This window comes from Actinomyces qiguomingii (assembly GCF_004102025.1).
Lineage (GTDB): Bacteria > Actinomycetota > Actinomycetes > Actinomycetales > Actinomycetaceae > Actinomyces > Actinomyces qiguomingii.
Genome location: NZ_CP025228.1, coordinates 3,745,525 through 3,802,646, shown reverse-complemented (window position 1 = coordinate 3,802,646; position 57,122 = coordinate 3,745,525). Strand labels below are relative to the sequence as shown.

The 57,122-nt window shown below is 68.7% G+C and carries 51 protein-coding genes and 1 pseudogene (1 of these 52 running past the window's edge); 22 read left to right on the top strand and 30 right to left on the bottom strand.

Annotated features, from left to right (window positions below; all coding sequences use genetic code 11):
• Positions 1 to 43: 43 nt before the first annotated feature.
• Complete coding sequence (locus CWT10_RS16905) at positions 44 to 220, bottom strand: hypothetical protein (protein WP_158247587.1); 177 nt, start codon at positions 218 to 220, stop codon at positions 44 to 46.
• A gap of 973 nt (positions 221 to 1,193) precedes the next feature.
• Here CWT10_RS16905 and CWT10_RS15950 point away from each other — a divergent pair.
• Positions 1,194 to 1,613, top strand: a complete 420-nt coding sequence (locus tag CWT10_RS15950; protein ID WP_103062004.1) for a nuclear transport factor 2 family protein — start codon at positions 1,194 to 1,196, stop codon at positions 1,611 to 1,613.
• Between the two features lie 668 nt (positions 1,614 to 2,281).
• Here the strand turns inward: CWT10_RS15950 and CWT10_RS15945 are convergent.
• The 12 genes from CWT10_RS15945 to CWT10_RS15895 all read right to left on the bottom strand — a co-directional run bounded on the left by CWT10_RS15945 (position 2,282) and on the right by CWT10_RS15895 (position 15,629).
• A complete protein-coding gene (locus CWT10_RS15945) occupies positions 2,282 to 2,815 on the bottom strand; it encodes an arginine repressor (RefSeq protein ID WP_103062005.1) in 534 nt (177 codons plus the stop codon).
• 122 nt (positions 2,816 to 2,937) lie between these two features.
• The gene (arcC, locus tag CWT10_RS15940) at positions 2,938 to 3,894 is read right to left on the bottom strand and encodes a carbamate kinase (protein WP_128683610.1); all 957 of its coding nucleotides are present in this window, start codon (positions 3,892 to 3,894) and stop codon (positions 2,938 to 2,940) included.
• A 7-nt stretch (positions 3,895 to 3,901) separates the two neighbouring features.
• Positions 3,902 to 4,909: an ornithine carbamoyltransferase gene (gene argF / locus CWT10_RS15935; protein ID WP_128683608.1), complete on the bottom strand. Its 1,008-nt coding sequence runs from the start codon at positions 4,907 to 4,909 to the stop codon at positions 3,902 to 3,904.
• 75 nt (positions 4,910 to 4,984) lie between these two features.
• On the bottom strand, positions 4,985 to 6,232 hold the full coding sequence (locus tag CWT10_RS15930; protein ID WP_103062325.1) for an arginine deiminase: 1,248 nt from the start codon (positions 6,230 to 6,232) through the stop codon (positions 4,985 to 4,987).
• 28 nt (positions 6,233 to 6,260) lie between these two features.
• Positions 6,261 to 7,655, bottom strand: coding sequence for a basic amino acid/polyamine antiporter (locus CWT10_RS15925; RefSeq protein ID WP_233188044.1), 1,395 nt, complete (start codon positions 7,653 to 7,655; stop codon positions 6,261 to 6,263).
• Positions 7,656 to 8,111: 456 nt separating this feature from the next.
• Positions 8,112 to 8,435, bottom strand: a complete 324-nt coding sequence (locus tag CWT10_RS15920) for an arginine repressor (protein WP_103062327.1) — start codon at positions 8,433 to 8,435, stop codon at positions 8,112 to 8,114.
• A 159-nt stretch (positions 8,436 to 8,594) separates the two neighbouring features.
• On the bottom strand, positions 8,595 to 11,291 hold the full coding sequence (gene hrpB, locus CWT10_RS15915; protein WP_103062328.1) for an ATP-dependent helicase HrpB: 2,697 nt from the start codon (positions 11,289 to 11,291) through the stop codon (positions 8,595 to 8,597).
• A 37-nt stretch (positions 11,292 to 11,328) separates the two neighbouring features.
• Positions 11,329 to 11,646 (bottom strand): ATP-binding cassette domain-containing protein, encoded by a 318-nt coding sequence (locus CWT10_RS15910; RefSeq protein ID WP_269843731.1) that lies wholly within the window; start codon positions 11,644 to 11,646, stop codon positions 11,329 to 11,331.
• A gap of 18 nt (positions 11,647 to 11,664) precedes the next feature.
• Entirely contained in the window at positions 11,665 to 11,835 is a 171-nt protein-coding gene (locus CWT10_RS16900) for a hypothetical protein (RefSeq protein ID WP_158247597.1), read from the bottom strand.
• A gap of 187 nt (positions 11,836 to 12,022) precedes the next feature.
• A complete protein-coding gene (locus tag CWT10_RS15905; RefSeq protein WP_128683606.1) occupies positions 12,023 to 12,244 on the bottom strand; it encodes a hypothetical protein in 222 nt (73 codons plus the stop codon).
• Positions 12,245 to 13,554: 1,310 nt separating this feature from the next.
• Positions 13,555 to 14,622 (bottom strand): ABC transporter permease, encoded by a 1,068-nt coding sequence (locus tag CWT10_RS15900; RefSeq protein WP_103062330.1) that lies wholly within the window; start codon positions 14,620 to 14,622, stop codon positions 13,555 to 13,557.
• On the bottom strand, positions 14,619 to 15,629 hold the full coding sequence (locus tag CWT10_RS15895) for an ABC transporter ATP-binding protein (protein ID WP_103062331.1): 1,011 nt from the start codon (positions 15,627 to 15,629) through the stop codon (positions 14,619 to 14,621). Before CWT10_RS15895 ends, CWT10_RS15900 begins: the two co-directional genes overlap by 4 nt.
• A 276-nt stretch (positions 15,630 to 15,905) precedes the next feature.
• Between CWT10_RS15895 and CWT10_RS15890 the strand changes: the two genes are divergently transcribed.
• The 3 genes from CWT10_RS15890 to CWT10_RS15880 all read left to right on the top strand — a co-directional run bounded on the left by CWT10_RS15890 (position 15,906) and on the right by CWT10_RS15880 (position 20,633).
• Positions 15,906 to 16,415, top strand: a complete 510-nt coding sequence (locus CWT10_RS15890) for a hypothetical protein (RefSeq protein WP_128683604.1) — start codon at positions 15,906 to 15,908, stop codon at positions 16,413 to 16,415.
• A 1,516-nt stretch (positions 16,416 to 17,931) separates the two neighbouring features.
• Positions 17,932 to 19,422, top strand: a complete 1,491-nt coding sequence (locus tag CWT10_RS15885; RefSeq protein WP_103062333.1) for an aspartate kinase — start codon at positions 17,932 to 17,934, stop codon at positions 19,420 to 19,422.
• Positions 19,419 to 20,633: an aspartate-semialdehyde dehydrogenase gene (locus CWT10_RS15880; RefSeq protein WP_103062334.1), complete on the top strand. Its 1,215-nt coding sequence runs from the start codon at positions 19,419 to 19,421 to the stop codon at positions 20,631 to 20,633. The genes CWT10_RS15885 and CWT10_RS15880 overlap by 4 nt, the downstream gene beginning before the upstream one ends.
• Positions 20,634 to 20,756: 123 nt before the next feature.
• Here the strand turns inward: CWT10_RS15880 and CWT10_RS15875 are convergent, their stop codons facing one another.
• A complete protein-coding gene (locus CWT10_RS15875) occupies positions 20,757 to 22,103 on the bottom strand; it encodes an NtaA/DmoA family FMN-dependent monooxygenase (protein WP_103062335.1) in 1,347 nt (448 codons plus the stop codon).
• A gap of 121 nt (positions 22,104 to 22,224) precedes the next feature.
• Entirely contained in the window at positions 22,225 to 22,722 is a 498-nt protein-coding gene (locus CWT10_RS15870; protein WP_158247598.1) for a flavin reductase family protein, read from the bottom strand.
• 88 nt (positions 22,723 to 22,810) lie between these two features.
• Between CWT10_RS15870 and CWT10_RS15865 the strand changes: the two genes are divergently transcribed.
• Complete coding sequence (locus tag CWT10_RS15865) at positions 22,811 to 23,473, top strand: TetR/AcrR family transcriptional regulator (RefSeq protein ID WP_103062337.1); 663 nt, start codon at positions 22,811 to 22,813, stop codon at positions 23,471 to 23,473.
• Positions 23,474 to 24,304: 831 nt separating this feature from the next.
• Here CWT10_RS15865 and CWT10_RS15860 read toward each other — a convergent pair.
• Positions 24,305 to 25,027, bottom strand: a complete 723-nt coding sequence (locus tag CWT10_RS15860; RefSeq protein WP_158247674.1) for a GNAT family N-acetyltransferase — start codon at positions 25,025 to 25,027, stop codon at positions 24,305 to 24,307.
• A 266-nt stretch (positions 25,028 to 25,293) separates the two neighbouring features.
• On the opposite strand from CWT10_RS15860, the gene CWT10_RS15855 reads away from it, so the two are divergent.
• From CWT10_RS15855 to CWT10_RS15820, 8 genes are all read left to right on the top strand, one after another.
• A complete protein-coding gene (locus tag CWT10_RS15855) occupies positions 25,294 to 27,186 on the top strand; it encodes a BglG family transcription antiterminator (protein WP_128683602.1) in 1,893 nt (630 codons plus the stop codon).
• Between the two features lie 127 nt (positions 27,187 to 27,313).
• Positions 27,314 to 27,637: a PTS sugar transporter subunit IIB gene (locus tag CWT10_RS15850; protein WP_103063701.1), complete on the top strand. Its 324-nt coding sequence runs from the start codon at positions 27,314 to 27,316 to the stop codon at positions 27,635 to 27,637.
• Positions 27,637 to 28,995: a PTS sugar transporter subunit IIC gene (locus CWT10_RS15845; RefSeq protein WP_103063700.1), complete on the top strand. Its 1,359-nt coding sequence runs from the start codon at positions 27,637 to 27,639 to the stop codon at positions 28,993 to 28,995. The genes CWT10_RS15850 and CWT10_RS15845 overlap by 1 nt, the downstream gene beginning before the upstream one ends.
• 3 nt (positions 28,996 to 28,998) lie before the next feature.
• Positions 28,999 to 29,343, top strand: coding sequence for a PTS sugar transporter subunit IIA (locus CWT10_RS15840; protein WP_103063699.1), 345 nt, complete (start codon positions 28,999 to 29,001; stop codon positions 29,341 to 29,343).
• Positions 29,336 to 30,808, top strand: coding sequence for a glycoside hydrolase family 1 protein (locus CWT10_RS15835; RefSeq protein ID WP_103063698.1), 1,473 nt, complete (start codon positions 29,336 to 29,338; stop codon positions 30,806 to 30,808). The genes CWT10_RS15840 and CWT10_RS15835 overlap by 8 nt, the downstream gene beginning before the upstream one ends.
• A gap of 890 nt (positions 30,809 to 31,698) precedes the next feature.
• Positions 31,699 to 32,079: a thioredoxin gene (trxA, locus tag CWT10_RS15830; RefSeq protein WP_103063697.1), complete on the top strand. Its 381-nt coding sequence runs from the start codon at positions 31,699 to 31,701 to the stop codon at positions 32,077 to 32,079.
• 195 nt (positions 32,080 to 32,274) lie between these two features.
• Positions 32,275 to 32,769: a Dps family protein gene (locus CWT10_RS15825; protein ID WP_103063696.1), complete on the top strand. Its 495-nt coding sequence runs from the start codon at positions 32,275 to 32,277 to the stop codon at positions 32,767 to 32,769.
• Positions 32,770 to 32,847: 78 nt separating this feature from the next.
• A complete protein-coding gene (locus tag CWT10_RS15820) occupies positions 32,848 to 33,744 on the top strand; it encodes a macro domain-containing protein (protein ID WP_103063695.1) in 897 nt (298 codons plus the stop codon).
• Here the strand turns inward: CWT10_RS15820 and CWT10_RS15815 are convergent.
• The 7 genes from CWT10_RS15815 to CWT10_RS15785 all read right to left on the bottom strand — a co-directional run bounded on the left by CWT10_RS15815 (position 33,732) and on the right by CWT10_RS15785 (position 41,942).
• Complete coding sequence (locus tag CWT10_RS15815; protein ID WP_103063694.1) at positions 33,732 to 33,989, bottom strand: PspC domain-containing protein; 258 nt, start codon at positions 33,987 to 33,989, stop codon at positions 33,732 to 33,734. The two genes, CWT10_RS15820 and CWT10_RS15815, sit on opposite strands and share 13 nt — an antisense overlap.
• A 171-nt stretch (positions 33,990 to 34,160) precedes the next feature.
• On the bottom strand, positions 34,161 to 35,567 hold the full coding sequence (hemL, locus tag CWT10_RS15810) for a glutamate-1-semialdehyde 2,1-aminomutase (RefSeq protein ID WP_128683678.1): 1,407 nt from the start codon (positions 35,565 to 35,567) through the stop codon (positions 34,161 to 34,163).
• A gap of 71 nt (positions 35,568 to 35,638) precedes the next feature.
• Complete coding sequence (hemB, locus tag CWT10_RS15805) at positions 35,639 to 36,733, bottom strand: porphobilinogen synthase (protein WP_103061803.1); 1,095 nt, start codon at positions 36,731 to 36,733, stop codon at positions 35,639 to 35,641.
• 55 nt (positions 36,734 to 36,788) lie between these two features.
• A complete protein-coding gene (locus CWT10_RS15800) occupies positions 36,789 to 37,661 on the bottom strand; it encodes a uroporphyrinogen-III synthase (RefSeq protein ID WP_103061802.1) in 873 nt (290 codons plus the stop codon).
• On the bottom strand, positions 37,658 to 38,854 hold the full coding sequence (gene hemC, locus CWT10_RS15795; protein ID WP_233187988.1) for a hydroxymethylbilane synthase: 1,197 nt from the start codon (positions 38,852 to 38,854) through the stop codon (positions 37,658 to 37,660). Before hemC ends, CWT10_RS15800 begins: the two co-directional genes overlap by 4 nt.
• Positions 38,851 to 40,542 carry a protoporphyrinogen/coproporphyrinogen oxidase gene (locus CWT10_RS15790; RefSeq protein ID WP_103061801.1) on the bottom strand — a complete coding sequence of 564 codons (1,692 nt, stop codon included), beginning with the start codon at positions 40,540 to 40,542 and terminating at the stop codon, positions 38,851 to 38,853. The genes hemC and CWT10_RS15790 overlap by 4 nt, the downstream gene beginning before the upstream one ends.
• Positions 40,539 to 41,942, bottom strand: coding sequence for a uroporphyrinogen decarboxylase family protein (locus CWT10_RS15785; RefSeq protein ID WP_416171672.1), 1,404 nt, complete (start codon positions 41,940 to 41,942; stop codon positions 40,539 to 40,541). The genes CWT10_RS15790 and CWT10_RS15785 overlap by 4 nt, the downstream gene beginning before the upstream one ends.
• Before the next feature lie 251 nt (positions 41,943 to 42,193).
• On the opposite strand from CWT10_RS15785, the gene CWT10_RS15780 reads away from it, so the two are divergent.
• The 6 genes from CWT10_RS15780 (at position 42,194) to CWT10_RS15750 (ending at position 51,719) form a co-directional block, all read left to right on the top strand.
• Entirely contained in the window at positions 42,194 to 43,615 is a 1,422-nt protein-coding gene (locus CWT10_RS15780; RefSeq protein ID WP_103061799.1) for a glutamyl-tRNA reductase, read from the top strand.
• Positions 43,612 to 45,162 carry a ferrochelatase gene (locus CWT10_RS15775; RefSeq protein WP_103061798.1) on the top strand — a complete coding sequence of 517 codons (1,551 nt, stop codon included), beginning with the start codon at positions 43,612 to 43,614 and terminating at the stop codon, positions 45,160 to 45,162. Before CWT10_RS15780 ends, CWT10_RS15775 begins: the two co-directional genes overlap by 4 nt.
• 19 nt (positions 45,163 to 45,181) lie before the next feature.
• The gene (gene hemQ, locus CWT10_RS15770; RefSeq protein WP_103061797.1) at positions 45,182 to 45,988 is read left to right on the top strand and encodes a hydrogen peroxide-dependent heme synthase; all 807 of its coding nucleotides are present in this window, start codon (positions 45,182 to 45,184) and stop codon (positions 45,986 to 45,988) included.
• The gene (locus CWT10_RS15765; RefSeq protein ID WP_103061796.1) at positions 45,985 to 47,232 is read left to right on the top strand and encodes a TIGR04053 family radical SAM/SPASM domain-containing protein; all 1,248 of its coding nucleotides are present in this window, start codon (positions 45,985 to 45,987) and stop codon (positions 47,230 to 47,232) included. Before hemQ ends, CWT10_RS15765 begins: the two co-directional genes overlap by 4 nt.
• 1,452 nt (positions 47,233 to 48,684) lie before the next feature.
• Positions 48,685 to 49,371: an ATP-binding cassette domain-containing protein gene (locus CWT10_RS15755; protein ID WP_158247578.1), complete on the top strand. Its 687-nt coding sequence runs from the start codon at positions 48,685 to 48,687 to the stop codon at positions 49,369 to 49,371.
• Entirely contained in the window at positions 49,368 to 51,719 is a 2,352-nt protein-coding gene (locus CWT10_RS15750; RefSeq protein WP_103061793.1) for a hypothetical protein, read from the top strand. Before CWT10_RS15755 ends, CWT10_RS15750 begins: the two co-directional genes overlap by 4 nt.
• 19 nt (positions 51,720 to 51,738) lie before the next feature.
• Here the strand turns inward: CWT10_RS15750 and CWT10_RS15745 are convergent, their stop codons facing one another.
• The 5 genes from CWT10_RS15745 to CWT10_RS15725 all read right to left on the bottom strand — a co-directional run bounded on the left by CWT10_RS15745 (position 51,739) and on the right by CWT10_RS15725 (position 55,734).
• Positions 51,739 to 52,239, bottom strand: coding sequence for a NifU family protein (locus tag CWT10_RS15745; RefSeq protein ID WP_416171671.1), 501 nt, complete (start codon positions 52,237 to 52,239; stop codon positions 51,739 to 51,741).
• On the bottom strand, positions 52,130 to 52,699 hold the full coding sequence (locus tag CWT10_RS18095) for a Fic family protein (protein ID WP_416171674.1): 570 nt from the start codon (positions 52,697 to 52,699) through the stop codon (positions 52,130 to 52,132). Before CWT10_RS18095 ends, CWT10_RS15745 begins: the two co-directional genes overlap by 110 nt.
• 85 nt (positions 52,700 to 52,784) lie before the next feature.
• On the bottom strand, positions 52,785 to 53,000 hold the full coding sequence (locus CWT10_RS15735) for a hypothetical protein (RefSeq protein ID WP_103061790.1): 216 nt from the start codon (positions 52,998 to 53,000) through the stop codon (positions 52,785 to 52,787).
• Positions 53,001 to 53,179: 179 nt separating this feature from the next.
• The gene (gene feoB / locus CWT10_RS15730; protein ID WP_103061789.1) at positions 53,180 to 55,366 is read right to left on the bottom strand and encodes a ferrous iron transporter B; all 2,187 of its coding nucleotides are present in this window, start codon (positions 55,364 to 55,366) and stop codon (positions 53,180 to 53,182) included.
• On the bottom strand, positions 55,363 to 55,734 hold the full coding sequence (locus tag CWT10_RS15725) for a FeoA family protein (protein ID WP_103061788.1): 372 nt from the start codon (positions 55,732 to 55,734) through the stop codon (positions 55,363 to 55,365). The genes feoB and CWT10_RS15725 overlap by 4 nt, the downstream gene beginning before the upstream one ends.
• A gap of 147 nt (positions 55,735 to 55,881) precedes the next feature.
• On the opposite strand from CWT10_RS15725, the pseudogene CWT10_RS18090 reads away from it, so the two are divergent.
• The 3 genes and pseudogenes from CWT10_RS18090 to CWT10_RS15715 form a co-directional block, all read left to right on the top strand.
• A pseudogene (locus CWT10_RS18090) lies at positions 55,882 to 56,265 on the top strand (YbaB/EbfC family nucleoid-associated protein); the annotation flags it as partial.
• 73 nt (positions 56,266 to 56,338) lie between these two features.
• Entirely contained in the window at positions 56,339 to 56,461 is a 123-nt protein-coding gene (locus CWT10_RS17715) for a hypothetical protein (protein WP_280525560.1), read from the top strand.
• A gap of 139 nt (positions 56,462 to 56,600) precedes the next feature.
• Positions 56,601 to 56,846 (top strand): hypothetical protein, encoded by a 246-nt coding sequence (locus CWT10_RS15715; RefSeq protein ID WP_128683596.1) that lies wholly within the window; start codon positions 56,601 to 56,603, stop codon positions 56,844 to 56,846.
• 21 nt (positions 56,847 to 56,867) lie between these two features.
• On the opposite strand, the gene CWT10_RS17145 is transcribed toward CWT10_RS15715, so the two are convergent.
• Complete coding sequence (locus CWT10_RS17145) at positions 56,868 to 57,110, bottom strand: integrase core domain-containing protein (protein ID WP_425321000.1); 243 nt, start codon at positions 57,108 to 57,110, stop codon at positions 56,868 to 56,870.
• Positions 57,083 to 57,122 carry the final stretch of a DDE-type integrase/transposase/recombinase gene (locus tag CWT10_RS17140; RefSeq protein WP_244936754.1) on the bottom strand. It continues 836 nt past the right edge of the window, so only the last 40 of its 876 coding nucleotides appear in the window; the start codon falls outside the window, past its right edge; it ends in the stop codon at positions 57,083 to 57,085. Before CWT10_RS17140 ends, CWT10_RS17145 begins: the two co-directional genes overlap by 28 nt.

Below are 57,122 nucleotides of genomic sequence, written 5' to 3'. Positions count from 1 at the left end.
TCTTTTTTCAGGTAGCGCCTCCGGAGGTTCTGGGGTTATTGAGCTATTCGTGTTTGGGGGTGTGGTGGGTGGTGCGTTCTGGCCTGTCCGGGCGGAACTCTCCTGCGTCCGAAGGCGCCGTCCCGTGCCCGAGCGTGGTCTCCCCGAGCCCGAGCATGGTCTCCCCGTGCCCGAGCATGGTCAGCCCGTGCCCGAGCATGGTCAGCCCGTGCCCGAGCATGGTCAGCCCGTGCCCGGACGCTGTTCCTGTGTTTGAGCGCGGCCTGTCGCCGTCGACGGGCGTGGCACCCGCAAGATCGGGCCGCCCCGGTGCTTGAGCGCGGCCTTGGTGTTTGAGGGTGGCCTGTCGCTGTTGCGGTGGATCGTGCTGTGGGGCGTGAGGTGCTGGTTTTCGACATGACCGGCCGTCTTGCACACCATCGCCGGGGGTCTATGGGTGCCACCGACCCCGGGCACAGGGCCAGACAGTTCGTACGTTCCACCTTCGGTTCGTCACCCAGCACTCCAACGATTGGGCATCTGGCACACGCCAACAGCCCACACCCACCAAGCAACGGCACATTGGGCTGCCGCCACCAAGGCGGCACGACATCAAAACCACTGAAACCACCCCAGGGTTGCCCCCCAGGGGCGCCCCACCACCACGTAGTTCCCGGGACTCACTGAGAAGAGGCCGTACCCGGCACACCAGCACCCCACCGACAACAACCACCCCCACCCGAACACAACCACCACACCCACAAACACGAAGAGCCGGTTATCGGCGCGAACGTGGTGCTTTAGATCGGCGTGTTGCGGGCTGTTCTTGTGGGCGCCGCATGGCTTTAACCGTGCCCTTGGGGTAACCGGGTGCCTCCGGTATGAGGGTGTGGGTGGGTGTGGGCCCGGATGGCTGCTGGCCGTGTACTTGGACCGCGCTTCTGCGGTTGGACCGCGTTCTTGCGGTTGGACCGTCTGAGAGTGCGTTTCAGGTGGTCCAACGGCAGCCAGGCAGTCCAACGGCAGCCAGACGGTCCAACGGCAGCCAGACGGTCCAACGGCAGCCAGACGGTCCAACGGCAGCCAGACGGTCCAACGGCAGCCAGGCGGTCCAGCTGGCGGCGTCGTGCGGGACATGGAACCTTCGGTTGCATGCTTGAGGGGGTCGCGCAGTAGCTCCCTGCGTGCTTGCGCGTACCCATAGGATCCAGAGCATGACCGCGTCGAACCCACCCGTACACCCCGCCGATTCAGGACAGGCGTCGATCGAGCTATACCGCCTACTGTGTGACGCCATGGTGGCGGCTGATACGGCCGTCATCGACGCCCTCCTCACTGAGGACTGTGTTCTGACGCATATGACCGGCTACCCGCAGCCCAAGGTCGAGTGGCTCACCGACATCCGCGACGGTACCCTGACCTACCACTCCTCGCAGTTCGTCTCCGCCGAGCCGGACACCATTGATGGATTCCCCGTGGTGCGCGGTCGCGCCCGCACCAAGGCGACGGTATGGGGCACGCGCGGAACCTGGAACCTACAAATCCTCGGTTACGTGGTTCCGGATCCTGTCGCTCCCAGTGCGCGCAATCCGACCGGGTGGCGCTTCAGCCGCCTAGATGCCAGCCGTTTCTGACCTGGCTCCTGAAACCGCCGAGTTCGGTCGTTATTACCATCGAGTTCGGTCGATATGACCATCGAGTTCGGTTGGTAGGGCTGGCGGGCCCGGGGAAAATACCCAGATTCGGCACAAGCGTTGTTCCTTTGCCAAGCCGGGTCGACTGGGGCCATGTCCGCGGCCTGCGGCATCTCGACTCTGACCGCGGGTGCGCCGGTGTAAGAGGTAACCGCACCGGTCTGAATCAGCACCCCGCACGTGGACTACCTGGCTGCGGATGGGCCACCTGGCTGCGGATGGGCCACCTGGCTGCCGTTGGGCCACCTGGCTGCGGATGGGCCACCTGGCTGCGGATGGGCCACCTGGCTGCCGTTGGACCACCTGAAACGCGCTCTCAGGCGGTCCAACCGCAGAAGCGCGGTCCAAGTGCGAGGCCTGCAGCCGACCGGGCCCACACCGCCGCATCCTCACCCTACACGCCATGATCCGAGACGGCTCCCTCTGCGACCCCCAACCAGCACACGACCTACCCGCCGCCGCATGACAAATCACATAGGGGCACCCCCAACCGGCCAACAACCTTGCCGGCCGTCGGCCCGTGAGCTCAACCGATCGAAGTCGATGGTTCTATCAGCCGCACTCGACAGCTGCGTGGTCGAACCGGAAGGGCCGGCAATGGTGTACGCCTAATCGCCCGAGGTTAACGAAGACAAATACTTGGCGAGGGACTGTGCGGCGCTCTCGCTTTTCGTGGCGATTAGGATGGTGTCGTCACCGGCAATCGTGCCCATCACGCCGGGTAGCACGGCGTCGTCAATGGCTGCCGCCAACAGCTGGGCCGCTCCGGGCGGTGTTTGCAGCACGACGTCGCTGTGAGCCGTGCGAATCGACACGGTGAACTGCTCGACGCGACGGTTCAGCTGCTCATGGTACTTGCTCATGGCCGCATCGCGTTGTAGGAGCTGTCCCGGCGCCCCCGCCTCCGGAATGACGTATACGCTTCCATGAGCAGCACTGTGCACCTTATATGCGCGCATTTCTGCCAGGTCCCGTGACAGCGTCCCCTGTGAGACCGAGAATCCGCGTTCGGCGAGCAGGTGCTGGAGCTCGGCCTGGCTGTGGACGCGTACGGAGACAATAATGTCGGCGATACAGCGGCGCCGGGCGGCAGGAGTGCGAGCCGCGAAGCCTGATTGATCCTGAGAGGGTTCGGAATTCATGTCAACAATGCTTGGGATGCCGATGTATGGTGAGAAGTGAGTAACAGTATGTTACCGTGTCTCGGGCTCGCTGTCGGCGGTCCAGTACCTTGACCGGAACCGCCGACAGCGAACACGGACGGTTACCGGTTGCGGCCAGGTGGGCGGATGTCTTCGGGTTGGCCGTAGTTGCCGCCGGGGGTGATGATGGTTCCGGCGGTGCCGTTGATGATTGCGGTGGTGTCTTGGAGGCGGCCGATGGCGGCCATGTCGCCGGTGAGTTCGACGAAGCGGCATACGGCTTCTACTTTGGGGCCCATGGAGCCGGCGGGTAGGTTGAGGGCTCGTAGGGATGCTGGTGTGGCGCGGTCGATGCGTTGTTCGTTGGGGGTGCCGAAGTCGGTTCTTACTCCGTCGACGTCGGTGAGGATGAGTAGGGCGTCGGCTTCGAGGTGTTCGGCCAGTACGGCGGCGGTCAGGTCCTTGTCGACGACGGCTTCGACTCCTTCTAGTTTGCCTTGGGCGTTGCGGATTACTGGTATGCCGCCTCCGCCGGAGCAGATGACGATGGCGCCGGCTTGGAGGAGGGTGCGGGCCATGCGGGTTTCGATGAAGCGTTGGGGTTTGGGGGAGGGCACTACGCGGCGCCAGTGGGTGCCGTCGGGTTTGACGGTCCATCCCCGTTCGGCGGCCAGTGCCTGGGCGGTGGGCTGGTCGTAGACTTCGCCGACGAATTTGGTGGGGTTGTTGAAGGCCGGGTCGCCGGCTAGGACCAGGGTCTGGCTGATCAGTGAGGCGATGTGGCGGCCGGGTAGGGCGTTTTGCATGGCCTGGAGGATCCAGTAGCCGATCATGCCCTGGGTTTGGGCGCCGAGGGTGTCGAAGGGGTAGGGCTCAGACAGGCGCTCGTCGTTGGCTGACTGTAGGGCGAGGGTGCCTACTTGGGGGCCGTTGCCGTGGGTGATGATCAGTTCGTGTTCCTCGGCCAGTGCGGCCAGCGCTTTGGCGGCTCGTTTGACGTTGGTGATCTGGGTGCGTGCGTCGGGGCGCTCTCCCCGGCGCATGAGGGCGTTGCCTCCCAGTGCTGCGACGATTCTCATGGGTGTATCACTCCCAGTCGCCCAGGGTGGCCACCATGACGGCCTTGATGGTGTGCATGCGGTTTTCGGCCTGGTCGAAGGCTATGTTGCGGTCGGTCTCGAACACCTCGTCGGTGACCTCCAGGCCGTCCAGACCGGTCTTGGTGTAGATGTCCTGGCCGATGGTGGTGTTGCGGTCGTGGAAGGCGGGCAGGCAGTGCAGGAACTTCACCTCCGGGTTGCCGGTGCGCTGCACCAGGGTCGCGTTGACCTGGTAGGGCTTGAGTAGAGCGATGCGCTGATCCCACACCTCTTTCGGCTCGCCCATGGACACCCACACGTCGGTGTACAAGAAGTCCACGCCCTTCACGCCGGCATCAACCTCGGAGCCGATGGTGATCCGGGCACCAGACTCCTCCGCCAAACGACGAGCTTCGGTGACCACCTCATCGGCCGGCAGCAACTCGGCAGGTCCGATCAGGCGCACGTCCATGCCCATCAAGGCCCCGGAGACCAGCAGGGAGTTGGCCACATTGTTGCGGCAGTCCCCCAGATAGGCCAAGGAGATCTCCTTCAAAGGCCGACCCGCGTGCTCCAACATGGTCAACTGGTCGGCCAGGGCCTGGGTGGGATGCCAGTCATCGGTCAGCCCGTTCCACACCGGCACCCCCGACAGATCCGCCAACTGCTGAACATGGGCCTGGCTACGGCCCCTGAACTCAATCCCATCGAACATCCGACCCAACACCCGGGCAGTGTCAGCCACCGACTCCTTATGCCCCATCTGCGAACCCGACGGATCCAGATACGTGGTACTAGCACCCTGATCAGCCGCAGCCACCTCAAACGCGCACCGCGTACGCGTAGAAGTCTTCTCAAACAACAAAGCAATATTCTTGCCCTTAAGACGCTGCACCTCCCGGCCCGCCCGCTTATCAGCCTTCAACTGACCCGCCAGATTGAGCAGGATACTCCACTGCGACGCCGTAAAATCAAGCTCCTTCAAAAAAGAGCGTCCATGAAGGGGGTAGGTCATAGTGACTTTCCTTTCTGAATATGTTCGGATGGGTGAGACATGGGGGCGAGGATCCTTCGGTATTCGCCCGCGTCCTCAGTAGTCGATGGCATCCCGGTCGATGGGGCAGGTCATGCAGTGGCCACCGCCGCGTCCGCGCCCCAACTCGGAGGCGGGGATCTCAAGCACCTCGATACCGGCCTTGCGCAAGCTGCTGTTGATGCCACGATTGCGGTCGTATGCGACGACGACCCCGGGTTCGATTACGACGACGTTGTTGCCGTCGTCCCACTGCTCACGGGCAGCGCCGATACGCCCGTAGGAGGAGGCGACGGCGCGCAGGGAAGTGCCGATGGAGTTGCCGACGACTTCGATGAATGAGGCGTCCTCATGGTGCACGCGTACCCCTCCCAACTCGGTTGAAGAGGGAGTCAAGGTGAAGCTGGTCAGCTTGTCCACCACAGGTTCATACACATTGACAACATCTTCCGAGCAGAAGGTGAAGACGGTGTCCAGGTGCATGGTGCTGCGATCCTTCGGCATACGCGCCGCAATGACCTTGGTGGCGCCGCCTCTTTCGAATAGGTTGTGCGCGAGGTGGCTGACTGCCTGATAGGTGGATCGCTCGCCCATGCCCACGAGCACCACGCCGTTACCGATGGGCATAATGTCTCCGCCCTCGATGAAGGAATGGCCGGAGTCGTGCTTGAGCCCGTTGAACCAGGTGGGGAACTTACGTCTGGTGAAGAACGGGTGGAACTTATAGACGGCACGTGTCAACAGGGTCTCTTGGCGGCGCGCGGACCAGTACATGGAGCTGATGGCGACGCCCTGGTAGATCCAGGCGGAGGGATCGCGCGTGAAAACAGAATTCGGCAGTGGCGCGATGAACATCTCCGGCTCGTCGGCGCCCACGTGATACGGAAGCACAGAAGTGCCGAGGATGTCTTTCGGCACCTCATCGGAGGAGAGTCCTCCGATGAGATAGGATGCCAGTTCCCAGCCGGGGAGCTGATCCATCCAACTGCGCAGTTCTTCCGTGATGCCGGCGCCCATGGTCGAGGTGTTGATGCGACGGTCCAGAACCCATGCCCGCTGCTCGGGTACGGCCAGTACATCAGCGAGCAGGGAGTCGAATTCAAGTACGGTTACCCCGTGGTCGCGCAGCAGCTGGACGAAGGTGGCGTGATCCTCTTTCGCCCGGTCGACGTCGATCGTGTCGTCGTAGAGAAGGTCGTGACAGTTCTGAGGTGAGAGGAAGGTGTGGGCGCGTCCGGGTGAACAGACCATGACGGTGCGGAGGACTCCCGCCTCGGACCACACTCCGTTGTTGGTTGCGTTCATGATTGCCTTTCGATTGGATGGTCGATGATCAGATGCTGAGTGTGCCGGTGGCCAGGCCGTATACCGCGTATCCGGAAGCCAGGACAAGGACGATCAGGATTGCCGTCTCCACGGGCGTGAATGGCTTCTCTCCCGCCTTCCGCCTGGCCGCGACGTAGAAGGGCGTCCCGGGAAGATAGAACAGACCGACGAACAACAGGTACTTCGGGCCCGCCGCATACAGCAGCCAGATGGAGTACACGGATGCGAGTACGCCCACGGTGACTTCCGCGAAGTTGATGCCGCTGCGCGAACGCACGGAATCGATCAGGTAGAAGAGTGTGGAGAACACGTAGGGGAGCAGTATGAGCGCGGATGCCAGGAGGATGAGGTCGGTATAACCGGCGCCGCCGATTCCCGCCCACAACAGCATCAGCTGCACCATTGAGGAGGTCAGCCACATGGTGCCGACCGGGGTGCTGTGCCGGTTCTCCCGACCCAGCCATGACGGCAGCGTCCCGTCGGTGGCAGGCACGCGGAGAATCTCCGCGCACATCAGGAACCACGCTAGTAGTGAGCCGATGAGGGTGATGATCAGGCCGGCGGCGATGAACTTGGCGCCCCAGGGTCCGGCCGCGGCGGTCAGGACTCCGCTTAGCGAGGGGTCCGGTAATCCGGCGAGCTCGTCACGGGCGAGAACTCCATAGCTCAGCAGGTTGACCAGTAGGAGCAGGGCGAGCACGGAGGCGAAGCCGATTATGGTCGCCCTGCCCACGTCGCTGCGGCTCTTGGCGCGTTCGGAGAATACGGACGCCCCTTCTACGCCGATGAAAACCCAGACGGTGACCAGCATCATCGCCTTGATCTGGTCCACGGTGGAACCAGCATCGGCGGACTGCCCCCAGAAGTCGGCGGAGAAGGTGTCGATGTCGAAGGCGATGGCGGCCATGACTCCGAACACCACCAGGGGCATGATCTTCGCCACCGTAACGATGGTATTGATGACGGAGGCCTCATGGATGCCTCTGAGAATGAGAATGTGGTAGCCCCACAGGATGACCGATGCCACGGCAATGGCCAGAGGTGTATTGCCCTCTCCGAATCCCGGAAGGAAGACCCCTACCGCACTCATGAGCAGTACTAGGTAGCTGACGTTCCCCATCCAGCCGCTGACCCAGTATCCCCAGGCGGATGTGAATCCGATATAGGTGCCGAATCCCTCCTTGGCGTATCCGTATACGCCCGCCTCGATCTCCGGCCGCTTCACGGCGAGGGACTGGTAGACCTTCGCCAGCATGAGCATGCCGATGCCGGTTATGAGCCAGCCTATGATGAGCGGCCCCGGTGCCGCCACGGCCGCCATCTGGGACGGCAGTCCGAATATGCCTCCGCCGATCATCGAGCCGATCACGAGCGCGATGAGTGCGGGCAGAGAGATCTTCACCGGTCTCTTCTTGGAACCGCTTTCACTCTCCGACGTCTTGTGAGCCGTGCTTGTTGACATCTCCTGCCTCTCTGGAGGATGCGTAACTGGACGACTGGAGATTCGTTCACGAGGCGTTCCGCCGCCGGATGGATAACTCCGGTGCCCTCCGTGTTCCCGCGGGAGGGATTTAGAGTGTTTCCATGCGTCCGGCGTCGTGAGCGGATCTCCTGAAGACAGGTTAGCCGGGGAGGGAAGCCCTCTTCAATACGAGGAATGACGTCTGATGATATTAGTTGGCGTGAATGATTTGAAGATGTATTAGTGTGGATCGGCCAGATCTCAGCGTTCTTCGGTAAAGGTTTCGTATTATATTCGCGACGCCCGATGAAAGTCACCCGAGTCGGGTGGGACTAAAGTCCTGGAAGCTGGTTGAGTTTGGTCTGCTGGCGGCCGCTGCGGGGGCGCTGCCGGAGCTCAGTCCGGGCTGTCGGTGGCCGCGCGTTCGCGCAGCGCCCGCTCCGCCTGTGGGTAGCCCTCCTTGATCTGGATGAGCACCTTGGGCACGATCTGTTTGCTCGCGCAGACTATGGCGACCGAGTCGTTGCCGGCGATGGTTCCCAGTACATCGGGCAGCTCCATGTGGTCGATCAGGGCGGCGGCGTACTTCGCACCGCCGGCGACCGTGCGCAGCACTATGCGGTTCTTGGCCGCTTCCGCGGAGATCCACAGGTGGCGTCGGTCCTCGTGGGACGGTCCGGCGGATTGTCCGTGCCGGTCGGATCTGAATGTGGGGGGCATGTGGCTACCGATCGTGTTGGCGTGGGGGCCGACGTCGGCTCGGCGACACGACGCGAGGCGGAGCGTCGCCGTTGTACGGAGTCCATGCGGCCCTGGTAAGGGGAATGGTAATGATTCTGTTGTTCATATTCATCTCCGGAGTGCAACGAGTTCGGCCGATCATCGTCGTCGTCCGGCGGAGCGGGTGGCGGGCGCCGTCCACGGATCCTCCGGCCAGGCGTGCTTGGGGTAGCGCCCGCGCATCTCGGCGCGCACCTGCGGGTAGCCCTGGCGCCAGAAGGAGCGCAAATCGTCGGTGATCGCCACCGGCCGCCGCGCGGGCGACAACAGGTGGATGACCACGCCCACGCGCCCGTCCACGATTCGGGGCGTGTCCGACCAGCCGAAGCACTCCTGCACTCTTACCGCCAGCACCGGCCGCTCCAGCGGCTCGCCGCGCTCATCCAGGTAGTCCACGCGCACCTGTGATCCCGAGGGTACTTGCAAACGCTGCGGCACCAGCTCTTCCAGACGCGAGGCCGCGGGCCAGGGCAGGAGGGTGCGCAGGCAGTTATCCACATCCAGCACGCCCAGGTCGAAGCGTCCGCCCGACGCCGTCGCCAGCGCCTCCACCCCCGGCACTAACCACTCGTGCACGCGTTCCATCAGCGCCGCATCCCCGACATCCGGCCAGGGCGGCCCCAGTGTCCGGTGCAGCAGCGCCAGTCGCGCCCGCAGGGCGGCGGCGCCCCGCCACGGCAGCGCCCCGAGTCCCTCGGCCCGGCATCGCTGGACGACGGCGGCTGCGGCCTGTTTCGGCCCGGGCGCTTGGCCGGTGCGGGCCATTTCGATAGCGCCCAGACGGCGCAGTGTCTCAACCCGCAGCCGGTCTCCGTCCCACACGGAGCGCGTGTGCTCGGACAGCCAGTCGGCGGCCACCTTGCATGCGAGTGCCTCATCTATCGGTGCGGCGGCGCGGATGGTTGCCTCACTCATGCCCGGGGCGCGTTCGACGTCGGCAACCGCCAGCCACTGCGACGCGGCCAGGGGTGAGTCGGCGGGTAGACGCAGTCCGGTTCCACCGACGCCGGCATAGATAGTGGGATGGCCCGCACCGGGCACGGGTCCGCGGCGTCGTGCGAGCCACTCCGGGTGCGCCAGGGCGGCGACGAGCCCGGCGGCATCGGCCGCCCCCGGGCCAACCAGGTCGTCCAATTCGGCGGCGTGCGTGGTGGTGCCTGAGATGGAGCGCCGTCCGCCGGGATGCCGCCCAGCGGCGGCTTCCAGACGACGGGCCTCGGCGCGCCAGGCTGCTTGCTCGGCGCCGCGGCGCACATTCCGCGCCAGGGCGCCCAGGTCGGCGCGCGGCGCGCGCAGGTCACCGGTCAGCAGTGCGGTCGCCTCGGCCGCCCGCCGCAGGCCGATCATTTCGGCGGCCGCCAGCAGGGCGCGCGCGGGGCGCACCTGCGCCGGAATGGCGGCCACAGCACGGCCCAGTTCGGTTACGGCTCCGGCGTCGACCAGTCCCAGCCGCGCCAGTGTCGCGGTGGCGACTTCCATAGCGGGGGCCGGCGGCGCGTCGAGCCAGGCCAGTCCCTCGCCCCCGGAGGCGCCCCAGACGGCCAGCTCCAGGGCGGTGCGGGTCAGATCCGCGGTGAGGATCTCGGGTGCTGGCGCGGCAGCGGCCCGCGCCCAATCCACCGGGGTGCAACAGCGGTAGACCACTCCCGGGCCGCTTCGCGCCGCACGTCCGGCGCGTTGAATACCGGCCGCCCGGGACTCGCCGACCGTCACCAGGCCAGACATGCCGCGGGCCACATCCAGGCGCGGTTCTCGCGCCAAGGTGGCATCCACGACGATCCGCACCCCTGGCACCGTCAGGGAGGACTCGGCCACAGCGGTGGATACGATCACCCGCCGCACTCCGCGCGTCGGCGTGAGCGCGGCGTCCTGGACGGATGCGGGAAGGCGCCCGTGCAGCGGCAGCACCTCGACGGCGGGCCGCGCCCCGCCGTACCGGAGGCCTTCACGTAGCCGGGCGACGACGTCGTCAACCTCGCGGGTGCCGGGCAGAAAGACGAGTGCATCCCCTTCACGTTCGGTAAGCGCCCGCCGCACCGTGGCGGCTACATGCGCCAAAAACTCCCGTGGGACCCCGCGCGGTCCGAGCCGGGTCACGCCGGAGGGCGGCGGCGCCCAGATCTCCTCCAGCGGGTACAGCACCCCCGGCACCTCCACAACCGGCGCGGGCGCGGCGGCCTCGCCCAGCAGCACCGGCAGGTGTTTCAGATCCAGGGTTGCGGACATCGCCAGTACGGCTAAGTCCTCGCGCAGGGCGGCGCGCGCCTCCAGCAGCAGGGCCAGCAGCAGATCGGATTCCAGGGAGCGCTCGTGCACCTCGTCCAGCACCACGGCGGCCACCCCGGGCAGCTCGGGGTCGGCTTGGAGGCGACGCAGGGCAAGTCCGGCGGTGACCACTTCAATGCGGGTGCGCGCTGAGGTGCGGCGCTCCCCGCGGACCGCGTAGCCGACCGTTTCGCCTACGGCCTCGCCCATTAGCGACGCCAGGCGCCGGGCGGCGGCACGTGCGGCCATGCGCCGCGGCTGAGTGACGATGACGCGGTCGGGGCGGGTTGCGTCGACCTGCGGGCCGGCGCCTGCGGTCTGGCGGGTCAGAACGTCGGCGACTACCGGAGGCACGAGCGTGGTCTTGCCGGTGCCGGGCGGGGCAGTGACCACGATGGCGGCGCCCGGCATGGCGACGCCACATTTGGACGGGTCCTCCAGCAGTGCGCGCAGGCGGGGCAGGGCGGCCACGACGGGCAGATCTGGCGGGTCGGCCAGGAGTCGGGCGACGGGGTCCGCGGTCTGCTTCACCCACCCATCATGCCTGTCTGAGCCGGTCTGTCGTCTACTACGGGCTCTTCCGGGCTAAGGGGGTGATGGGTGGGTGTGGACCCGCCGGGTGCCGGCCTCGTACTGGGACCGGGTCTCTATGCTCGGACCGCCTGAGGGCGCGTTTCAAGCAGTCCAACCGCAGCCAGGCAGTCCAGCTGCCGATCCCCCGAGCCTCCCCGGCATCCGCGCGATAGAGGCCGAGCGTCGTGCGGGGGGTGGTCGTCTTGCCGGCACCGTTGCGGCCCAGCAGTCCCACCACTCGGCCTTCGGCCACGTCGAACGTGACATCCTCGAAGACTCGTTTTCCCCCGAAACTCTTGCAAAGTCCCCGCACGCTAATTATGACTGCCACTCACTGCGATCGCTCCTCACGCGCAATCTTGGCGACCAGGTAGAGCATTCCCACCATTGCGGCTGCGCAGATAAAGATGCGCACAGCGCCCTGGAGGTACAGTCCGGAAATAGTAGACAAAACCACCAGCAAGACGACTCCCGTGAGATATTTAGCTGCAGACTGAGACATGATGACAACATCCTTCCTAGGTGGCCGAAGATAGTCGAATAAATAGGACAGGGGGTCGGGAGTGGTTCTCCATCGGAGAGCTTCGGCGTCGGTGGGGGGCGCGCTGGAGTTGTCACCGCCTTGTGAGACCCACCCCGAGAAGTGGGGATCTGGAGGGCCGCACAGAGGGTGGTTGCCCGCGCGGCAATTACGTGGCCGCGACGTCAATCGCGGTGACACCGATCGAGAATGAGCCACCAATGCTGAATCCCATCCAGAAACCAGGCGCCTTCATGGCGTTCAGCTCCGGCATGCCCAGCTCAAGGCTCTTACCTGCTCGTCTCCTCTCCAATTGGAAATCTATTCCTAGGCTCTCCGACAAGGCAAGGATATCGCCAGAAACTACGAAAAAGTGTGTGATGTACGTCACGCCTGCGATCGTGTCAATGTCGATGCCGGTCCAGACCCTGGGGCACTCACGGGCGCCTGCCCCTGCATGTCCAGCTCCAGCTTCTGCGTCTCCTTGTTCGTGTCCCCTCTCTGGGCCGGCTGCCCGGCGCCGACGTGTTGACCTACGGGCAGAAGCAGGAACTGATCGCCTACCGTAACCCCCTGGGCCCTGCCGCCATCACCTGCCGCATCGGCGTACTCAGGACGCGCTCACAACTTTGGTCAAGGACGCAACCGACCAGCCCTATCTGTCCCAGTTCCCCGGCGTCCTGTCCGACGCCGCGCAAGGGCATCCTTGCCCTCGCGCGGCGCATGCCGCGTCAGATGGAGCTGTTCCGCAATGAGCCTTTCTCTCCAGGAGCCCCGAAGCGACCAGGGTCTGCGTGGTGACGGGGATGATCCGAGACCATGCGGTGGCACTGCGGTCCTCCGTGGTGTCAATGCGGTTCTTCGGGTTTGAGGGTGTGGTGGTGGCGTTCGCCCTGCCTCCATGTGCTGCACGACCCTGGTGTGTTGCACGACCACCGCGGGGTCGTGGAACGGGCACGAGGGCTGTGTAGCGTCGCCGGCGATCGCCCGCCCCAGCACGTCCGCGGTCGTGGAACGCGCACGAGGGCTGGGCGCCCTTTCGTCCAGGGATTTGGACCGCCCGCTCCCAGTTGGATCGCCTGCCTGCGGTTGGACCGGGCTCCTGCGGTTGGATCGCCTGTCTGCGGTTGGACGGTCTCAGACGCGCTGTTATGTCTCGGACGCGCTTTCAGACGGCCTAACAGAAGAAGCCTGCTCCAAGTGCGGGGGTTCCGGTGCGAGTGCGGGGGTCCCGGTGCGAACACCGAGGGGTTGACGGCGGGCCTGCCCACGACACGGCGGACCGAGGCACCGCGCTCGCGTCGATAGCCCGTGGTGGTTCGGCGCAGGGCTTGGCTGCGAGGGTCGTTTTCGGGCTGGCCAGGTAGTTGTCGCTCCCGGGCCGAGGATCGTTCGAGGACATGGGTTAGACCTCCAGGACGCCGGCCGGCCGTCGACAACGCCCTCCCGGGCGGCATCCTGGAAGGCCGGGCCACATCGTCGCCGGCCAACCTCACCTCCTCGACGCGTCCCCACCACCGCGCCCACCCGGGCAAATAACAACGCCCAACACCGACAACCACCCCACACACCCGAACCACCACACCCCCAAACCCGAAGAGCCATCGACCTCGGTGGTTATTTCGACCGACCTCGGTGGTTATTTCGACCGAAGTCGATGGTTATTTCGACCGACCTCGATGGTTATTTCGACCGATCTCGTCACGCTAGGCGGATGCCGCGGGGAAGCGGGCCCGCCGGGACCCGCAGGCGGCGGGCCGCGGCCCAGGCGCCGCCCGCGCCGAGCAGCAACAGCAGTGCCGCGCTGGCCGGCCAGAACGGCACATGACCATTGGCGGACTTGTCGTGCGAGCTCTCGTAGTCGTCGTCGCGGTCAGCGGCCCGCTCGGCGCAGGGGTTACTGACCGATGGTTCTGAGGACTGCGGGTCGCGCATCGTGTCTATCGCTCGGCCGAGCCCCTCCAGGAAGCTCTCGGCGTTGTAGCGTCCCAGAGGCGCGCGGGCCGAAACATCTCCCAGTGCTACAAAGGGATTGGGAATGAGCATCCACCAGATCCGCTCGGCGTGAGTGACCGTGTTGTGATACCTATAGGGGTCCTCGTAGCACACCAGCTGGTCATCGGTGGAGGCGTTGTAGTCGATGCGGTAGGTGATCTGCTCCCGCTGCTCCTGCACCATGGGAGTGGCGATTGCGGTGGCCATGGGTGTGCCGACCGTCAGCGCCGCCACCACCAGGTAAGTCAGCACAGCGGATGCCGAGGTGCGCGCCGTCAACGCGGAGAAGCCCAGGCCGATGCCGCAAGCCGACCCCAGCGTGACCACCAGCAGCAGGAGATGCCCCAGCAGCGCCGGCAGACTCGCCCCGCCCACCGCCGCCAGTATCAGCAGGAACGGCAGCGCCACCGCCAGAAAGGCCATGGCCGCCAGCCACGCCGCCAGCAGCTTCCCGACGGCGATCTCCCGGCTGCGCAGCGCCGTCGCCTGTAACAGCGCCAGGGTCGCGTCGGCGCGGTCCCCGTTAATGGAGGTGGCCGACAGCGTGGGTGCCACGATCAGGCCGATCCCAAGCACGAAGCACAGCACCATGTCATACAGGACCGGTGCGAACTCCTCGCGCTCCATGCCCGCGGAGACGGCCAGCCCCGTCATGCCCACGAACAGCACCACGAGCACCAGCGCCCACACCAGCAGCATCACCCACCAGCGGGTCGACCGCACTCGCTGCCGCAACTCCAGCACCATCACGGTGCGTACGCCCAGTCGGCTCATGCTCGCTCCTCCTCCATTGCGAGATACGCGGTCTCCAGTGCACCGGTCACCGGAGCGAAGGACACCACCTCGACCCCGTCTTCAACGGCCTGCCGCACAATGCGTGCCGCGGCGGCGTCGTCGGGCACTTCCAAATGCACTGAGCCGTCGGGATCGACAACGGCGCCCGGCGGCGTTCCCGCGCGCGCCCACGCGGCCAGCCGTTCAGGGCTCAGGGCCCGCATCCGCCAGGTGGTGCGCAGCGGCGTCGGGCGCACCGGCACCACGCCCCCGGTGGGCGCCGCAGTCCCCGTCCCGGACCCCGCCTCAGAATCTTCTGCGGCCTGTTCTGCCGCTGCGACGGCGTCGGCGGTGCCGGCGCCAGGCGGCACAACCGCATGTCCGCGGGACATGAAGATGACGCCGTCGACCATCTCCTCCAACTCGCCCAGCACGTGGCTGGAGATCAGCACCGTCGCCCCCTGGTCGGCCAGGTCCCGCAGAATGCCGCGCAGATCGGCGCGTGAGCGGGGATCCATGCCGGCGGCGGGCTCGTCGAGCAGCAGTACCTGCGGGGAATGGACGAGTGCTCGTGCCAGGCCCAGGCGCTGCTTCTGCCCGCGCGACAGCACCCGCGCCGGGGTGCGGGCCATGTCCTCCAGATGCACGAGGGCGAGCATGTCGGCGGCGCGCTCGCGGGCGGTCACGTCGTCGAGTCCCTGGGCGGCGGCGAAGGTCAGCAGGATCTCCGTGCAGGTCAGCGAGTCCCAGGTGCCGAAGGCGTCGGGCATCCAGCCCACCGCCTGGTGCACCTGACGCGGCTGGGTGACCGGGTCCAGGCCCGCAACCTTGATCGTGCCCGTATCCGGGCGCAGCAGTGCCGCCAGCATCAGCAGCAGGGTGGTCTTGCCCGCCCCGTTGGGGCCCACCAGGCCGGTGATGGCGCCGGCGGGCGCGGACAGGCTCAGCCGCTGCACGGCCGGCGCCGACCCGAAGAAGCGTGTGACCTGGCTCGCCTCAATGCTCATGGGCTTAATGTAACGGTTGCGTCATGGGGTGGCGAGATTGCCGCCCGGCACGGCGCGTGGTGGTCGGCCCGGACGATCTGCGTATCCGTGAGTTGTTCGCCCGGGCGGGGAACGGCGCGATGGACGAGGGCAGCTGGATGACGGGAGACCGGAGCCGAGGATTCGGCCGCACCTTCCGTGCACACCCCCACCCGTAATCGCGAAAAGCCCGGTACCCTGGACATGATCATTATCGGCTCAAGGTTGAAGATGCCCTGGGTGCGGGAGGGGAGAATTATGCCTGCCATCGGACGACGTAACGCCCTCAGAGCGGTACTGATTGCCGGTGCCGCCGCTACTGGGGTCCCGGTTCTGATGGGGTGCTCGACTTCGACGTCGTCCGGCGGCTCGGGGACGCCCTCAGCGGGCCCGCAGGCGTCCGGCGGTGCTGCCTCCGGGGACTCCGTCGCGACGCCGGCGCCCTCCAGCGATGCGAGCGCTGAGGGGGAGCTGCTCACGCCCCGCGACGACCTGGTTTCGCCGTCGCGAATCCAGTGGGACTCGTGGAGGCTGATCGACCCGACGACGGTGGAGGTGAATTTTGTCGGCGGCTCGCCCACATGCGAGGGCGTATCGGTGGAGCTGCAGGAGACCCCGCAAGACGTCACCATTAATCTCAGTGCCGGGGTGCTGCCGGAGATGGTCGACGGCGATTGCCCGGCTATCGCGGTGCTGTCGGCCGTGCGAGTCTCGCTCTCCGAGGACCTCGGTGAGCGAGAGGTGCGCCAGGACGACATCTCGGAGTGAACCGCCGGTTCCCGGCGCCGAGGCCGGATGACGGCGCGCAGGCGCTAGGTGTCTCGCCGGCACCAACTTCGGGCCCTTGGCGTCGGCCGACCTGACCTTCTCGCCTCAGATCAACGTGTTTGTCGGTACGAACAACACCGGCAGGTCCATGCTCCTCAAGCTGCTGTACGCCATGACGGCGGTGGCCTCGGAGAAGTCGAACCCGGCACGTACGGGCGATTCGGACGTGGGGTGGTCTGGCTCCTTATTTGGCTCTTCGTGTTTGGGGGTGTGGTCGGCGGTGTGTTCTGGTCGGCCGTGTGACGGCCTCTTCGCTCACTCGAACGTAGTCTCCCGCGTTCGAACGCGGTGCGGCGCCCGAGGATGGCCTCCGCGTGGTTGTTCCGGGCGGCCGCGCCCGCGGAGGTGAGGTGCTGGTTCTCGACATCCATGGGGCGGTTTCATCAGATGGCATCGCGGGGCGGAGGGTTCGTCAGGTGTCACCAACGATTCGGTATGAACAACCACGGCTCGTGCAACCCGACAAACCGCCGAAACAAGCGGCGAATCGTCGACCGCAACACACCAACCGTCGGGCCAGCACCCGAACCGTCGGGCCAGCACCCGAACCGTCGGGCCAGCACCCGAACCGTCGGGCCAGCACCCGAACCGTCGGGCCAGCACCCGCACCATCGGGCCAGCACCCGAACCATCGGACACGATCCGCCGCGAGCCACCAAGACTCACGGCGAGCCATCCCGTCCCCGCCCACCGCGCCCGCCGGAGCGTACACACAAACCACCACCCACACACCCCACCCATCCACCACACCCTCAAACACGAATAACCGCTAATGGTGGAGTTAGAGGTCGACGGCGCCGTCTTCACCTTCCCGGACGGCTGGGAGGTGAGTAAGTACGACGAGTGGTCGTACTTCAGGAATGCTCTCAGCAAGACCAGACCCCGCCAGCAAGGCGCTCCATGGCTGCGACGTCGTCGCCCTCGACGGACGTTGTATGTAGCGCTACGCATCGACCTGCCCGGCGCACAGCCGCACGCGGGGCGAGGTCGGCGAGCCGACGCGCAGCAGACGATGGCGAACTATCGGCAGGAGCTCCGCAAGTCGCTCCGCCGCGTCAGCAACGGCAAGGTTCACGTCATCACAGGCCGGGAGAACCCGCCGACTGTTCCGTGGACCGCTGGATGGAGCGAGGCAGGACGTCGGGTTCACCGGCAGTAGGCGTGCCTGCGAGGGACGCCGCCGCGTCGACGAGGACGATTGAGGGCGGAGCGCCAACGCGGGCGCCGTTGCGGGCCGGAGGCCGCTGTCCGGAGCCGCTCGCCCACGTCGGGCTGCCGGTCGCCCACGCCACCGGCCCCGCGCCCACCTACCGGTCGCCGTGACTCGCCGTAACACGCGGGCCGTATGCTAGGCCCCGACGCCACGCCGAGGACGCCGGGACGCCCTGCCCGGGCGCTTCCGCCGAATCAACGTTGGCCATACCCGCACCGGCATGAGAACGGCAGGATCCCCCACATGGCACTGGTAGTGCAGAAATACGGAGGCTCATCCGTCAGCGACGTCGAGGCGATACGCCGCGTCGCCAGGCGCGTCGTCGCCACCCGCAAGGCGGGCAACACCGTGGTGGTGGTCGTCTCCGCCATGGGCGACACCACCGACGACCTGCTGGACATGGCCGGCGCCATCTCCGCCAAGCCCCCCGCCCGGGAGATGGACATCCTCCTGTCCGCCGGAGAACGCATTTCCATGGCACTGCTGGCCATGGCCATCGGCGAACTGGGCGTGCCCGCCCGCGCCTACACCGGCGCCCAGGCGGGCGTGCTCACCGACTCCAAGTATGGGCGCGCCAGCATCGTTGGCGTCATCCCCGAGCGCGTCGCCCGCGCCGTCCAGATGGGGGCCGTCGCCGTCGTCGCCGGTTTCCAAGGTATTAACGAGGTCGAGGACGTCACCACCCTGGGCCGCGGCGGCTCGGACACCACCGCCGTGGCCCTGGCCGCCGCCCTGAACGCCGACGTCTGCGAGATCTACACCGACGTCGATGGCCTGTTCACCGCCGATCCGCGCATCGTCGCCACGGCCCGCCGTATTGAGGCCATTTCCAGTGAGGAGACCCTGGAGATGGCCGCCAACGGCGCCAAGATCCTGCACTTGCGCGCGGTGGAGTACGCCCGCCGCTTCGGCGTGCCCCTGCACGTGCGCTCCTCCTTCTCTGACAAGACCGGCACCTGGATCTACGACGGCCGCCGGGAGGGCACTTTCATTCCGCCCCTGGTTCCCGGGGCCGACGACGACGCCCCCTCCGCCCCCACGCCCGCGGTCGCCGCCGACGCCCCGGCGCCCGCCATGGACGCGGTCACCGGCCGCGTAGTGGCCCCCGCCGGCGCCCTGCCACCAGATGGCGCCTGGGTCGGCGCCGCCCACTCCCGGGCCGTCAACGCTCGTGCCCAGGCCCGCCCGCACCCGTCCGCTAAGGAGGATCACGTGGAAGCCCCCGTCATTTCCGGCATTGCCCACGACCGCAGCCAGGACAAGATCACCCTGGTAGGCGTGCCCGACATCCCCGGCGCCGCCGCCCGCATCTTCGAGATCGTGGCCCGCACCGACGCCAATATCGACATGATCGTGCAGGACATCTCCGCCGAGGGCACCGGGCTTACCAATATCTCTTTCACCTGCCCCGACGGCGACTCCGCCAAGTCACGCGCCGCCCTGGAGGCCGCCCAGGATGAGCTCGGCTTCAAGACCCTGCACTTCAACCCTAATATCGGCAAGCTCTCCCTGGTTGGCGCTGGCATGCGCTCCCACCCGGGTGTATCCGCCAAGCTCTTCGGCGCCCTGAGCGAGGCCGGCATCAATATTGACATGATTTCCACCTCCGAGATCCGCATCTCGGTGGTGGTCGACGACGCCGTACTAGACGAGGCCGTGCGCGCCGTCCACTCCGCCTTCGGCCTCGACGCCGAGGCCGCCGAGGCGGTCGTTTACGGAGGTACCGGAAGATGAATAACACCAGCAACCAGAACAACCAGGCCGCCCATCCGGACACGGGTGAGTACGTGGGACCCGCGGACGAGTACGTGGGACCCGTGGACGGGTACGTCGGGCCCGCGGACGAATACGTGGGCCCCGCAGGCGAGTACGTGGGCCCGGACGACGGCGTGAGCATCGCCGTCGTCGGCGCCACCGGGCAGGTAGGCCGCGTCATGCTTGACATGCTCGCCCAGCGTGATTTCCCCGCCCGCAGCCTGCGCCTGTTCTCCTCGGCGCGTTCTGCCGGGAGCGTCGTGGAGTTCCGCGGCGCCCGCATCGAGGTGGAGGACGTGGCCACCGCGGACCTGGCCGGCATCGACGTGGCCATCTTCTCCGCCGGCGCGACCGCCTCGCGCGAGTACGCACCCCGCTTCGCAGCCGCCGGCGCCGTCGTGGTGGACAACTCCTCCGCCTGGCGTCGCGACCCCGATGTGCCGCTGGTGGTCGCCGAGGTCAACCCGGAGGCGCTGGCCGACCGGCCCAAGGGCATCATCGCCAACCCGAACTGCACCACCATGGCGATCATGCCGGCACTGAAGGTGCTGCACGAGGAAGCCGGACTCAGGCGCCTGATCGCCTCCACCTATCAGGCGGTCTCCGGCTCCGGGCGCGCCGGGGTGGCCGAGCTGGCCGAGCAGGTGCGCGCCGTCGTCGAGCAGCAGCAGGACGTTGAGGGCCTCGCCCTGGACGGGCGGGCCATCAACTTCCCCGAGCCGATTGTCTACGTGGACACCATCGCCTTCAACGCCGTCGCCTGGGCTGGAGGCGACGCCGGCGACGGCTCCGGGGAGACCGACGAGGAGCAGAAGCTGCGCCACGAGTCCCGCAAGATTCTGGGGCTACCCGACCTGCGCGTATCCGGCACCTGCGTGCGCATCCCCGTGTTCGCTGGCCACGGGGTGAGCGTGAGCGCCGAGTTCGAGCGCGCTCTCAGCCCCGAGCGGGCCGTCGAGCTGCTGCGCACCGCCCCCGGCGTCACCTACGACGACGTGCCCAGCCCACTGAAGTCCGCCGGCCGTGACGGTACCTTCGTGGGCCGGGTGCGCGCCGACCAGGCCTGGGATGACGGCCACGGTATTGCGCTGTTCGTGGTGGGCGATAACCTGCGCAAGGGTGCCGCCCTCAACGCCGTCCAGCTGGCCGAGCTGGTCGCCGCCAGCCTCCGCCGAGATCGGTCGAAGTAACCATCGAGTTCGGTCGAAGTAACCATCGAGTTCGGTCGAAGTAACCATCGAGATCGGTCGAAGTAACCATCGAGTTCGGTCGAAGTGGCGTCGGCGGGCGAGCGCCGGTCGGCTTCGGGCGTGCTACTGCGCGTCCCGCATCACCCGCGGGTCCAGACCGTACTGCGGCGGCACTCCCAGGTGCTCGCGCAGGGTGGTGCCCCGGTAGCCGTCATGGAACAGTCCGCGTTCGCGCAGGATCGGAATCACCTCGTCAACAAAGGTGTCGATCCCGTCCTGGTTGACGTCGGGAGAGATCCAGAACCCGTCGCAGGCGCCGGCCTCGAACCACTCTTGCATGTGATCGGCCACGACGGAGGGCGGGCCCACAGGAGTGGGGTGGTAGTCGATGACGCCGTGTGCCAGGATGTCCCGAATCGTCCAGCCCTCCCGGGCGATGCTCAGGGCCTGCTGGGAGCGGGGATCGAAACCGCTCGGGCGGGCGTCGGCCAGCTCTCCGGCCGTCAATGGACGGTCAATCTGCTCCGGCTCCAGGGCCAGTCCCAGCATGGCTCCCAGATAGGGGACCCGCTGGGGCGCACTGACCTCATCCAGCTGGCGTCGTCGAGCCAGGGCATCCTTTACCGTGGCGCCAATTAGGGGCATCAGCCCGGCGAAGAACTTGACCTCCTCCGGGTTGCGGCCGTACTGGCGGGCGGCCCGGCGTACGGCGTCGCGCTGGGCGCGGGCGTCCTCAATGGTGAAGGCAGCGCCGATGACGCCGCTGGCGTAGCGTCCGGCAATAGTCAGGCCGTACTCCCCGCCCCCGGCGGAGAAGATGACCGGCTGCCCCTGCTCGGAGGGCGGGATTGGCAAGGGGCCCTGGGAGGCGACGTGCTCCCCGCGCAGGTTGACCGGGCGTACCCGGTCCATGTCGACGAAGCGGCCGGTGGCCTTGTCCTGGGTCCAGGCGTCCTCGCCCCAGCTGCCCCACAGGGCCTGGACAGTCTGGATCACCTCGTGCGCGCGGCCATAGCGGACCGGGCGCTCGGCGATGGTCTGGCCGAAGTTCGCGGCGGCGGCCGGGTCCGCGGTGGTCACCGCGTTCCAGCCGAAGCGGCCGTGAGTGATCACATCAAGGGCCTTGTACTGGCGGGCGATGTTGTAGGGCTCGTTAAAGGTGGTGGTGCCGGTGGCCACGAAGCCGATCCGGGAGGTCTCGCGGGCCAGGGCGGCGATAGTAACCACCGGGTCCATGGTGGCCTGGGGGATCCCGCCCCCCATAGAGGGAGTGATCGCGAGGTTGTCAGGCAGGAAGAGAAAGTCGAGGGTGCCGCGTTCCGCAGCGCGGGCGTAGCGGACCTGGGCCTCAATGTCGGCATAGGCGGCGGGGTTCACACCGGGGGCGCGCCAGGCATTGGCCTGAGAGCCGTAACCGGTTCCCAGATGCATGCCCAGGATCATCTGTCGTTTGGGGGCAGTGGTGGTCATGGTGCTCCTGTGAAGTTTGTGGCGGGCAGTGCGTTTTGTGCGCTCGGCGCAATGCTCATCACTGCGGGTGTTTAGGGTGGTGGCGGGTAGCGCTGGCCTATCTCCGGCGCCGACGGCGGGGTCAGGCGGCGAGGCGATGCAGCTGGCGCGCGTAGAAGACCAGGGGGTCGATGTCCCTGTCCTGCTCGACTTGGAGTACCCGAAGGAGGGCAAGGTCGTGGTCTCCCGCCTCAATGATCCTCTCGGGTGCCGCGCTCAGGGTGGCGGGGGATCCCAGCAGAGCGGCGTCTTCGCTGCGCAGGGCGCACTCCAGGCCGACAAACCGTTGGGCGGTCGGGCCGGCGAGCTGGGATACCAGGGCGTGGTGCTCGGTGCCCAGGACGCTGATCCGCAGGAGCGATGCGTCGCGCAGCAGTGGCCAGGTGGACGAACTGCGAGCGAAGGCCAGCGACACCAGCGGCGGGTCCAGCGACACGGAGGTGAAGGAGTTGGCCAGCATTCCTACAGGTGCGCCGTCGAAGTCATGGGCGGTTACCAGCACGATGCCGGTGGGGAAGCTGGCCAGGGTCCGCCGCAGGGCCTCGGGGCTGACGGGGCTGGCTGGTTGTGGTGGCAACACGCATCTCCGTTCGCCTAGGATCATTATGGTGTCACTCCGAACGATACGGAGAGGCTCTCCGCTTATCAATGGCGCAGGAGTGTGATCCATGTCTGACCCGGTGTTTCAGGGCGACGCGCCTCAGACGAGGAACGGGCGCCGAGTGGTGCGCGCCGACGCGCGGCGCAACCGCGACAAGATCGTTGAGATGGCCGCGCAGATCTTCGCCCGGGAGGGGCTGGAGGTCCCTATGGACGCCATCGCCAGGCGTGCCGGAGTGGGGGCTGGGACCCTCTACCGTCACTTCCCCACCAAGCAGGACCTACTTGGCCAGGTGCTGGCGCAGCGCACCACCGATCTGACGCGCAGGTGCCGGGAGATTCAGGGCGCTGCCCTGGAGCCCGGTGAGGCGCTTGAGCGGTGGCTGGATGCGCTCGGGCAGTGGATGCGCTCCTATGACGGGCTCCCCGGGCCGTTGCGGGAGGCCTACAACAGTTCCTCCTCGCCGCTGGCCCCAACCTGTGAAGAGGTCATTGAGATGACGAGGGGCTTCCTGGAACCCGCGCAACGCGCGGGCGTGGCCCGTGCCGAGGTCGACGCCGCCATCCTGTACCAGGCCGTGCTGGCCGTGGCCTGGGTTGCATCCGCCGTCGACGGCGCAGGAGGCGGCGCCGACGACGTTGCCGCCGACTTCCCCGGGCAGGGCCACGGCGGCGAGGAGTCGCGCGGCGGGCTCGCCGCATTGGTGCGTCGGGGGTGGCAGCGCTCCTGAACCCCGGGGCACCTTCATGCGGTCGGGAGCAGCCGGCAGAGCCCAGCCGGTCTCGGTGGGTCGTTAGTGGTTCTTCCGGTTTGAGGGTGTGGCGGTTCGCCGGGTGTGTGCGGCTGGGTGAGGTAACACGCCGAGACCGGCACTTGTAACACGCCGAGACCGGCACTAATGACGTACCGAGGTGGTAGTGCTTTGGTGTCGGCTTTGGAGTGGGCCTGACGGTTCGTTTGTTCTGGTCGGCGGTTCGTCACTTCCCACGACGGTTCGGCACCTAGAGGCACGAACCGTCGTGGGAAGTGCCGAAGCGTTGGTGCCAGGTGACGAATCGTTGCCGTTCATGACGAACCGTCGTGCGGGGCACACGGGCGGACACGCCCTAGGTCCGTGCCCCTCAGTGGCGCATGCGCGCCCGAGGCGCCTGGGGTCGCGGCATTATTAGCAAGCAGCGGAATCGCTGTAAGTACTGAGCGGTGCCGTCGACGGCCGCTGCTCCGGTCGGCGTTCGGATGGTCTCAACGGCCCTAACGAATCGTTCCCGCAAGGCCCTCCACCGCCGGCCCGACAACATCCCCGTCGGCCGGAGAACGTCCCTGGTTCGGCGAAGACGTTCTCGTCAGCCCGATAATGTCCTTACCGGCCTGAAACCCGCCCGAATGTGGAGGGTTTGGGGAGGAAGAGGTCGTCTGCGGCAGATCGACACCCATCGAAGACGACTTCCCACACCCGAAAACGACCACCACACCGCAGCCCCGGACCCAACCACCACACCATCAAACCGGAAGAGCCTCGTTAGTGCCGGTTTCGGTGTGTAACGAGTGCCGGTTTCGGTGGTTAGAGGGCTGCGGCGCTTGTGGTTGTGGTAGTCGGGACCTCGCCGGCATACAGATACACGCCGACCCGGTCCGGCAGGTCGGGCACATCCAGCCGCAATTCCCGCGAGGCGGCGCGCACCAGCCCACGCTGTTCACAGAACTCGTAACTGCACAGAGAATCCGTGTACAGGAAGAAGTCCTTGCGGCCGTGGGTGCGCAGATGGTTCATGAACTCGTCGTAAAGGCGGGTGCCGACCCCACGGCCCTGACAGGCCGGATGCACCGCGAGCAGAGTGATCTCGTCGGTGAGGGCGGCGCAGCCGGCCATGAGCACGTCCTGGCGCAGTTCCGCGCGCCGGTAGTCGAAACCGAAAGCCTGAGCGAGCGTCTCCCACTGCGGCATTCCCGCCGTCGCCAGCCAGGTCAGAGCGGCGAGCCTGTGGACGTGAGCGAGCGGTCGGGCCGGAAGCGGAGGCTCGTCCTCCACCCGGCCCATGAGGATGCCCATGACCCGCTCGGTGCCGGGCCCCTCGCCGTCGTCACTCGGTGGGGCGTCCTCGGTGGCCACGGCGACCTGCGCGTAGGTGGAGCCGAGCAGCCGCTCGGACAGGAACACCTCTGCGGCGGAGCGCTCCAAATACGGCCGCGGCGCATAGCAGCGGATGTTGAAGGCGTCAAGGACGATCGCCATGACCCCCTCGGCATCCCGGGGCTCGTAGGGGCGGTAGGTGATGGTGGACATGGTGCCTCCTGGCATCGTCGGAACCAGCGTTCGTCCTCCCGACGGTAGGCGGGTGGGCTGGGGGAGGCCGGGGAGGCACCTTCGTGTTTCCGACGTCGTCGAAAGGGGATGACAGGCGGCTGTCGGCTACGGCCTCCAGGTGCCTGTCGGGCACATACTGGTGACACGACGCGCAGGAGCTCGCCATCGTCAAGGGCGCCTCACGTGGCGCCGCTGCGACAGGGCGCCCCCGCGCGACCGCAGCGCTGCGAGAGGATGATGTGGACGTGGCCGCCAAGGCGGACAGGCTCGAAAGACTTGTGCGCGAGCTGCGGGCCGCCAGTCGGCCGATGTCGGCGCGAGCGCTGGCGGCCATGCTGCAAGTCACCGACCGCTCGATCCGCTCCTACGTCAAAGAGCTCAATGCGGGGCAGGATGAGGTCCTCATCCGGTCCACTCCCTCCGGATACCAATTGGACCACCGCGTGTACCGGATCAGGCGAGAACGTGAGGCCCGCCGTCCCGCGCGGCAAGGCTCCGACCCCCGTGGCCGACTGAATGAGTTGACCCGCATCCTGCTGACCTCCCCCCAGGAGTGCGAGGTGTTCGAACTGGCCGATCGGCTTTTTGTGAGTCCGTCGACGCTTGAAGGCGACCTTGGCCGCGTCCGCCTGATCCTGCGCGATCACGAATTGACCCTAGTGCGGCGCGGCGCGTATGTGAACGTTGACGGTCCGCTGCGGCGACGACGGCGACTCATCCGCCAAATCCTGCTCGCCCCGGTCAATGACGAGTTGGAATCGGATCGACGACGCACCCACCTGACGCGGCGGCGCGAACTCACCCGCGGCGTCCGCACCGTGCTAGCGAACAACGACATCGTCCTGAATGAGTATGTGCTCCTCAACCTGTGCACGCACCTCTATGTCGCCGTCGAGGGGTATCCCGCCGAATACGCCGGGCGCGCCGCATACGACGCCGACATCATCACCGCCGCCCGCGCGGTCACCGACTGGGTGAACCGGTGGGCCGAGCATCGCCTGCCGGAATCGGAGACCGACTTCGTCGCCTCCTTCCTGGCGGTCTCCACCCACCGGGACGCCGACGGCGAGGGCCTTAACCCTGCGGTCCTGGCCGCCGTGCGCGACTGTGTGCTCCGGCTGGACGATCACTTCCTGCTGCGGCTGTACGACGGCGATGACTCCCTGATCGGTCTGGCCATCCACGTGCAGGCCATGGCGGCGCGGCTGCGTGCCGGGCAACGTATAGACCGGCCCTTCGGCGCCGATCTCCAGCTGGGGCACCCGTTGGTGCATGAGCTGTCCGTCTACTTCTCCCACGCCATGGAGTCCGCACTGAAGGTGGAGATACCCTCCGCCGAGACGGATTTCCTCGCCCTGCACCTAGGCGCCCGCCTCCAGCAGCTCATGGACGCCGAGCAGCAGGTGACGATCACGCTGGTGGTGCCCAGGTTCGGTTCCGTCGCCGATGATGCGGTGCGCAGGCTGAATGAGGGCCTGCACGCACTGGCCGTCGTCGAGCGCCTGGTAACCGAGATCGACCCGGAGGTCTCCCGCCGGCCCAGCGACGTCGTCGTCACCGCCGTCGACCTCGACGTCGATCCTTCGGTTCCGGTGGTGCGCATCAGCCCCCTGTGCACCCGGGAGGAGGTCGACGCCGTACGACAGGCGGTCCTGGAGGAGCGGGTCCGTGCCCAGCGGCACCAGGTGTGGTCGGCGCTGGTCGCCTTCACCGACGAGCACCTGTTCACCCACATACGGTCGCCGCTGAGCCGGGAGGAGGCCATAGGCACCTGTCATTCGCTGCTGGTCAGGGCGCACGCCGTCGATGAGCAGCACCTTGCGGATGTGATGGATCGGGAGCGGCGCGCCTCCACCGCCTTCAGCGACAGATTCGCCATGCCGCATTCGCTGTACATGGACGCCGCCCGCACCGCCCTGGCCGTTTTGACCTGTACCCGGCCGATCCCGTGGGGAGACCATGAGGTCAACCTCGTCATCATGCTGGCCGTGAGCCCCAAGGACCGCGCCGTATTCCGGGACGTGCTCGACGAACTGGTACGCATTTTGTCCGATCCGGTCGGAGTCGATGCGCTCATCGGCGCGGGGACCAACTACAGCCGCCTCATGGAGACCATGCGTGAACTGGTGATCGGCTGACACCGGGGCCAGCGGTACGGGGGCGCGACGGGTGGCTTTCCGGCCCCCGGAAGATTTCCTGATGGATCGGGGGCGCCGCGCCGCGCACACTTGAAGACGTCATGCTTCAAGGTCCAATGGAGGAACAATGGCAGACGACATCCGCGTCCTGCTCGTATGCGGCACCGGCGCCAGCAGCGGGTTCATGGCGGCGAATATGCGCAAGGCGGTTGCGGCGCACGGTTACAACATCAAGGTGACCGCCCGCTCCGAGAGCGAGATCGAAAATTTCATCGGGGAAACCGACGTTGTCATGATCGGCCCGCATCTTTCCTACGTGTTCGATGATATCGACTCTTTCGTTGGGGGCGCCGACGTCACGGCGATCCTCATGCGTCCGGAGTACTACTCCTCACTCGACGGCGAGGCCGCAATTCAGCACCTGGTCGATGTGCTTAATGAGGACGCCTGATGGACGCTCTCATCGGCTGGCTGGAGACCAGCTTCTCCCCGCGCATGGCCAAGGTGAATAACAATGTCTGGAGCGTTTCCATCAAGGACGCGATCATGCAGGTGCTGCCCTTCATTCTTGTCGGCTCCGTATTTGCCATGCTTGCGATTCTGAACGACTACTTCCCGACGCTGCCCAGCTTCTGGGTGCCCTACGGCTGGACCATGGGCATGCTGTCCCTCCTGGTGAGCTTCCTCATTCCCCTCAACCTGATGGAGAAGCGCGGCTACCGCAAGCAGCGGCTCATTGCCGGGGGCTGCGGCACCATCCTGTTCCTGATAATCATCACCCCGCAGGTGGTGCAGGACGGGGAGGCGGGCTTTGGTCACTCGGCCCTCGGGGCGGGCGGTATGTTCATTGCCATCCTGGCGGGGGTGGTCACCGGTGCCATCATGTCCCTGTTCGGGCGGTTCAGCCTGTTCAAGGAGGATTCCGTCATTCCCGAATTCGTGCGGGCCTGGTTCGATGCGATGATCCCGGTGGCGCTGGTGGTCACGCTCGGCTGGGTGAGTGTGGACCTGCTGGGGTTGGACGTGCACAACGCGGTGTTGGCGGTGTTCCGCCCGCTCGCCGGGGTTATCGAGTCGCCGTGGGGCTTCCCGCTGATGTGCTTCATCTACTGCTTCCTGTACTCCATGGGCATCTCCACATGGGTGCTCACCCCCGTCACCACTCCGGTGCTGCTGGTCGCCATTCAGGAGAATATGTCCGGCACCGCGCAGAACCTGGTCACCTCCACGATGCTGTTCTCCACCTACCTCTGGTTCGGTGGAATCGGCAACACGATGGCGCTCGTAATCATGATGGCCCGTTCCAAGTCGAGTCGGTTGAAGGCCCTGGGAAGGGCCTGTATCCCGCCGATGATCGCCAATATCAACGAGCCGGTGGTCTTCGGGGCCATCGCTTGGAATCCGGTACTCATGATCCCCATGTGGCTGCAAGGCGTGATCCCACCGATCATCATTTGGCTGCTGACCAAGACGATCCACTTCGCACCGATCCCAATGAACCAGTATGAGCTGTGGTACACGCCGTACCCTTTGGCGACCTGGATCACCACCCGATCCCTGGCCGCAATGATTCTCATGCTCGTCGTCTTCGCCGTCTCCGCGGTCATCTGGTACCCGTTCTTCAAGGTCTATGAGCGCCAGTCTCTGCTGAAGGAGGTCGACACGGCGCGGGAGAGCGGCGGTGGCACGAAGGCCGAGGAGACGACCGTATCCGGAGCCGTGGCCGCTAATACCGCTCGGCCCGGCGTTCGTCGGGGCTCCAGAAGACTGGTCGTCACGAGCGGTGGGCCTCGATCCGAGGGAGAGTGAAACGTGAATCAGAGCATTATCGATGCCTCCATGCAGATACTCATCCACTCCGGCGACGCACGGCGTGAGACCTACCGGGCCGTGGAGGCCATGGAGCAGTCGGACTTTACCGAGGCCACCGCGTTCCTGGATGCGGCCGATGGGTGCATCCGGCGGGCTCATCAGGTACATACCGCGCTGATTCAACAGGAGGCGGAGGGCGAACGAATCGCCTACGCCGCACTCTTCTCCCACGCCCAAGACACCCTCATGACTGCTTACAGCGAATTGCGTCTGGTGCGCAGGCTCCTGTCCGTATTCCGCGCCCAGGATGGGCGCATCCGTGCTCTGGAGGACCGAAATGACTGAAACAACAGACCCGACTGATCCGCTGGACGTACCCGTCGGCTTCCCCGAGGGCTTCCTGTGGGGCGGCGCCATCGCCGCGAACCAGGCGGAGGGCGCCTGGCAGGAGGACGGCAAGGGCTGGTGCCTGGCCGACATCAATCTCTACCGGGGTGACCTGCCGCCCGAGAGACGCTCCAACAGGGAGATGACTACCGGCCAAGTGCGTTTCCACATGCGCGATACCGAGGGACGCTACCCCAAGCGCGACGGCATCGACTTCTACCACACCTACGCCGACGACCTGCATCTGCTGGCGGGTACGGGCATGAACGCCTTCCGCACCTCGATCAACTGGGCCCGGATCTTCCCCAACGGGGACGACGCCGAACCCAATGAGGAGGGACTGGCCTTCTACGAGCGAGTAGTCGATGAGATACGCGCCCAGGGCATGGAACCGGTTATCACCCTGTCTCATTATGAGATGCCGGTGAACCTGACCCTGTCATACACCGGCTGGTACAGCCGGGAGACCATTGACTTCTTCGTACGCTACTGCGAGGCGGTGATGCGGCGTCTGGCCGGGAAGGTGCGCTACTGGATCGTCGTCAATCAGATCAATCTGATCACCCATGAGTCCTTCAACCACCTCGGCGTCGCCGCGGATAAGGTGGACAACCTGGAGCAGGCCAAATACCAGGCCGTCCACAATGAAATGGTGGCGGCCGCCAAGGTCACCTCGCTCGGACACGCAATCGACCCGAGCTTCGAGTTCGGCGTCATGCTGTGCCACGGCAACGCCGACCCGGCCAGCTGCAAGCCCGAGGACGTGCTCGCCGCGCTGCAGCAGAACCAAATGGAGTACTTCTTTTCCGACGTAGCCCTACGCGGCGAGTACCCCGGCTACGCCAAGCGGCGGTTTCGCGATCTGGGCATCCGCGTCGAATTCGGCCCGGGGGACGCCCAGGCTCTGCGCGACGGCGTGGCGGATTTCATGAGCTTGTCCTACTACTACACCCGGATTATCGACGCTGAGGCTTGGGCGGCAGGGGACACGGACGGCTTCGCCAACCCGCATCTGCAGGCCTCCGAATGGGGCTGGGCGATCAACCCGACCGGTCTGCGGGTGGCGCTGAACCAATACTGGGACCGCTACCGGAAGCCGATCATGATCACCGAGAACGGGCTGGGATCCAGGGACGTGCTGGAGGCCGACGGCACCGTGCACGACCCCTACCGCATCGACTACCTGCGTCGTCACCTGGAGGCGATGCGGGAGGCGATCGTGGATGGGGTGGATCTGCGCGGCTACTTCGCCTGGGGTCCGATCGACATCGTCTCCTGCTCGTCCTCGGAGATGTCCAAGCGGTACGGGTTCATCTACGTCGACATTGATGACTACGGCCGAGGGACCGGCAGACGCATTCCCAAGGACTCCTACGCATGGTACCGGCGGGTGATCGCGAGCAATGGGCAGGACCTCGGCTGAGTTCCTCCCATGCGGGCGCCGGGACCGCCGGGTGGTCAACCGCCGTGCCCGCCACATCGACCGACCTCGGCAGTAACGTCGACCGACCTCGGCAGTATCGGGCTCCTCCGGTTGAGCCGTGTTCGTCGAGTTCGGTCGAAATAACCATCGAGTTCGGTAGATATGACGATCGAGTTCGGTTGGTGGGGCTGGCGGGGTGGGGGAAGTGTCCGGATTCGGCACGAACGAGGATCCCCCGCCCGACGCCGCCCACTAGGTCCGCATGGTTTCAGCGAGTCTGAGGGTGTGGGCTGGGCGGGGGTGGGGTGTTTGTGTCGATTCTGGGCGCTTTGGCTCTCAGGTGCTGGCCTGCCGCCCTGGTATGGTGGGCAGGTCGGGGCGTCTGGTTGCCGACCGGGGCCTCCCCCTGTCCGATCGACTGGGACGCCTTTGACGACGAACCGGGCCCACACTGAAGCCGGCCGCCAGGCCGCCCCCGCCACCGACGCGGCCGGCAGCCGACCGGGCCTACACCACCACCGCCAACACCCTCAAACCCGAGGAGCCCCTTCACCGAAGCTCGGCATCAGAGAGGAGTCGGTCACGCAACCACACACCGAGGTCGGTCGAAGCCTCGCAACTTCGACCGACCTCGGTGGTTATTTCGACCGACCTCGACGGTTATATCGACCGAACTCGGTGGTTAGATCGACCGACCTCGGTGGTTATTTCGACCGAACTCGGTGGTTATTTCGACCGAACTCGGTGAGGGTGAGGGTGGGGACACGCTCGACCGGGATGACCAGGCCCACGGAATACCTCGCCATCTAGGACGGTTGTCCCGGGCGTCGGCAGCGCCAGCGCGTGCCCGGCAGACAACACTTCAATCCCTCCTACCGGAAGGAAGATCCGTGGCCCCCAAAGACATCACCGGCGCAGAGTTCAACCAGACCGTCCGTGGCGATGGCATCACGCTCGTCGACTTCTGGGCCTCCTGGTGCGGCCCTTGCCGACGCTTCGCGCCGATCTTCGAGAAGGCCGCCGAGAACAACCCCGACATCACCTTTGCCAAGGTCGACACCGAGGCCGAGCAGGAGTTGGCCGGGGCTCTGGGCATCTCCTCGATCCCGACCCTCATGGTTTTCCGCGACGACGTGCTCGTCTACCGTGAGGCCGGGGCGCTGCCCGCCCCCGCCCTGGACTCCCTGATCACACAGGTGCGTGAGCTCGACATGGATGACATCAAGCGCAAGATCGCTGAGGAGGAGCCCGCCGGCACCGCGCAGGCCTGACGGTGCGCCAACGCGGCCCGAGCCCGAATGGATTGGAATCGTCTGGGCCCGGGCTGATCGGCCGCCCGACGCACGCATGCGCTATCTGCGGCGTCGGGCGGCATCGTGCCATGGACGCCATGCGGGTGCCGTTCAGGTTCCTTCACGAGCGATAAGCCCTACCGTTCGAACTTCCGTGATTGTAAACTCCGACTCATGAGCAATCACCAAGTCAAGAATCCCGCAGTCATTCCGACCTTCACCGCCTCCGAGACCCTCGCCGCCGACCTGCAGCGCGCGCTGGTGGACATCACCGCGCTCAGCCTCGTCGGCAAGCAGGTCCACTGGAACCTGGTCGGCCCCAACTTCCGCGACCTGCACCTGAACCTGGATGAGGTTGTCGACATTGCTCGCGAGGGCTCCGACGAGCTCGCCGAGCGCATGCGCGCCATCAATGTCTTCCCTGACGGTCGTCCCGGCACCATCGCCTCCCAGACCACCGTCCCCGAGGCGCCCGAGGCCGCCGTCATCACCGCCGACGCGGTCGATTACATCGTCTCCGCCATCAACGCCGTGGTCACCACTCTGCGTGACATCCACGACGCCGTCGATGAGGCCGACCCCTCCTCCTCCGGCATCCTGGAGGACTACACCCAGCGCCTGGAGCAGCAGAGCTGGTTCCTCTCGGCCCAGAACTACTCCGCCAACTGAGGCCGCCAACTGCGCCCTGCGCGCCCGTGCGTCGGCCGCCCCTGCCCGCCGACGCGGCGGCGCGCCTAACCTGAGCGCATGCCGCACGCCCCTTCCGCCGACGTCGCCCGCCTGCACCGCCTTACCCGGCACTTCGCCACCGAGGCCGTCCAGGCCGGCGACGTCGCCGCATTCCCGCCGCCCGCCGCCTTAGCCGAACTCCCCCCGGTGGAGCTGCGGCGGCTGCTGGACGGGCTGCTCACCATCCGCCCGCCCCGCGAGATCCCCGACGACGACGTTCGGGAGGACCTGGATGAGATGCTCGCCGCCGAGGCCGCCCAGCGCGTGCACGACGCCGGCGCCCCCGACGCCCTGACGCTGCCCACCCTGGCCGCCACCCACGGGGTGGCAGGTCGGCTCGGCGAGCAGGTCGCCCTGTGGCGGGGCGACCTGACCACCCTGCGGGCCGGGGCGATCGTCAATGCTGCTAATGCGCAGATGCTGGGCTGCTTCGTCCCCGGACACACCTGCATCGACAACGTCATTCACGCCGTCGCCGGCCCCGGCCTGCGCGCCGAATGCGCCGCCCACATGGACGCCCGCGACGGCCGCCCCGAGGAGACCGGCCGCGCCCTGCTCACCTCCGGCTACCACCTGCCCGCCGCGCACGTGGTCCACACCGTCGGCCCGATCGTCGCCGCCGGCCGCCCCACCGACGCCGACCGCGACCTGCTGGCCTCCAGCTACCGCAGCGTCCTGGACGCCGTCGCCGACGCCGGCCTGGACTCGGTGGGCCTGTGCTCGGTGTCCACCGGCGAGTACGGCTATCCCAAGGATGAGGCCGCGCCGCTCGTGCTGGACACCCTCATCGACTGGCTGCGCACGCACCCCGAATCCGAGCTGCGGATCGTCATCTGCGCCTTCGCCGACGTCGACGTCGCCGCCTATGAGGCCGCGCTCGCCACCCAGGATGGGAGCTGGGTTCAGCGCTCGTAGGGGCCGGGCATGAGCACCCAGGCGGTCACGTAAACCACCCACATAGGGCCCGGTAGCACCGCCAGGGCGAGTGTCGCCAGCCGCACCAGCGTGGGGCTCACGCCCCAGTGCTCTGCCAGTCCGCCGCAAACGCCCGCCAGCAGACGTCGGTGGGACCGCCGCGGCAGCCGCGAGCGCCACGGCTTGGCGCGCCGGGAGGAGGACGAGTTGCGGCTGTAGGGGTTGGTGGGACGCTGCTGTGTCATGGTGCCAGCCTGCCCAGTCCCGCCACCTGGCGGTATCCGGGATACCCCTGACGCGGCCCTGGTAAGGGCCGACGCTGAGTTGGTGCGACCGGGTTGGCCGGTGGTTCGGAATGTGCCCTGTGCGCGGGAGCCTGTGGTACCCACCCCATGGCTTGCAGGCACGCTACAGGATTACTCCCCGGGGCGCGCCGCGGCGGCGGCCCGGGCGGCCGCCGGCGCGGCCGCGGCGATGCGTTCCAGCTCGGCGTCCCCGTGGGCGGCCGAGACGAACCAGGCCTCGAACACGCTGGGCGGCAGCGCCACCCCGGCGTCCAGGAAGGCGTGGAAGAACGGGGCGAAGCGCCAGGTCTCCTGGGCGCGGGCGGCGTCATAGTCCCGCACGCCCGCCGCGGCGGCCGCGGGGCCGAACATGACCGAGAACAGGGAGCCGGAGTGCTGCACCCGGTAGGGAACGCCCTCATCCTCCAGTGCCGCACCCACGATCGCCCGGATCTGCCTGGACGTGCGGGAGACCGTGGAGTAGACGGCATCGTTGGCCAGGGCCAGCGTGGTCAGACCGGCGGCCGTCGCCAGCGGATTGCCGGACAGGGTGCCCGCCTGGTAGACCGGACCGAGCGGTGCCAGCAGCTCCATCACCTCGGCGCGGCCGCCCACCGCCGCCAGCGGCATGCCGCCACCGAGGACCTTTCCGAAGGTGAACAGGTCCGGCACCCAGGCCGCCCGCTCGCGCCAGGCGGTGTTGTTCCCATCCCGGCCGCCCGGCCACGATGGCGTGGGCCTGTCAAGGTCGGCGTCCGCCCTCCAGCCGTCGACGGCCTCCAGGCCCCAGAATCCGGCCGGGCCCACCCGGAAGCCGGAGAGCACTTCGTCGGCGATCATCAGGGCGCCGTGCGCGGCGGTGATCCGACGGATGGCCGCGTTGAAACCGGGTGCGGGCGGCACCACACCCATATTCGCCGGCGCCGGCTCGGTGATGACGGCGGCGATCTCCTCCCCGCGCGCCGCGAAGCACGCCTCCAACGCGTCCACGTTGTTGTAGGGCAGGACCAGCGTCTGTGCGGCCACCGCCTTAGGCACACCCGCGGAACCGGGCTGCCCGCCCGTGGCCACACCGGAGCCGGCCGCCGACAACAGGCCGTCGCTGTGACCGTGATAGCAGCCGGCGAACTTGACCACCAGGTCGCGGCCGGTGGCTCCGCGCGCCAGCCGCACCGCGGTCATGGTGGCCTCGGTGCCGGTTGACACCAGGCGCAGCCGCTCCACCGGCGGCACGCGGCGTCGCACCGCCTCGGCCAGCTCGGTCTCGGCGGCGGTGGGGGCGCCGAAGGACAGTCCCCGGCCGGCGGCCTGGCGCACCGCCTCGACCACCGCCGGGTGGGCGTGGCCGAGTAGGGCCGGCCCCCAGGAGCCGACCAGGTCCACTAGAACGCGCCCCTCGGCGTCCTCCACGTGGGCGCCGAGGGCATGCGTGATGAAGGTGGGTGTTCCGCCTACGGCTTGGAAGGCGCGTACCGGGGAGTCAACACCGCCCGGGATCACGGCGCGGGCGGCGGCGAACAGCTCGGCGTTGGTGGGCATTGAAGGCATGGTGGGCTCCTGAAGCGATCGAGGTGGTCTGGCGGCAGCCTACGGCCTGATGGACCACACTTTCACCGCCCTGCGCGCAATTGTTCGGCGACCTCGCGAGCCCAGTAGGTCAGCACGCAGGCGGCGCCGGCCCGCACAATACCCAGCAGCGACTCCATGATCACGCGCTCGCGGTCGATCCAGCCGTTGGCGGCGGCCGCCTCCACCATCGCGTACTCGCCGCTGACCTGGTAGGCGGCCACCGGCACCGGGCTGGTGGCGGCAACGTCGGCAAGCACGTCCAGGTAGGGGCCGGCCGGCTTGACCATCACCAGATCCGCGCCCTGTTCCACGTCTAGCAGCGCCTCCCGCAAGCCCTCGCGGCGGTTGGCCGGGTCCTGCTGGTAGGTGCGGCGATCGCCCTTCAGGGTGGAGCCGACCGCCTCCCGGAAGGGCCCGAAGTAGGCGGAGGCGTACTTGGCGGAGTAGGCCAGGATGGTGACGTCGTCGTGGCCGGTTGCGTCCAGGGCGGCGCGGATCGCCGCCACCTGCCCGTCCATCATGCCGGAGGGGGAGACCATATGCGCCCCGGCCTCCGCCTGGGCCACGGCCATCGCCTGGTACAGGGCGAGGGTGGAGTCGTTGTCGATCTCGCCCGCGCGCCGGTCCCCGTCGGGGCGCACCAGGCCGCAGTGGCCGTGCGATGTGAACTCATCCAGGCAGGTGTCGGCGCATATCACCAGCGCGTCCCCGACCTCAGCGCGCACCGCCGCCACCGCCCGGTTGAGGACGCCGTCTTCGGCCCAGGCCTGCGAGCCGGTCTGGTCACGCGTGGCCGGCACGCCGAACAGGTCGATGCCGCCGACGCCCGCCTCGGCGCAGGCGGCGGCCTCCCGCCGGATCGAGTCCAGCGTGTGCTGTACGACGCCGGGCATGGCGGCGATCGGGTTCGGGGCGGTGATGTCCTCGCGTACGAATGCCGGCAGGATCAGTTGGCCGGGGTCGATGCGGGTCTCGGCGACCAGCCCGCGCAGCGCCGGGGTGCGGCGCAGGCGGCGCGGGCGGACGGTTGGGATGGCGGGCGCGGGCACGCCCCGCGAGGTGAGCAGGTCGGCGGCCGGAGAGGTGGTGGGATCACGCGGGTCCGGCAGGGGGAAGGCGGATGTCGTCTGGGTCATTGCGGCGGCCTCCTTAAGCATGCGGGCGGGTATAGAGGTTATGGAGGGTGTGAGTTCAGGGTGGATCAGGCAGTGTCGTGATTAAGGCGTCGCGGACTCCCGCGGGTGTTGGGCGGGCCGCGACGGCATCCACGCGCAGTCCGGCAGTGCGCGCGGCCGCGGCGGTCGGGGCGCCGATGGCTACCACGCGCGTGGCCGGCGGAGGCGGTCCGACCAGGTCCACCAGGGCGCGTGTGGAGGAGCCGGCCACCAGCACGACGGCGTCGAAGCCGCCGGCCGCCCAGTCGGCGGCGAGGCCCGCCGGCAGCTCGGCTAGCGCAACCGGTTCCATGGTGTAGGCGGCCACGGCATCGACCTGCCAACCGGCGTCGATTAGGCCCTCGCGCAAGGCGGGGGAGGCCAGGGCCGAGCCGGGCAGCAGCAGTCGACGCTCCCGAACCGCCCCGACCCCGGTCGCCCCGGATCGGCACGCGGGTGAGGACGTCGCAGGGGCGCCCGGCCCGCCGCGCAATTGCGGAAGTTCCAGCAGGGCGGCGCCGCTGCCGGCCGCCACCAGGTCCGGTTCGCGGCCCAGCCGCTCCCGCACGGCCCGCGCGGTGCCGGTGCCGACCACGGCAATCCCGGTCGCCGGTGCGGCGGCGGATGCGCCGGTGGGTCCACTCAGCGCGCTCAGGTCGAAGAAGTCCAGGGTGCGCGCCGAGGTCAGCACTACCCACGCGTACCCGCCGGCGGCCAGTGCGGCGGCGGCCCGCTCGCGGGGAGCGACGGGTCCGGGGGCCGCCCGGGTCACGCCTACGCAGACCACCTCGGCACCAGCCGCGGCCAGCGCGGCGGCAATGCCATCGCCGGGCTTGGCGCGCGGCAGCAGCACGCGTCGCCCGGCCAGGGGGGTGGTAGCGCGGCCCGTCGTGGCGGTGGCCTTACTCATGGCGCCTCCCGACGGCCGCGACCTGGCGGTGCGGCGCGCAGATCGACCAGGTCGGCGGCGCCCGCATCCAGCAGCGCCGTGGCCACCGCCTTCCCCAGCGCGGCGGCATCCGCCCGTGCGCCGATGGCCGACTCCCGCAGCATCCGGGACCCGTCGACGGCGGCGACCGCCCCATCCAGCCGCAGTCCCGCGCTCCCGTCCGCCAGCGTCGCGGGAACGGCCACCGCCCCCACCGGCGCGGCGCAACCGGCCTCCAAGGCGCGCATGAGTGCGCGCTCCGCGGTCACCGCCGCCCGGGTGGGCGCATCATCCAGTTCGACCAGGGCGGCGGCCAGCGCGGCGGCCAGGCCCGGGTCGCGGGCGGGGCCGCCCACGAGGGGTTCCACGCCGGGTGCGACGCCGCCCGGGTCCGGGTCCGCTCCGGCCCCGGCATCGGCCCGCGTCTCCAGGGCCAAAGCCCCCTGCGCGGGCGCCGGCACCATCACCGGCGCCGAGGCGCGCGGCCCGGGCTCCGGCGACGTGCCTGCCCCGCCCTCCCCGGGCAGCGCAAGCACCTGAGTGGCGTAGCCGTCCAGGCCCAGGCGGCGCAATCCGGCCAGGGCCAGCACCACCGCGTCCAGGTCGGGTTCGCGCACGGCGCCCAGCGGCCCGTCCGCGCCCACCACCGCGCCGACCACCCGGGACAGCCGCGTGGGCACATTCCCCCTGACGCCAACGATCTCCAGGTCCGGGCGCGCGGCGAGCAGCTGTGCGGCCCGACGCGGCGAACCGGTGCCCACTCGCGCCCGGCGCGGCAGGGCGGCCAGTCCGACCCCGCCCGCGGCGCACAGGGCGTCGCGCGGGTCCTCGCGGGCGGGGAAGGCGGCGATCCGCAGCCCGGCCACGGGGACGGTGGGCAGATCCTTGCAGGAGTGCACGGCCAGGTCGCAGCTCCCCTCCAGCAGCGCCTTGCGCAGGGCGGCCGCGAACACCCCTATCCCGCCGAGCCGGGTCAGTGGGGTGGCATCCACGTCGCCGCGGGTACGGATCTGGACCAATTCCACCTGAAGGTCGGCGCCGATACGCCGGGAGGCGGCGACAATCGCCCGCGCCACCTGCGTGGACTGGGCGATTGCCAACGCCGAGCCGCGGGTGCCCAGGCGCACGGTCCGCGCCGACGGTGAACCCGCCCCGATCATCGTTGTGGTGCTCATGCATGCTCCTCCTGCCGGACGGGTGGTGCGGGCCTGACTCCGGCCGTCATCGGCTGCCCGCCGGACAGCCCGGCCGCCTGCTCGCGGGCATGGGCGACGACGGCGGCAATGCCCGTTCCAGCCACCCACGCCCCGGTCACCGCCAGCCCCGCCACCGGGGCTACCTGCGCCAGCAGACGCCGGGTGCGCTCGCGGTAGGCGGGCGTGACCGGCGGCAGCGTCCCGTCCCAACGCACCAGCATCGAATCAATGACGTCGCCCTCACCTATGTGTACGCCGGTGAAGGCCTTGACGTCGGCGAGCGCGTCGGCCAGGCCCACCTGCGGCCGCGGCTCGCCCGGCCGCCCATAGGACAGGCGCAGCGCGTGCACCGCCCCTTCCTGTGCGTCCGCGTTTGCGGGGCCGTGCAACTGCCGCAGCTGCTCCCCGATCCACGGCCACTTCACAGAAAGGTGCGACAGCGCCTTCGCCTGCACCGGTGCCCGCCCGGGCGCGGCGGGGGCCACCAGCAGTCCGGAGCCCACTGGTGCGCCGGCCAGCTCCGGGGCGCGCACCACCAGCAGATAACGGGCGATCGGGGCGCCGACCGGCACCTGCACCCGGGTGTCCACACCGGGGACGCCCGCCAGCAGCCGCAGCGCCGCCCCTGCCGAGCAGGCCAGCACCACTCGCGGCGTGCGCACCACCCGCTGCGGCCCGGCCGCCACCGGCTCGTCCGACAGCGTAGCCCCGCGGGTGGTGGGGGCGATTCCCACCTCCCAGGTGCCGGTGGAGCCGGTGCCGGTGGCGCGCGTGGCCGGCCGCAGCCACTGCGCACCGGTGCGGGTGAGCACCCGGCCGCCGGCGGTCTCGATCGCCTCCCGCAGCGCATCGGTGAGGCGGAACAGGCCGCCCTCAACGGTTACGTCCGCGGCACCGCCCCCGCGGCGCCGGGCCCGGCGACGTTCCAGCAGCTCGCCGACGGCTGCCTGCAAGGACCCCAGCCGGGCGGTGTCACGGCGCAGCCCCGGGGCGACGGTGTCGGCCGCCAGGTCGGCGGGGTCTGCGCTGTGGATGCCCGCCACGATCGGGCGCACCAGGCGGTCTAGGACCGCCTCGCCCATGCGGGTGCGCACAAAGGAGGCCAGGTCGGCGGGATCTTCGGGGCCGGTGCCCACCGCCCCGTCGAGTTCGGCGTCGCGGGCCGCCCGGGCGGCCGCCTCTGGGCCGATGACAGCCACGACGTCGTCGGCGCGCGGGTCGGCGGGGATGCCCAGGAACCCGTTGCGCAGGAAGCGGTGTAGTTGCCAGCCGCGAGCCGGATCGGGGGCCACGCCCGCAGCGCCCGCGGGCCTCACGGCGGCCGGAGCGGCGGTGTTGTGGGCGTGTTCGGCCCCCAAAGGGGGCAGGAACAGGCGCGCACCGCCGCCGGCGGGGCCGACCACTTCCAGCCCCAGGGCATCTACCATCTGCGTGATCGCTTCGCCGCGGATCACGAATCCCTCCGCCCCCAGGTCCATGCGCACCCCGCCGATGTCGGCTCCGGCGACGAGCCCCCCGGTATAGCCGCGCGCCTCGATCAGCAGCGGGCGGTGTCCGGCCCGCGTCAGCTCCCAGGCGGCGGCCAGCCCGGCGACGCCGCCGCCCACCACCAGCGCGTCGTGCCGTTCGATCATGCCGTCGGCACCCGCCCGCTGTCGCTCCTTCATGCCTCACCATCCCATCCGGCCAGGGCCGTACGCTCCCATTCCTGCGAGCCGTGCACGCGCGCCACCACCCGGGTGAGCACATCCGGGTCGGTTGACGGCGGCACGCCGTGGCCCAAGTTGAACACGTGGGCGCTCGCCGCCCTGCCCGCCTCCAGGCAGGCGTCGACCGCCCGGGCGAGCGTAGGCCACGGCGCCCCTAGCAGCGCCGGGTCGAGATTGCCCTGCACCGGGCGGGTGCCGGCCCCATCGTCCCGAGGTCCCGCACCGAGGGCGGTGGCCGCGCGGGCCAGGTCGGTGCATTCGTCCACGCCGAGGATGTCGGCCCCGGTGCGGTGCAGCTCGGGCAGCAGGTGTGACGCCCGCGTGGCGAAGTGGATCGTAGGGGCCGCGACGCCGGTGGTGGCCGAGACGGCGTCGCGGACCACATCCAGTGCCAGCGCCGAGTACGGGGCGACCTTCTCACGGTAATCGGCGGCGGGCAGGGCTCCGGCCCAGGAGTCGAAGAGCTGTACGGCGGCCGCGCCCGCACGCACCTGGGCGGCCATGAACTGTCCCGTCAGGTGGGCGGCCCAGGTCATTAGCGACTCCCAGGCGGACGGGTCGGCGTGCATGAGGGTGCGGGCGGCCAGGTGGTCGCGGGAGGGGCGGCCCTCGGTCAGGTAGGCCACCAGGGTGAACGGTGCCCCGCCAAAGCCGAGCAGTGGGGTCCAGTCGGAGGTGCCCCGTGAATGCGCCAGACCCGCCTGTGCCCGGGCGGACAGGCCGACGGGGGCGGCTGGCATGCGGGGCGGTTCCCCGCGTTGGTGGCTGTGGGCGCGGTCCGCCTGCTGCGGTGGGCGTGCGCCGGCACCTGGCTGCCCCGGACTGCCCAACTCCGCCACAACCGCCTGCACGGCCGCCTGGATGGCGTTCACTGCGGCGGCGCCGTCGAGCGCGCCGCCGTCCGGCCCTGTCCCGGCTCGGTCGGCATCACCGAAGCGGTGCGCGGTGAGTCGGCGCACACCCGCACTGTCGCGCACGGGGGTGTCCAGGACCGGGCCGGTGCCGGCTTCGATGCGCACCGACACGCCCGCCAGCCGCAGCGGCACCATGATGTCGGAGAAGAAGACGGCCGCATCCACCCCGTGGCGGCGCACCGGTTGGAGGGTCGCCCGGGCGGCCTGCTGCGGCCACAGGCACACATCCAGCATGGGCGCCCCCGCGCGTTCGCGCAGTGCCCGGTACTCCGGCAGGGAGCGGCCGGCCTGACGCATGAACCACACGGGCGTGCGCGCCGGCCGTTGCCCGGCCAGGGCCTCCAGCAGGGCCGGCCTCCGTGTTGGCGGGGTGTTGGCGCCCGCGAAGTCGGCGCTACCGCCTGCGCGGCCCGCCCCGCCGGAATTCTGCACGGAAGTAGTCACGAAATACTCCTCGTCCTGATGGGTGCGGTAGGAATGACATGACATGGCGTCGTCTGAGAACGCCGTTCGAACGCTGTGTCGCCCCGCCCCGGAACGTTCGCGCCGTGGCTGCTTTCGCCCGCAAAGGAGCGGCTCATCAACCAGGTGACGTGACGTCGGAAAAGGGTTCTGACGCTGCGTCGGAATAGTTGAGGGCGGTACCGGTGATAATAGTGCCCCGACCAGCAACCAATGCTTGACTACCACCCGCTGTGACCATCCATCTGCTCTCCGCCGACCACCGCACCCAGGGCCTCGACGCGGTCGCCCACCTGGGTGCCACCGCGGCGCGTCTGGGGCCGGACCTCATGGCCGCCATCCCGTCCCTGCGTGGCGTGGTCGTCCTGGGCACCTGTAATCGCCTGGCCCTGCTCCTCGACGCTTCGCAGGCGCTGCCGGCCGGCGCCCTGCGACGTGACGTAACCGGCTTCCTCGCCCGACGTGCGGGAACCCCTCCCGTCGGCGAAGCGGCCGCGGACCCGCCTGGTGACCCCGCCGGGCGCGCCGACTCCGGGCCGGAGCCCGTGGAACTGACCGCCTGGAGCGGGACCGGCGCCGTCAGCGAACTATTCGCCACCGCGGCCGGACTGGAATCGATGGTTGTGGGCGAACGGGAGATTGCCGGGCAGTTGCGCCGCGCCATGGGCGTCGCCGCCGAGGAGGGCACCCTGTCGGGGGACCTCGCCCGCGTCGTCGAGCACGCCTCCACCGCCTCCCGTCGCGTCGCCCATGAGACCGGTCTGGCCGGTAACGGCCGCTCCGTGGTTGCCGTCGGCATCGACTTGGCCGCCCGCCACCTGCCGCCCCTTGAGGGCGTGCGGGTGCTGATCGTCGGCACGGGCGCGTACGCGGGCGCCACCGTCACCGCCCTGCGCCGCCACGGCATCACCGATATCTCCGTGTACTCCCGCTCCGACCGCGCCACCGCCTTCGCCGTCGGCCGCGGACTGAGGGCGGTTGAGGAGACCGAGCTGGCGTCCGCGCTGGCCGGAGCCGACCTGGTGATCACCTGCCGGGGTCTGGGCGCTCCGGTGCTGACCCGTGAACTCGTGGCTCCCGCCGCGGATGCTCGCGCGGCTCTTGGCGCCGCCGGCGCCTCTGGTCGGCTCCCGCTGGTGGTGCTCGACCTCGCGCTGACTCGGGACGTGGAACGGGCCGTCGGCTCCCTGCCAGGTGTGCGCCTGATCGACCTGCCCAGCGTGCAGCGCGCCGTGCCCGCGGCCCAGGCCCACCAGGTGCAGGCCGCGCGCGCCATCGTGGAGGAGGAGACCGCCCTGTTTGACCGGATGCTGTCCGGGCGGCGCATGGATCCGGTGGTTTGCAGCCTGCGCGAGCATGTCGCGGAACTGGTCGAGGAGGAGGTCGCCCGCCTGCGCGTGCGTGACGGCCGGGTGGACGCCGGTGACGCCGCCCGCGCCCTGCATCACCTGGCCGCCCGTATGCTGCACCACCCCACGGTCGCCGCCCGTGCCGCCGCCGAGGCCGGGCGCGGCCAGGACTATCTCGACGCCCTGGACCTGCTGTTGGGCGTGGAGATCGCCGCCGACCTGCGCGCCGCTGTCGGTGGATTCGAGCGCGACTGCGTCGAGGATGTCTTCGTCCTGTCCGCTCCGGCCCCGGGAGGAGCCCAATGACCCCTCCGGCAGGCGTCGCCGGCGCCCCCGTGGCGCCCGCCGCCGACCCACTGGCCCCCTACGACGCCGTCCTGCTGCTGTCCTACGGCGGCCCCGAGGGCCCCGACGACGTGCTGCCCTTCATGCGCAACGCCACCGCCGGGCGGGGCGTGCCCGACTCCCGACTGCGCGAGGTCTCCGGCCATTACGGGCGTTGGGGCGGTGTCTCCCCGATCAACGCCCGCAATGCCGAACTCCTGGATGCTTTGCGCGCCGAGCTGGCCGCACGCGGGAGCCGGGTGCCGGTGGCGATCGGCAACCGCAACTGGCATCCCTTCGTCTCCGAGGCACTGCGCGAACTCGCCGACGCCGGTGCCCGCCGCGTCCTGGCCATCACCACCGCCGCCTACGCCTCCTACTCCGGCTGCCGCCAGTACCGGGAGGACGTCGCCGGTGCGCTGACGCTGCTGGCCGCCGGCGCCGACGGGGCCACCGGGAGCGGCCGGGAGGCCGACGCCGCCGCCCGCGTGGGCGGGCCCGGGGGCGCCCCGGTGGAGCTGGTGGTGGACAAGACCCGCCCCTTCTACAACACCCCGGGCATGCTTGCCGCCAACACCGACGCCGTAGTCGCCGCCTTTAACCAACTGGTGGCCGACGGCGTGAGCGCCGACGGCATCCGGCTGGTGCTGGTCACCCATTCCATCCCCGAGTCCATGGAGCGCCTTTCCACGCCCACCGCCGAGGAACGCGCCTCGGGAGGGGCGGGATCGGGCAGCGCCACTGGAGGGGCCGGAGAGGTCTCCGAAGGCGTGGCGGGGCTGGCGGGAGCGCCGCGAGGAACGAGCGGCGCGGATGGTAGCCGAGGAGAGCTCTCCGGCCCCGCCCGCGCGTCCGGGGGGACTGGGGAGGCCCCCGAAGGCGTGGCGGGGCTGGCGGGAGCGCCGCGAGGAACGAGCGGCGCGGACGGTAGCCGAGGGGGGCTCCCCCACCCTTCCGCCCTGGAGCCCGGCGTCGCGGCGGACCTGTCCACCGAGATCTCCTACGTCACCCAGCACAAACGCTTGGCCGAGGTGCTGCTGGACGCCGTCGCCGCCCGCCTGGGGCGGCGCCCGCAGGCGGACCTGGTCTACTGCTCCCGCTCCGGACCGCCGCAGGCCCGCTGGCTGGAACCGGACGTCAACGACCACCTTCAGGCCCTGGCCGCCGGGAACCTGACCGATGGGCGGGCCGTGGATGTGCCGGCGGGCGTCGTCGTCGCCCCCATCGGCTTCGTCGCCGACCACATGGAGGTCGTCTTCGACCTGGACACCGAGGCCCGCGAAACCGCACAAGCACTGGGACTGCCCTACGTGCGCGCGGCCACGGCCGGCACCCACCCCGCCTTCGTCGCCTCGCTGGTTGACGTGCTCGCCGAGCGGGCCGCCGTCGCCCGGGGCCAGGACGTGCGCCCGCAGTCAATAACCGGCACCGGCCCCTTCCACACCGTCTGCCCGCCCGCCTGCTGTCGGCCCGCCACCCCGCCCGGCCCGCATGCCGGCGGGCACCACCAGACCACCTCCCACCAGTAACCGTGACCAAGGAGAACCCATGAGCGAGCACGACAGCTCCCGCCCCGACGTCGACTCCGGCCAGGGCGCCCCCCGCCTGCACCGCTTCGAGGATGAGGAGCGCCGCCCCCACCGCGACCCGCGCGACGCCGCCGAGGTCGACTTCGACGCCGTCAATGACAACAACCACTACGCCCTGTTCGCGGTCTACCGGCTGACGGCGCCGCTGCCGCCGCTGGAGGACACGCGCCGTCGGCTGGTGGGGGAGTCCACCCACTTCATTGACGTCTCCGAGGCGACCACGCGCGGCTGGTACGACGTGTCCGGCTTCCGTTCCGACGCCGACCTGATGGTCTGGTGGCTCGACGACGACCCGGAGAAGCTGCAGGACGCCAACCACCGCCTGCGTGCCAGCGCCCTGGGCCGCTACCTGGAGCCGGTGTGGTCCTGCATGGGCCTGCACACGCCCGCCGAATTCAACAGCAAGCACATCCCCGCCTGCTTCGCCGGCGTGGCGCCGCGCGACTGGTGCATGGTCTACCCCTTCGTACGCAGCTACGACTGGTACCTGCTGCCCCCCGAGGAACGCTCGCGGATCATGGCCGCCCACGGGCGCAACGGCTTCTCCAAGTACCCCGACGTCAAGGGCTCCACGCTCGCCGCCTTCGGCATGAGCGACTACGAGTGGGTGCTCGGCTTCGAGGCCGACTCCCTGGACCGTCTGGAGGGCGTCATCCACCACCAGCGCTACACGGAGGCCCGCCTGCACGTGCGTGTGGACACCCCCTTCTACACCGGCTGCCGCGTCAGCCCCCACGAGTGGGCCGAGCGCCAGCCCCGCGCATGACCATGGCCCCCCAGCCCCGCACCGCCCGGCCGGTGCGCGTGCAGCGCCACGACCCGGCGCAGCGCCCCATGCTGGTGACCTGGGAGTCCACCCGCGCCTGCCAGCTGGCCTGCCGCCACTGCCGGGCCGTCTCCCGGCCCCTGCGCGACCCCCGGGAGCTGACCACCGCGGAGGCCAAGGCGCTGATGGATGAGGCCGCCTCCTTCGGCAAGCCGGCGGTCATCTTCATCATCACCGGCGGGGACTGCTTCGAGCGCCCCGACCTGGCCGAACTGGCCGCCTACGGCACGAGCCTGGGCCTGCACATGGCGGTGTCGCCGTCGGGCACGGACAAGCTGAACAAGGACTCCCTCGCCCGCATTCAGGACGCGGGTGTGGGCGTGATCTCCCTGTCGCTCGACGGCGCCACCGCCGCCACCCACGACGCCTTCCGCGGCGTGGAGCGCACCTTCGATAGGACCATCGCCGGCTGGCAGGCGGCCCGCGAACTGGGCATGAAGGTGCAGATCAACTCCGTCGTCGCCCGCCACAACGTCCACGAGCTGCCCGACATCGCCGCGCTCGTGCGCGAGCACGGGGCGATGACCTGGTCCGGATTCCTGCTGGTGCCCACGGGCCGCGGGGTGGACCTGGGCAGCCTGGACGCCGCCGAGATCGAGGACGTGCTCAACATCTTCTACGACATGGGCGAGGCGGTGCCCGCCAAGACCACCGAGGGGCACCACTTCCGGCGCGTCTCCCTGCAGCGTTACGCCCTGGCGCAGCGGGGCATCGAGGGCGAGGACATGATCGCCGCCATGCACCTGGGGCCGCTGTACCGCAGCCTGCGCCAGCGGGTGGTGGAGCTGGGGCTGGACCACGGCGAGCGGCGGCGTCGGCCCCCGATCACCGTCTCCAGCGGCAACGGCTTCATGTTCATCTCCCACATCGGCGACGTCACCCCCTCCGGCTTCCTGGAGAAGAGCGCCGGCAACGTGCGCGAGGCCTCGCTTACGGAGATCTACCGCCACAGTGAGGTCTTCACCGGGGTGCGGGACACCTCCCGGCTCAAGGGCAAGTGCGGGGAGTGCGAGTACAACCGCGTGTGCGGCGGCTCGCGTGCCCGCGCCTTCAACACCACCGGGGACCTGCACGCAGAGGAGCCCCTGTGCGCCTACCAGCCCGGCTCCTTCCCCTACCCCGAGGACGTGAAGGCCCTGCTGCGTGCGCCCGCGCGTCCGGGGCGACCGGGTGCAGGCGGCTGAGTACACCGTTGCTGCTGATGCTGTTCGGGGGTGTGAGGGGCTTGGCAGAAGTCGGCTAGGGCGTGTTGTGTGAGTCGTTTGAGCCAGTGGTCGGTGCTGGTGATGTGGGTGGTGGCTTGGTAGCGGACGGCGAGTTTGTCGTATCTGGTGGCCAGGGCACGGTGCTGTTTGAGTTGGCCGAAGCAGCGTTCCACGGTGTTGTGGTCCTGGTAGGCGATCGGGTCGAAGGCGGGCGGCCTGCCCCCGGGCGCTGCCGCGTCGGCGGCGGTTTTCGGCCAGGTCTGCCTTGATGGGGATGGTGGCCCTGATGTGGTGGTTGCGCAGCCGGTCCCGGTTGGCTTTGGAGGAGCAGGGCCTTGTCGGCCAGTACCATCTGCGGGCGCGTGCGGGGCCTTCCCGGGCCCGCACGCGCCACCCGGATCTACTCTAGGACGGGGGCGCGTGTGCGCCGTTGCGGGGCTGCGGACCTGGGGCGTTCGCTCGTGTGCCCCGCGCGACGGTTCGTCATGAACGGCGACGGTTCGTCACTTGGCACCAACGCTTCGGCACTTCCGGTGACGGTTCGTGCCTCTAGGTGCCGAACCGTCGCAAGAAGTGACGAATCGTCGATCACAACGCACGAACCGTCGCAAGAAGTGACGAATCGTCGATCACAACGCACGAACCGTCGCAACAAGTGACGAATCGTCGATCACAACGCACGAACCGTCGCAACAAGTGACGAACCGTCACCACAACGCACGAACCGTCAAACCCCGACCCGCAACCGACACCAAGGCACCGCCACCCCGGTACGTCACAAGTGCCGGTCTCAGTACGTAACAAGTGCCGGTCTCGGCAGGCAACCCGCCAAGCCGCGCATACACCCGGCGCACCGGTGTTGCTGATGCCGTGCGGGGGCGGGGTCTTGGCAAAAGCTGGTTAGGAGCGACCGACCCTGATCGTTATGTCATCGTTGTATGCAAATGTTGAATACTGTCTGTGGCGAGGGTTACACTCATCTTAGCTCCGTTGACAACGGAGCTTGTCTCAGCTTGTCTCACTGACTAGTCCTTGACCTTTATGGGGTCAGTTGAAAGAGGTTGATTGCCATAGTGAAGTCAAGTCCAGCTTTGCGAGGTGTGCTCTCAGTCGCGTTGGCAGGGTTGTTGACTGTAGGCGGGTTTGCTGCAGTTGCTCCAAGCGCAAATGCGTTGTCTGGGAACTGTGCTGCCTGGCTGGAAACCACCGTTGGGGCAACCCGTGCCGCTGGTTACTGCTCTCACTTGGGGAGTGACACGAAGGCGCGGGTGACTCTTGATCTCGCTAATGGGCCGGATTTTCATTCATCGTGGTTTACGAGGACCGGCAGGACGTACAGGACCCTCTACTTCACGACAAATCCCAACAGCGCAGTGTGGCCTCGCAGTGCGCGTGTTGATCTGGCGCCACGGTGATTCGAACCGCTACGCAATGTCTGAGCGTCAAAATGTCATTCTCGATCGCATGGGCTTCGCCTACGGCGGTGCGGGTGAGCGCGTCATCTACCGGGGCGTCACCTGCAGGCTCGCGGCCGGGCGGCTGCATGCGGTGATGGGCCCTTCGGGTTCGGGCAAGACCACCCTGTTCCGCCTGATCACCGGCGAGCTCGAACCGGATACCGGCACGATCGAACTCACGGGCACCGGCGGTGCCCGGCGCGTGTCCCAGGTCTACCAGGACTACCGGCTGGTCCCGTATCTGACCGCGGTCGAGAACCTGAAACTGGCCCAGGAGTTCGCCTCCGCGGGTGGCGGCGTCGGTACCTTCCCTGATGCCGCTGCGCTGCTGGACAAGCTCGGGCTCGCCGGGCAGGCCAACGCCGCAGTGGGCAGCCTCTCGGGCGGCGAGCAGCAGCGAGTGGCCATCGCCCGCGCACTGGCCACCGCTCCGCAGGTGCTGCTCGCCGACGAGCCGACCGGCGCGGTCGACGAGCAGGCCACCCGGGAGATCGCCCAGCGCTTCGCCGACCTGGCCCACGACGACGGCCTGCTGGTGCTCGTGGCCACGCACGACCCGGTGGTGGCCGGATACGCCGACGTGGTGCTGCGCATCCACGACCACGATCTCGTGGCTGAGCCTCCCTCGGCGGACGCCATGACGGGAGGGGCCCAGCGGTGACCCGCCTGCAGTTGAGGGTGATCACCGGTTCGGTACGTGCGCGCCCGGGACTGTTCACCGCGGCGCTGCTGCTATCCGGCGTGCTGGCGCTGTTCGGTGCTCTGCTGCTGAGCGGCAGGGCCACGTTCCTGGCCACGGCGGAGGCCGGGGCGCGCGCCGAATTCGGCGGCTACCGCTACCAGGTCAGCGGCGATAGCGACGAGCTGTCCGAGCATATGCGCGCGCTGGCGGATGACGGCCAGGCGGTGGCGGTGCTGCGCGCCAGCGCGGCCCTCAGCGGGCCGCGGGGTGCCTCCGATGCGCAGGTGTCCGTGCTGAGCGGACCCTCCCGTACCGGCCTGCTCGCACAGGGCGAGTACCCGCGCGCCGACGGCGAGGCCTCCATCTCCGCTGAGGTAGCCCGGCGCACGGGCCTGAGCGTGGGGGACAGATTGGAGTTCACCTCGGAGGACTTGCCTGCGGGCGTGGCGCAGTTCTCGGTTACCGGCATCACCCGCAATCCCGCCGCCCCGGACGAGCTCACGGCCGTCGCGGTATCCGGTGAGGTTATGGGGGGCGATGCCGGTGCGGCGATCTTCTCTTGGCTCAGTGACGCCGACCCGTGCGAACAGATCGGGGTGGGTAAGCAGTGTGGTAGCGGTGCGGTAACGGTAGCTGGGGTCGACTATGCCGTGAACTCCTCCGTGCAGGAGGTCAGTTCCCGGCAACTGGCCGGGTTTCCGGTGCTGCTGGCGCTGCTGCTGCTTAGCGCCGGCGCCGCCTGCGGCGCCGCCCTGGCCGCGGATCGGACCCATGCCGGGCGCGTCGCCGAGGCGCTACGGGCCGCGGGGGCGACGCCACGGCGTGCAGCGGTGCTGGCCGGCTCGGGCATGCCGCTGACGCTCCTGACTGGCAGCGTTCTCGGGATCATCGCCGCCCAGGTGGCCCTCGGCCTCGGCCATGCGACGATCGGTTCCGCGCTGGGGCAGTACTGGGACGGCTACCGCCCGGCACTGTGGCAGAGCGGGGGCCTGATCCTGGCCTGGCTGCTGCTCGCCGTCGTGGTGGGGGCACTGCCGGACCGGCTGCGCCGCTGGTCGGCCGACACCCGGGGCGCGGCCTGGCACCTGCGTCCCGCCTACGGGGTGGCGCTGGGCACAGTGGGCGTGATCGCGGCGGTGGTGCTCGTGTACCTGCGCGTCGCCGAGCCCCACCGCGTGCTGACCGGTCACATCCTGGGTGTGATCGTGGGGGCGCTGGCGGCCCCGGTGCTGCTGCTCAGCCTGCCGTGGCTGCGGCGCACGCCCACTGCGGGCACGGCCGTGCGCCACTGCCTCACGGTGGTGCTGCCCGTGCTCATGGCCACCATGATGTTCACCGGCTTCGCCGCCTTCTATAGCGCGAGCCTCCACTTCGCTAACGGGACCGATGGGCGAGAGGATCAGACGCTGACGGTGGAGAGACTGACCATCCAGGACGTCGCCATGCTGACCGCCGCGTACCCGCAGGCCATGGAGTCGGCCCTGGTATTCACCGAGTTGCGCGAGGACGAGCGGCTGCCGCGGGTGGCTCCGGCGGGAGAGTCTGGCTGCACCGACATGATGTGCTTCACCACCCTGGGGACTATTGCGCTTGCTGCTGAGGACGGGCCCGCCTCTGCGCTGGCCGGTACGGCGGCAGCCGAGTTGCTAGGCGGGGGTGCCGAAGACAGGGCGACGCGCGTCTTCTTCACTCCGGTCACGGGCCAGGTGGAGGAGACCGCCGAGGTGACGGGGCTGTCTGCGTCGAGCCTGCTGGACATCCAGTGGCTGCCCGACGCGGTGCTCGCCGCCGGTGATCCGCAGGTGGAGGCGCTGGGACTCGAGCCATCGAACGTGCGCACGATCTACCTGCCGGAATTCGGCTCCCTGCCCGAGGACCAGCGCGATGCCTTCCGCAGCGACGTCATCACCCGGGCCGGCTACGCCTTTGTCATCGAGCCGGACTCCCCGGAGCGGCGTCAGCTGACGCGACAGGCCCTCGCCGTGCCGGTCGCGGCGAGCCTGGTGGCGGTGATCGGCCAGGGGCTGGCGGCGATCACCTTCCTGGGGCGGCTGCGGCCGGTGCGTATGCAGGCGCGGGACTATGGCGTCGGCAGGCGTGGCCAGTGCGCCCTGGTGGCGCCGCTGGGCCTGAGCGTGGTGGCGTGCACGGCCGTGGCGGCTCTGCTCGGCCGCTTCGGGGCACAACCGGCGCTGATAATGAACAATCCCCTGGTCACCGGCTCCTTCGGCTGGTGGTGGGCCATCCCCATCGCGGCGTCGGCGGCGGTGGCCGTCGGCCTGCTGGTGGCCGCGGCGCGCGCGCCCCGCAGCCAGGGTGACGAGTAACCGGGGCGGGGTGAGCCCGCTAGCTTGCGGACCTCGGCGCCTCGCGCACGCCCGCCAGCCACGGGCAGCGGCGTCGCAGCAGGTGCTCGAAGCGCGCATGCATGGTGATCACGGCCGCCGGGCAGTCCCGGCAGGCGCCCTCCAGGGCCACCTCGACGACGCCGTCGGCCACCGTCCGCACGTTGAAGGAGCCGCCGTGGGCCGTGGCGATCGCCCCCACCGGCCCGGCCGCGATCTCCCGGGCCGCCGCCTCCAACGCCTCGTCCGGCCCCACCCCGACGGCGCCAGCCGCCGGCTCCCATGACCCGGGTACGCCGAGCGCGTCCACCAGGGCGCTGCGCACTGCGGCGCCGTCGGCCTGCCAACTGTGGCCCTCGCCGAGGAGCGTGAGCACCGCCCCGGGCACCGCCTCAATGCCGGCCAGGGTGCCGTCGTCGAGCAGGGCCTGCAGCAGGTGCGGGGCGCGGGCCACTGACCCGGAGAAGCCCAGCAGCCCGTCGGGGATTACCCAACGCAGCACGTCCGGGTCCGGGGTCGCCACGGGATGCGTGGGGACAACGCCCATGTCGGCTCCTTTCGGTGGCTTGGTGTAGGGTGACCCGCACGTGTCGCGAGTCGGTCGAGTAGGCACTCTGTGAGCGGGTGTTGCCGTCGCGGAACGGATGACAGAATGTCGGCGTCCCCCAGCGATCCGCGAGCCTGTCAGCAAACTCCTTCTCTGGAAGACCTACCAGATAGTCCTCTTCCGCAAGCCGACCGAACAACGCATCAAGATACGGCTTGTAGAACTCCGATGGTGCGTACTGGAACGGCGTACCGCCCGCCCCAACCTCGTCTCCTACCTTCCGCAGTTCGCCCGCCCAATCCAGCACCGGGCTCATGAAACGCCGATGAATCGAGCGAAGATAATCAAGGTCGAGCCGATCAGGGATCGGCTCAAGCTGGAAAATCGCCCACTCCGCCGAGGCGCTGATGTTCATCGCCCGATCGACACCGGCCTGCGTGATCAACCCAAGCTTGTTGCGGAGTACTCCTCCGCTACCAGGGATCGTGTAACGGTCGTCCTCAGCCACGACCGGTAGCACACTCGTTCGCGCTAAGTCGCGCCAGCGCATCCCGAACTTCTGCGCGCGCCGCCTCCGGCGACAGCTCGCCCGTCAGGATCCGGCGCGCGCGCCCCATGTCTTCGGCATCCGGGAAGTGACCGGCGAGCTGCTGGCCCTTCTCGATCAACGCGAGCGACTGCTCAACATCAACAATCGGAACGGTCCTTACAACCATCTCGAGGCTCCTCTCCTGCGTCCAGGCTACCGTCATGAGTACAAGGGGCAAAGGATGGGTCCGGGTAGTTTCGGTGCGGCGGATGCACGGCCTGGCCGCGTCCGCCGAACCGATCTCAGTACGTAACTTCTACCGATCTCGGTGAGGGGCGGGGTGTGGGGCCGGTCGCCGGGTCCGGGTTAAATGAGGGCGGCGACGACGGCGTGGGCGGCGGCCCCGGCCACCCACGCCAGCACGAACAGGTAGCCGTAGGCGATCGCCGACCACTTCCAGGTGCCGGTCTCGCGGCGTATCGCCCCGGCGGTGGCCATGCACTGCATGGCGAAGACGAAGAATGCCAGCAGCGCCGCGACCGTCGCCGGGTTGAACAGAGGCTCGCCAGCGCGGGCCACCAGCGTGTCCTCGGAGTAGGTCATGGCCGCCAGCTGTGCGCCCGGCTCCTCCGGATCCCCGGCGGCGGCGATCTGGCCGAGCGTGGCCACCGCCGTCTCCCGGGCCACCAGGGAGGACATGACTGCCACATTGATCCGCCAGTCGAAGCCGAGCGGCTCGAACACCGGCTGGATTGCCTTGCCGACGGAGGCTGCCAGCGAGGAGTCCATGGTGTAGCTGGTGCGCTGGGCGTCCAGCAGCGCCTGCAGCTGTTCGGGGTCGGTCACGATCGCGTCGTCGTCGTCCAGCACCGTGGAGGAGGCGGGGTCGGCCGCGGCGGCGGCGAGAACCGCGCACTCGGCGCTGGCATCGCAGTGGGCGGTGAACTCCGCCTCCGAGCGGGCGGGCACGTTCAGCCCCACCCACACCAGGATGGTGGCCGCCAGGATGATGGTGCCCGCCTTCTTCAGGAAGCCCTTGCAGGCGTCCCACACCATCAGGGCCACCGTGCGGGCGCGCGGCAGCCGGTAGGGCGGCATCTCCATGTAGAAGGGCAGCAGCACGCCGCCGCGGTCGGTCAGGCGCTTGACCACCCGGGCGGCCAGCATGGCCGCGACCGCCCCGGCCAGGTACAGGCCGAACATGATCGTGCCCGCCGCCCCGAAGGGGCCGATGCGCTGCTCGGGGCCGACCAGCAGGGAGATCATGATGATGTACACGGGCAGGCGCGCCGAACAGGTCATCAGCGGCGCCGCCAGCATGGTGGCCAGGCGGTCCTTGGCGCTGGGCAGCGTGCGGGTGGCCATGATGCCGGGGATGGCGCAGGCCAGGGAGGACAGCAGCGCCACGAAGGCCCGCCCCTCCAGTCCTGCCCGGCTCATCACCCGGTCCATGAGGAAGGCGGCGCGCGACATGTAGCCCACGCCCTCCATCAGGGCGATCAGCAGAAACATGATGGCGATCTGCGGCAGGAACACCAGCACTCCGCCGACGCCGCCGATCACGCCGTCGGCCGCCAGCCCCGCCAGCAGCGGTGCGGGGCCGTCCAGCCAGGTGTGGACGGCGTCGCCCAGGGCACCGAAGCCGGCCTCAATGGCCTCCTGGAAGGGGGCGGCCCAGGTGAAGATCGCCTGGAAGAAGGTGAACATGAGCGCGAAGAACACCAGCGTGCCCCACAGCGGGTGCAGCAGCACCCGGTCGACGGCGGCGGTGCGCGAGTCGGGCACGGGGGCGGTGTAATCGGCGGCGGCCAGGATTGATTCCACCCAGGAGGTGCGCTCCGGGCCGCCGGTAGGCGGCGCGATGGGCGTGAGTGACCAGTCGCGCCAGGAGGCGAGTGTGCGCCGCAGCTGCGGAATACCGGTGGCGCGGTTGCCGATCACCCGCACCGCGGGCACGCCGAGCGCCGCGCCCAGGGCCTCGACGTCGACCCGGCCGCCGCGGCGGGTCAGCTCGTCGGTCATGGTGACCGCCAGGGCGGTGGGCAGGCCCAGGGCCAGGGCCTGAGCGACGAAGCCCAGGGAGCGGGACAGGGTGGTGGCGTCCACGACCACCAGCAGCGCGTCGGGCGGGGCGACGCCGTCGCAGTGGCCGGTCAGGACGTCGTACACGACCCTCTCATCGGGGCTGATCGGCTCCAGCGAGTAGGCGCCCGGCAGGTCCTCCAGAGTGAGCGCGGCGGCATGTTCGTCGGTGTCGGTGTCTGCGTCGGAGAGGTGGCAGGTGCCCAGGGAACGGGAGACGGTGACGCCCGGATAGTTGCCGGTTTTGGCGCGCAGGCCGGTGAGCGTGTTGTAAATGGAGGTCTTGCCGGCATTAGGGGCGCCCGCCAGGGCGATGCGGGCGGCGCTGGCGTCGATGGGGCCGGAGGCGGCGTCGTGGTTGGCGCAGCCTCCGTGGCAGGAGGGCTCGTGGCAGGCGGGCAGGTCTGCGGGAGCTCCGATGGGAATCTCCGTCTTGCCTGCGGCGGGGCCGGTCTGGACGGTGGTGCTCATTGTGTGGCCTCCGGTGCAGCGGCCATCGGTGGCGCCGGATCAGGTGAGGCGGGTGCTGCGCAGGCGGGTGCTGCGTAGGCGGGTGCCAGAACGTCCACGGACACTAGCTCTGCGTCGCGGCGGCGCAGGCTGATCTCGTAGTCGGCCACGTGGTAAACCGTCGGGTCGCCCAGCGGGGCGCGGCGGCCCACCTTGATCACGCGGCCGGGCTCGAAGCCGAGGTCGGCCAGGCGCCGGGCGAGGGCCTCGCCGCGATCGGCGGATACGGCGGTGATGCGGGCGCGCGTGCCGCGCCGCAGGGCGGGCAGGGGCACCGTTGCGGCTGTGGGCCCGGATGGTGCTTTGTTGGCCGTGGTGGATGCGGCCATGTTGATCTCCTTGCTCCTGATGGCGCTCGCGGTGCGGGTCGGTCGGTGCAGGCCCGGGCTAACCGGACGGGTCGCTATGCGGGGTGGGCGCCGGCGCCAACTCGCGCAGTCAAAGATAGGCTGTGGTAAGCGCTTGCGGAAAATCATGTGGCTGGGGGGTGTGTTGGTGGGTGGCTCCGAAGGGTGTGTTGTGGTGGGTGTCACATAGGGTTTGGGTGGTGTGGGGGTTATGGGGTCGTTACTGTCGTGGGTGTGGGTTGGGATGAGGTTTCGCTTGAGGAGCGTTTGGCGCGGATTCATGCGGATGTGGAGCGGTCGCAGCGTGATGCGCGGGCGGCTGTGCGGATGCGGGAGCGGGCTGAGGGTATCCGGGTTAAGGGTTCCTCGCGGGGGCGTGAGGTGAGTGTGGAGGTTGATGTGGCGGGCCGGTTGTTGGGGATCACGTTCTTGCCTGCCAGTGAGGGCCTGTCGTTGCGGGGTTTGTCGGATGCGGTGATGATGGCGATGGCTGATGCGCGTAGGCGGGCGGGTGAGCAGGTGCGGTTGGTGGTTGATGAGACGCTGGGTGCGGATTCTGTCCTGGGTAGGCAGGTGTTGGAGGAGTATGAGCAGTCCATTACTGGTGTCGGGGCGGGTGGGAATGCGGGTTCCCGGCCTGCTGGCAGCGCTTCTGGTGGGCGGCCTGGTGGTGATGCGTCTTCTGGTGGGCGGCCGGCGTGGATGGTGACGCCTTTGCCGGTGCGGCCTCCGGGGTGGGACGGCCCGGACGCTTCGGGTGGGTCGGGGAGGCGGTGATGCCGTGGTGTCGGCTGGTGTGTCTGAGTGAGTGTCTTCTTTTTTTTCTGGTTGGTGGGGAGTTGGTTGTTGTGAGTGTCGGGTCTGGTATTGGTGTTGATACTGATGTGCTGCGTTCGGGTGGTGGTGATGCTTTGGGTGTGGCCGACGGCGTGAGTGTGGCGGTGGATGCTGCGGGGCAGGCGTTGCCGGGTGATGCGTTTGGGACGTTGTGCTCGCCGTTGTTCGTGCCGGCGTATGCGTTGTTGTCTACGGCTGTGAATACGGTGGTTGTGGCTGTGGGTGAGAGTGTGGAGGGTGACCTGTTTCAGCGTTAATGTCCGCTTGGGGCGGTTGGATCAGACATCATCGTGGTCTTCTTGGTTGGTTTGATTGTCTCGTTGTTTGCGGTTGTAGGCAAGGCGCTGCTGAGCGGCCCGTTTCAGGCCTTCCTGGCGGGCCTTGCGGATGGCCGGCCCGCGCCCGGTGTGCTCGTCCAGGGGTGTGACGTAGCCGATTCCGGAGTGCAAGCGCTGGCTGTTGTACTCGGTGCGCACAGAGTCGAGTTCGGCCCTCAGGACAGCGGGATCGGTGATTGCCAGCAGGTGAGGCCA

Bases quoted from the DNA above. Each gene is read 5' to 3' on its own strand.
- CWT10_RS15895 (WP_103062331.1), bottom strand. From the start codon at position 15,629: ATGAGCATTGAGGCGAGCCAGGTCACACGCTTCTTCGGGTCGGCGCCG.
- CWT10_RS15875 (WP_103062335.1), bottom strand. From the start codon at position 22,103: ATGACCACCACTGCCCCCAAACGACAGATGATCCTGGGCATGCATCTG.
- CWT10_RS15860 (WP_158247674.1), bottom strand. From the start codon at position 25,027: ATGTCCACCATCACCTACCGCCCCTACGAGCCCCGGGATGCCGAGGGG.
- hemB (WP_103061803.1), bottom strand. From the start codon at position 36,733: ATGACCCAGACGACATCCGCCTTCCCCCTGCCGGACCCGCGTGATCCC.
- CWT10_RS15920 (WP_103062327.1), bottom strand. From the start codon at position 8,435: ATGCCCCCCACATTCAGATCCGACCGGCACGGACAATCCGCCGGACCG.
- CWT10_RS15735 (WP_103061790.1), bottom strand. From the start codon at position 53,000: ATGGTTGTAAGGACCGTTCCGATTGTTGATGTTGAGCAGTCGCTCGCG.
- CWT10_RS15880 (WP_103062334.1), top strand. From the start codon at position 19,419: ATGAATAACACCAGCAACCAGAACAACCAGGCCGCCCATCCGGACACG.
- CWT10_RS15850 (WP_103063701.1), top strand. From the start codon at position 27,314: ATGGCAGACGACATCCGCGTCCTGCTCGTATGCGGCACCGGCGCCAGC.
- CWT10_RS15820 (WP_103063695.1), top strand. From the start codon at position 32,848: ATGCCGCACGCCCCTTCCGCCGACGTCGCCCGCCTGCACCGCCTTACC.
- arcC (WP_128683610.1), bottom strand. From the start codon at position 3,894: ATGAGAATCGTCGCAGCACTGGGAGGCAACGCCCTCATGCGCCGGGGA.
- CWT10_RS17715 (WP_280525560.1), top strand. From the start codon at position 56,339: ATGAGCAGTCCATTACTGGTGTCGGGGCGGGTGGGAATGCGGGTTCCC.
- CWT10_RS15815 (WP_103063694.1), bottom strand. From the start codon at position 33,989: ATGACACAGCAGCGTCCCACCAACCCCTACAGCCGCAACTCGTCCTCC.
- CWT10_RS18095 (WP_416171674.1), bottom strand. From the start codon at position 52,699: ATGAACATCAGCGCCTCGGCGGAGTGGGCGATTTTCCAGCTTGAGCCG.
- CWT10_RS15950 (WP_103062004.1), top strand. From the start codon at position 1,194: ATGACCGCGTCGAACCCACCCGTACACCCCGCCGATTCAGGACAGGCG.
- CWT10_RS15845 (WP_103063700.1), top strand. From the start codon at position 27,637: ATGGACGCTCTCATCGGCTGGCTGGAGACCAGCTTCTCCCCGCGCATG.
- CWT10_RS15885 (WP_103062333.1), top strand. From the start codon at position 17,932: ATGGCACTGGTAGTGCAGAAATACGGAGGCTCATCCGTCAGCGACGTC.
- hemQ (WP_103061797.1), top strand. From the start codon at position 45,182: ATGAGCGAGCACGACAGCTCCCGCCCCGACGTCGACTCCGGCCAGGGC.
- CWT10_RS15865 (WP_103062337.1), top strand. From the start codon at position 22,811: ATGTCTGACCCGGTGTTTCAGGGCGACGCGCCTCAGACGAGGAACGGG.
- CWT10_RS15945 (WP_103062005.1), bottom strand. From the start codon at position 2,815: ATGAATTCCGAACCCTCTCAGGATCAATCAGGCTTCGCGGCTCGCACT.
- feoB (WP_103061789.1), bottom strand. From the start codon at position 55,366: ATGAGCACCACCGTCCAGACCGGCCCCGCCGCAGGCAAGACGGAGATT.
- argF (WP_128683608.1), bottom strand. From the start codon at position 4,909: ATGACCTACCCCCTTCATGGACGCTCTTTTTTGAAGGAGCTTGATTTT.
- CWT10_RS15755 (WP_158247578.1), top strand. From the start codon at position 48,685: ATGTCTGAGCGTCAAAATGTCATTCTCGATCGCATGGGCTTCGCCTAC.
- CWT10_RS15835 (WP_103063698.1), top strand. From the start codon at position 29,336: ATGACTGAAACAACAGACCCGACTGATCCGCTGGACGTACCCGTCGGC.
- CWT10_RS16900 (WP_158247597.1), bottom strand. From the start codon at position 11,835: ATGTCTCAGTCTGCAGCTAAATATCTCACGGGAGTCGTCTTGCTGGTG.
- CWT10_RS15790 (WP_103061801.1), bottom strand. From the start codon at position 40,542: ATGAAGGAGCGACAGCGGGCGGGTGCCGACGGCATGATCGAACGGCAC.
- hemL (WP_128683678.1), bottom strand. From the start codon at position 35,567: ATGCCCACCAACGCCGAGCTGTTCGCCGCCGCCCGCGCCGTGATCCCG.
- CWT10_RS15800 (WP_103061802.1), bottom strand. From the start codon at position 37,661: ATGAGTAAGGCCACCGCCACGACGGGCCGCGCTACCACCCCCCTGGCC.
- CWT10_RS15890 (WP_128683604.1), top strand. From the start codon at position 15,906: ATGCCTGCCATCGGACGACGTAACGCCCTCAGAGCGGTACTGATTGCC.
- hemC (WP_233187988.1), bottom strand. From the start codon at position 38,854: ATGAGCACCACAACGATGATCGGGGCGGGTTCACCGTCGGCGCGGACC.
- CWT10_RS15825 (WP_103063696.1), top strand. From the start codon at position 32,275: ATGAGCAATCACCAAGTCAAGAATCCCGCAGTCATTCCGACCTTCACC.
- CWT10_RS16905 (WP_158247587.1), bottom strand. From the start codon at position 220: ATGCTCGGGCACGGGCTGACCATGCTCGGGCACGGGCTGACCATGCTC.
- CWT10_RS15900 (WP_103062330.1), bottom strand. From the start codon at position 14,622: ATGAGCCGACTGGGCGTACGCACCGTGATGGTGCTGGAGTTGCGGCAG.
- CWT10_RS15725 (WP_103061788.1), bottom strand. From the start codon at position 55,734: ATGGCCGCATCCACCACGGCCAACAAAGCACCATCCGGGCCCACAGCC.
- CWT10_RS15930 (WP_103062325.1), bottom strand. From the start codon at position 6,232: ATGAACGCAACCAACAACGGAGTGTGGTCCGAGGCGGGAGTCCTCCGC.
- CWT10_RS15775 (WP_103061798.1), top strand. From the start codon at position 43,612: ATGACCCCTCCGGCAGGCGTCGCCGGCGCCCCCGTGGCGCCCGCCGCC.
- CWT10_RS15765 (WP_103061796.1), top strand. From the start codon at position 45,985: ATGACCATGGCCCCCCAGCCCCGCACCGCCCGGCCGGTGCGCGTGCAG.